Origin of the sequence: Caballeronia sp. GAWG2-1, assembly GCF_023631405.1 — a bacterium.
Lineage (GTDB): Bacteria > Pseudomonadota > Gammaproteobacteria > Burkholderiales > Burkholderiaceae > Caballeronia.
The window spans coordinates 57,538-115,208 of the sequence record NZ_JALQDD010000037.1 but is presented as its reverse complement, the minus strand read 5'-3'; the positions used below and the strand labels follow the sequence as shown (position 1 = coordinate 115,208).

Genomic DNA, 57,671 nt, shown 5'->3' with positions numbered 1-57,671 from the left:
CGCGCTTCATGTTGCGGCCCGCGGCGTCGTTCTCGGCCCACACGCCTTCGCTGCCGGAGTCGGGAATGGTGTAGAAGGTCCAGAGCAATTGACCTGAGTTCGCGTCGAATGCCTTGACGAAACCACGTATGCCGTACTCGCCGCCGTTCGTGCCGATCAACACCTTGCCATCGACGACGACCGGCGCCATCGTTTCCGAATAGCCGTCCTCCGGGTCCGCGATCTGCGAGGTCCACACGACGCTGCCGGTCTTTGCATCGAGCGCGACGAGCTTGGCGTCGAGCGTGCCCATATACAGGCGGTCGCCGGATATGGCGACGCCGCGATTATTCGGTCCGCAGCAAAAGGTCGTAACCGGTCCCATCTTGTGCTTGTAATGCCAGAACTCCTTGCCGGTGACCGCGTCGATTGCATAGACGTGGTTGTAGGAGGTCGTGAGAAACATGACGCCGTTGGATACGATCGGCGCGGTTTCCATCGACTCCATCACCGCCGTCTGGAAGATAAATGCCGGCTTCAGCTTGGCTACGTTTGAACGATTGATCTGCGCTGCCGGCGCATAACGCGTCTCGGCATACGATCCGTTCGAATGCAGCCATGAGGCGCTGTCGTTCGCGGCGGCATCGAGTTGCGCCTGCGATATCGGCCGCAATGACGTGGGAACCGGCGCTGTGGCCGTAGTGTTGGCGTTCTGGATTTCGTCGGCAGAGTAAGCCGCAGGCGCTGTAATCATTCCGAAAGCGCCGACAAGAGCCGCGACTGAACCAAGCAAAGCACGGGGATAGCCTGCCATGACGGTCTCCTTATTCGTTTTCTTCTGCGCCTGTGGGCTGGATTCGAAATGCGCGTCGCGAAACGCGCGGAATCCGAGAAAAAGCATAGGCAATTTAACGAGGCACTTCCAGAGCGTATTGATACCAGCCGCGCGGCTCGTGCCAAGCGATTCATTCTTCAGCCGACACTTCTATCACCTATATACCCTTCCCGACACGGCCCAAGCTCACACATACGAATCCATTACACGTAAATTAATGGCGCATTCTTGAATGTTCGAAAGCCCATATTCCTTAGCGATTAAACGCTCGTTCTATTCCATTCGGCCTACTACGGCTTACCAAAATAAAAATTCATAACCCCTTCTTGTTCCTTCCTTAAACGTCTCTTGTCGGGAGAATCGCCATGCTTGAAAAAGTCGCGAAGTGCTTGGCCGTGGGTGTGCTTATTTCGGCTTCCTCATTTATCTACGCACACGATTACGACGATGTCCCTACCGGCCGGTGCACGCTTCCACAAGGAACGATTTCTCTCGTCGAACGACAGCTTTACACCGTCGTCAATCTATCCGACTCGAACGGCGGAATTTTCAAGCCCAACCGGATGTGGGCCGCCATCGTCGACCGCGAGGGTCATCTATGTTCGGTCACCAAGACCGGCGATGCATGGCCTGGCAGTCGCGCCATAGCAATAGCCAAGGCGTACACCGCAAACGGTTTTAGCAACGATGCGCTTGCGCTTTCCACCGCAAATCTTTATGCCGCCACGCAGCCGGGCGGATCGCTTTATGGGTTGAACAATTCCAATCCCTTCGACGCGCGCTTCCTGGAGCAAGGAAGCGGGATCAACCATAGCGTGGGCGGTGTGATCACCTTCGGCGGCGGCGTGGCGCTCTACGCCGGTGGAAAAGTAATTGGCGGCCTTGGCGTGAGCGGTGACAGTTCGTGCGCGGACCATGCGATTGCCTATCGCATGCGCAAGCTTGCAGGACTTGGCTCCGTGCCTGCTGGCGAAGGACCGAACAACACTGACAATATCAAATACTCGACCGGAGCCTCGCCGATGGGATTCGAACAGCCTCACTGCTTCCCGAGCGATCTAAGCGCAAGCGGAGTCGAGAATATTCCGCACTGACCGCCTTCAATGACGCGACGGGCAGAGGACGGCCCGTCCGACTGATCGGCATCGACGTGTTTTGAGCGCATAAGCGATAAGCGCCCTGTCGATGAGCAAACGATTGCGCCGCTGTCAAAGCCGAAACCAAATGAAGTCGCTTGCCATTAACTGATAGACGCATCTTTTTAGCTTTTGCTTAACGACGCATCGTTCTTTGCGGCATTGTCCATTGCAAGCGAATGAGACTCTCACGCTTAGGTAGCGGAAAATTGCAAGGTACTAAGCCTACGAGCTTCGGCACCACGACTTTCTTAGCCAAAAGCTACTCGCATACGTTTGCCACCGTCTCAGCGGCGAATGTCGACCTATAGTCGCCTAAAAAAACTAACGACCTCTTTAGAAGCACGTTAAGCTATTTCTGCTATAGCAAAAAAATTGCATGCTGTTGGTCAACCGCAAGTAAGACATCCCCGTTAGCTATCGATGCCAGGCATCCGCATGGTAGCGACCTCTTCGCTTGCCGTGATGGACATCGAGCCGAATTCTCTGCAGAGGATCCAGACCTGCTTCGTTTGAAGCGGCCTGTCTCATCCCTCGGCTAGAAAAATCCTCAAAGACTTTTTCTTTTCTCCCCTTCATTTCCTTTACTAGAGACATGAAGGCAGAAAGCCAATCGAATTATTACCAAAAATTTCCTAAACGTTTTTTTTAATGACGCAAAGGCCTTGGAGATTAGTGCGTTGAAGATCCTACATAGCGAGTCCTCGAAGGGATGGGGCGGTCAGGAAATCCGTACGCTCAAGGAGATGGTCGCGCTGCGTGAGTGCGGCCATAGCGTGGAACTGCTGTGTCCGAGCGATGCACGTCTCGGCATTCGTTCAACCGAGCTTGGCTTCGCCGTGCACCACGCGCGCATGCGAAGCGGCGGCGACGTGCGCTCCATGATGAGAATCAAGGCGCTGTTGCAACGCCGTGCTTACGATGTGCTCAACACGCACAGCGGTCACGACAGTCTGGTTGCCGGCACGGCCGCCCGATTGGCGGGAACGCCTCTCGTCGTGCGTACGCGGCATCTCGCATTGCCTATCAGTTCCCTCGCTACTTATACGTGGATTCCTCATCGCGTCATCGCGGTCAGTCATTTCGTGCGCCGCTATCTGATCTCGGCTGGGGTCTCCGAGAAGCGCGTGGAGACTATCCACGACGGCATCGCGACCGAGCGCGCCACGCATTCGTCGCTGCGAGACGAACTCAAACTCGGGCCGGATGCAACCATCGCATGCATGGTGGCGATCATGCGCGACGAGAAGGGACACGAAGATCTGATCGACGCGGTACGGCCTTTATTCAACACGCATCCACACCTGCATATCGTGATGGCCGGGGATGGTCCCGCTTTCGAACGCATAGAAGGCATCGTGACGCGTCTGGGTCTTGCGAGTCGCATCCATCTGCTCGGTTTTCGTACCGACGTCCCCAACATTTTGCGAGGCAGTGATTTCTTCGTGCTGCCGACGCATCAGGAAGCGCTCGGCCAAGCGTTCATCGAAGCGATGGCCGCGGGCCTGCCCGTCATCGGCACGAGTGTGGACGGCGTGCCCGAATTGATCGAAGACGATGTAAATGGTCTGCTGGTACCGCCGCGCAATCCGCCGGCATTGCGCGCGGCTATCGCTCGCATGATCGACGAACCCGGCTTACGTGAACGTCTGCGCACCAATGGCATGCGTATCACCGAACGCGGCTTCACCATTGCAAACATGGCATACGAAACCGCGCTCTTCTACCGGCGCGCATTGAAAGAGAGGGAAACTCGCCGATGAAACAACAAGCGCGCGCCATTCCCGTGTTGATGTATCACCACGTCAGTCCGTCGCCGGGCATGATCACCGTCAAGCCCGAGCATTTTGCGGAGCAAATGGCGTATCTCGCGAGCGCGGGGTATCGCACGATCGGCGCCGTGCAACTCGCGGCGTTTCTACGCGGCGAAGAGATGCCGGAGCGCTCGTTCGTCATTACCTTCGACGATGGCTATCTGGATAACTGGGTCCATGCACATCCGGTGCTGCAGCGTCACGGATTTACCGCACTGTGCTTTCTCGTCAGCAACTGGCCGGGCGATGGCAACGTGCGGCCCAATGCAGCCAACGCGCCAGCCCATGCATTGCCCGCACTGCTCGACCATCACGCGGGCGAACGCGCTATCGAAGAAGGACGCGCCGACGACACGATCCTGCGCTGGTCAGAAATCGATGCGATGCGCCATGCCGGCACGTTCGAATTTCATAGCCATACGCATACGCATGTTCGTTGGGACCAGAAGACCGCATCGGCCGATGAGAAGCGGCAGCGCCTCAGTGAAGATTTGAAGACTTCGCGCGCGACCTTGAACGCGCGGCTGGGCCAGGTATCGGACCATCTATGCTGGCCGCAAGGCTATTACGACGAGGACTATCGCGAAGTCGCACTGGACGCGGGCTTTAGCCACTTTTATACCTGTCATCCCGGGACCAATTCGCGCGGACAAGAGGCATCGAACGAAGCGCGTGGATCGATCCGACGTCTCGAGGTGAGAGATCGCCCGGCATCGTGGCTTCGTTCGCGTATGTGGGTGCATAGCCGGCCGTTGGTGAGCCGCGCTTACCTCAGCGTCAAGCGGTAAGCGGTAAGCGATAGCCGAACCCGATCTGCGCTCAGTCCTGCTCTCGCCGCACGCGCGCGTCTTCTTCCAGGCGCGTGTCTTCGATCTCTTGCAACACGCTATCGAGATCGACAGGGCCAGTGGGCGCTTCGACGTGACCGGTCAATGCGACATCGACATGCAGGCCGCCCGCTTCGAACAGCGACCATATCTCCGTTCCGTAGTCGGTGCGCAGAAGTTTTGGCGCGAACTGACCGAAGTAACTCGCGAGGTTGTCGACGTCGCGCTTGAGCATGGGCGCGGCTTCGTTGTTGCCCGCCGCATCGACGGCCTGAGGCAAGTCGATGATCACCGGACCTTCGGCCGCCAGCAAAATGTTGTATTCCGACAAGTCGCCGTGAATCACGCCCGCGCACAGCATGCGCACAACTTGCTTGAGCAGCATTGCGTGCAGTTCCAGCGCGCGTGCTTCGGTCAGGTGAACGTCGTTGAGGCGCGGCGCCACGTTTCCCGAATCATCGACGACGAGTTCCATCAGCAACACGCCGTCGGTGCAGATGAAGGGTTGAGGCACGCGCACGCCCGCATTGGCCAGGCGAAACAGCGCATCGACCTCGGCGTTCTGCCACAACGCTTCCTGCATTTCGCGGCCGTAACGCGTGCCTTTTTCCATCGCGCGCGCTTGCCGGCTGTTCTTGACCTTGCGGCCATCCCGATACGACGATGCCTGCCGGAAGCTGCGCTGCTTCGCGTCCTTGTAGACCTTGGCGCAACGCGTCGCGTCTTGGCAGCGCACGACGTAGACGGTAGCTTCCTTGCCGCTCATGAGCTGGCTGATGACCTCGTCGATGAGTCCTTCTTCGAGAAGCGGTATGAGGCGTTTAGGCGTTTTCATGCGAGCCTCGGATGGGGCTCGTGGCGCGAGCGTTCGAGATGCGTAACGTTCCGCAAGCGGAAGACTGGCGGACCGACGCCATGGAAAAGAGCGGCGCAGCCAAAGGGCAGATTGTGCGATTCATGCCGAATTATACGGGGGTGCGCGCGGACGGCCGCCTCGGCTCCTGTTCGCGCGCCAGAACCACCTCCGCCATTGCTCCCACGCCTCCCGGCGCGTCGTGGATCGCAACCACGCCGCCGTGCGCCCGCACGATCTCCTTGGCAATCGCGAGTCCAAGTCCGCTGCCTTCTTCTGCCGATGCCCGGAAGAACGGCTCGAAAACGCGCTCGCGCAACGTCGCCGGAATGCCCGGCCCTTCATCCACGACGCTGACGGTCACGTTCACGTGCGTTTCCTTGGCATCGACCGTGACGCGCGTGCCGCGCGGCGAGTAGCGTATGGCGTTATCGATGAGATTGGAAAACACGGCCGACAAGAGCGGCTCGCTTCCCGTCACGACGAGCGCACCTTCGAACGCTACAGCCAGTTCGATATCGCGCCGCCGCGCCACGAGCGCGAGCTTCTCGACGGCCAGCGTGATGACCGCGCGTAAGTCCACCGCCTCGCCTTCGTAAGCGGTGTAGTCGGCGGCTTCGGCCTGGGCGAGCATGAGAAGCTGATTGATCAGCGTCACCATTGCGCGGTTGCTTTGATGCATGGCAGTGAGCGTTTCCCTCACTTCGTCTAAACCGTGCTGGCGGCGCGCGTACTGAAGCTGCGACCCGAGCAACGTAAGCGGCGTGCGTATCTGATGCGCGGCATCGGCGATGAACCGGCGCTGCGTCGCCGTTTGCCGTTCGATGACATCGAGCGATGCATTGAACGCCGTGACGAGTGGATGCAGTTCCACCGGAAGACCTGTCGCGTCGATTCGCTCCTTGCTCTTGAGCGGATGAACGGCCAAGCCGCTCGCGAGCTTCTCGAGTGGTCGCAACTCGAGTGCGAGCCCGGTGCAGATCAGGATCATGGCAACCGCGATGCTGCCGAGAATATAAGCAATCTGCGGCGTCCAGAGCGATGCAACCAGCGCGTCGCGGGCAACGAGCGTGCGGCCTATGGAGACGACCAGTTCGATGGTTTTGCCATTGTCGAACATGGCGCGTTTAAGCGATACGGCGCGAATGGGCGAGCCTGCCACCTGCGCGTCGTACCACTGCGGAGAGGCGCTCAGACGCGTCCGCGGAAAGTCGGATGTTCCCGCGATCACCGCGCCGCCCGCGATCTCGATGCGATAGAACACTTGATCGCCTTCGGGCGTGCCGACGATCTGAATCGTGCTCGGCGATACCGAAGCCACCAGATCGTTGTCGTTCCAGCGCACATCGGCGGCCATCACGCGTGCAGCGGCAAGCAACGCCGCGTCCTGCAGCAGATCGGCCGTGCGCCGCGCGTTCAAGTGCGTGGCCCATCCCGCGACGATCCCGAAGATCGTCGTCGGAACGATCAGCCAGATCAGGAGCCGCGCGCGCAGGCTATGCTTGCGGCTCTTCATGTTCCAGCAGATAGCCGAGCCCGCGCAACGTAATGATCGCCGCCGTGCTCTTTTCGATTTTCTTCCTGACCCGCGAGACGTAGATCTCGATGGCGTCGCCGCTCGGTGGCGCGTCGCGGTCGTTCAAGGCTTCGGCGAGCACGGCCTTCGAGACCGTCCGCCCGGTTTGCAGAATGAGCGCTTCGAGTACCGCGTGTTCGCGCGGCGTGAGCGACAGCGCGTCATCGCCGACGAAAAATTGCCGCCGGTCCATGTCGTAGAGCAAGGTGCCGCAGCGTAAGCGGTTCGAGCGCACCGGCGCGTGCCGCCGCGCAAGCGCCTTGATACGCGCGATCAGTTCGCGTTCGTCGAACGGCTTGACGACGTAATCGTCGGCGCCATCCGCCAGGCAAATCACCTTTTCGCCGATGTCGCCCGTGGCCGTCAGAACCAGCACGGGCGTGTCGTTGGCCTGGTCGCGCATGCGCCGCAGGACCGCCTTGCCCGACATGCCGGGCAGGTTGAGGTCGAGCAGCACGACGTCATAGCGCGTGCCGGCGAGCGCCGCTCCGGCGGTTTCGCCATCGGGCACATGCTCGACGAGGAAGCCCTCGTCGGTCAGCGTCTTGCTCAGCCAGTGCGCCAGCTGGCGGTTGTCTTCGATCAGCAGAAGTTTCATTGCTCCGGAACGCTTTGCCACCGGTATCCATTGCGGGCTTCGCGCGACCGGTAAAGGACGAGCGTCGCGATTGCGCCGCACAGCGCGGCCACGGCCATCCATGCGCCGGGCGCCGCCTTGTCGCCGGTGAAGTGGATCAGCGAAGTCGATATGGCCGGCGTGAAGCCTCCCACCATCGTGGCGAGGCTGTACGCCATCGAAAAACCGGTCGTGCGCACGTTCGCCGGCATCAGCTCGGTGAGCGCGACCACCATCGCCCCGTTGTACCACGCATAGAGCACCGAGAGCCACAGTTCCACCGCGAGCAGACGCTCGAACGACGGCGCCGCGACGAGCCATTGCATCGCCGGATACGAGGTCAGGATGGTCAGCGCGGTAAAGATGAGCAGGATGGGCCGCCTGCCGACGCGGTCGGACACGGCGCCGGAAATGGGCAGCCACACGAGGTTCGACACGCCCACGCAGACGGTGACGATAAGCGAATCGAGCGACGAAAGATGCAGCACCGATCGGCCGAAAGTGGGCGTGTAGGTCGTGATCAGATAGAACGACGCGGTCGTCATGATGACGAGCCCCATGCCCGCCACAATCAGCCCGGCGTTCTCGACCATCGACATCATGATCTCGCCCATGCTCGGATGATGCTTGCGCGCGGCGAACTCGTCGGTCTCGCGCAGCGTGCGGCGAATCATGAACAGGAACGGCACGATCAGGCAGCCGATCAGAAACGGGATACGCCAGCCCCATGCGTTGACGTCGGCGACCGGCAGCAACTGATTCAGCAGCACGCCGAGCGAAGCCGCGAAGATCACCGCCACTTGCTGGCTGCCGGATTGCCACGAGCAGAAGAAGCCACGCTTGCCCGGCGTCGCGATCTCGGCGAGATAAACCGACACGCCGCCCAGTTCGACACCGGCCGAAAAGCCCTGCAGCAACCGCCCGATCAGCACGACGATGGGTGCCGCCACGCCAATCGACGCGTAGCCGGGAACGAACGCCACGCACGCGGTGCCCACGGCCATGAGCCATAGCGAGAGGATCAGGCCGCGACGACGCCCGTGGCGATCGACATACGCGCCGAGCACGAGCGCGCCGACCGGACGCATGACGAAGCCCGCGCCGAACACCGAGAGCGAGAGAAGCAGCGATACGAACTCGTTATCCGAGGGAAAGAACGTGTGCGCAATCGCGCTCGCGTAATAAGCGTAGACGGTGAAGTCGAACATCTCGAGAAAGTTGCCGCTGACCACGCGGAACACTGATCGAAACGGCGATTCGGTACGGTCTTGAATAACGGGTGCCATGAGGTCCCCTTCTGCAAAAGGACGAGTTGCGTCACCGGCGCGGCACGGCGAGCGCCGGAAGAAAAAAGTCATGCGATGCCTGTGAGTGAAGCGGTCAACCGATTTCCATGACCGCCTTACCGGACTGACGACGTTCTTCGAGCGCGGCATGCGCCGCCTCGACGTTATCCATCGTGTAGCGCCCGTTGATCTCCACGCGCAACGCGCCTTCGACGATGGCGGCGAAGATGTCGTCGGCGCGTCGCTGCACGGTGGTCGCATCGGCGAGATGGTCGGCCAGGCGCGGGCGCGTGAGAAAGAGCGAACCGGCCTCGCCGAGTTCGTACGGATCGAGGTCGCGCATGGGACCGGTGACGGACCCGTAGTTCACGATGAGTCCGCGCACACGCGCTGCCCGGAAGCTGTCGCGCAGGGTAGTCTTGCCGACCGCGTCGAACACGACGTCGACGCCACGGCCGTTGGTCAACTCGCGGGTGCGATCCGCGAAGCCGCCGTTCCCGTAGAGCAGCACGTGATCGGCGCCGCGCGCCTTTGCGATGGCCGCCTTGTCCAGAGTGCTCGTCGTCGCGAATACTTCCACGCCGCGCCGTTTTGCCAACTGCACGAGCAACTGGCCGATGCCGCCCGATGCCGCATGCACGAGGCAAGTCATTCCCGCTTCGAGCCTTGCCACGTCGTCGAGCAGATAGTGCGCGGTCGAACCCTGGAAGATCGACGCGGCCGCGACGTCATAAGCAATCGCGTCCGGAATGCCTGCAAGCCGCGCAGCGGGCACGATCGCATAGTCGGCGTAGGCGCCCCACGAGATGCACCACGCGACTCGGTCGCCCTTGCCGCACGAGGTCACGCCCGCGCCCACGGCAACCACTTCGCCCGCGCCTTCCATGCCGAGCGTGCATGGAATGCTCACGGGATAGGTCCGCGAATCGCGATACTTGCCTTGTCGCGTGTGAACGTCCATGAAGTTGATGCCGGCCGCGACGACGCGCACCAGCACTTCTCCCGCACGCGGCTTCGGAATCTCGATATCGACGCGCCGCAGCACTTCGGGTCCGCCGTACTCGTGAATTTGAATGGCTCGCATCGGCATGTCTCCATTGAAATGAAGGTCGCGGCGCGTCAGTGCGCGTCGGCGACGAAACGGTCGGTCCAGGTTCGCGTGAGATCGACGTGACGCGCCGATACCTCGGTATCGATGTCCGCAAGGGTCGCGAGCACGGTCGATGGCGCACCGGCAGGCATCCGGCCTGTCGAGGAGAACGCCGGCTTCATCACGGACAAGGCTTGGCGGTAGATTGCCGGGTCGTTGCCCTTGAGCGATGCCGGCATGGCGGCCTCGATATCGGCCTCGCTGTGTGTGCCGATGAAGCGCAGCGCGTCGAGCAACGCGTGCGCGAGCCGGCCGGTTTCAACCGGATGCGCGTCGATCCAGTCGCGCCGCATATAAAGACAGGCACCGACGTATGGGCCGCCCAGTTGCCTTTGCGTATCGGCGACACTGCGTAAGTCGACGAGCGGCTTTGCCGCGCCGCGCGACAAGAGGCGCGTGGCGGTGGGCTCCTCGGTCATGACGGCATCGACATCGCCGCTCGAAAGCGCTTTGTCGAAGGCGGCTTCATTGGCCAGCGGAACGATGGTGTAGGCGTCGGGCGCGAGGCCGGCGCGCGTGGCGAGGTAGCGCGTGAGAAAGTAAGTCGATGAACCGAAGCCCGTGACGCCGAGGCGCCGGCCTTTGGCATCGGCCATGTTGCGCATGCCGTTCGTGCCAAGCTCGATGAGTCCGGCCGACTGCCCGAGAACGATGACGGACTGCACGTCCATGCCGCGGCTTTGCAGACCGATGGTGTGATCGTAGAAGCCCACCGCGCCTTCGATTGCGCCCGCGACCAGTTCGGTGGAAGTATCGATGCCGGCCGGCACGGACAGCACGCGCACGTCGAGCCCTTCCTTTCGGAAGTAACCAAGCCGATCCGCGAGCACGACAGGCAGATAGATGAGCTTGGCCGCGCCGCCGGTCATGAGCCGGATCGGCTGCGCGAGGCTCACTTGAGCCACGCATGACGCGATCAGGCAAATGAGTGCGCGGCCAAACGTTCCTGCACGACGCGGCATCGAAGTCTCCTTGTTATCTGGGCGCCTGTCGTCGCAGGCGTCGTGATGTCGAGGAGTATAAGAAACCGCGCCCTTCTGAATGCTTTCCGCGAAGCATCTCTTTTCTACGTAGTTTCCCGACGCGCGAACGGTATGCGTTCGCGCGCGGCCTCAAACCGGATGCTGATCCGTTCGCATGCCGAGCTCGGTTACGCTCTCCTGAGTTTTGGAAGAGCGAATAAACCGTTTGGCGAGAAACGCGCGAATCGGCTCTTCCACGAACTTCGTCAGGAGCACCGCGCACACGATGGTAATCGCGCAAGTTGCCAGCATGGGCGCTACCGCATACTGGTTCGCTTTTCCGAAGTACATAAAGACCGCCTGCCCGATCGGATAGTGGATCAGATAAATCGGGTAGGAAATCCAGCCAAGAAAACGCGCGATATTGATATCCACCGCCGATGTGCAACGTACAGTCGATCCGAACGCCACCAGCCAGGGCGCGACGCCGAAGATAATGAACATCGGGTAAATCCCGTGCAGCGACATGGGAAAGAAAAACAGAACGAGTACGAGCGTGAATAGAAAGTAAATATTGGCGAACGCGCGAGGTACGATCGCGGTCGCGATTCTCGTGATCGAATCTTTCTTGTTGTAGAGAAATACACCCACCAGGAAACCGAAGGCCACGCGGAAAAATCCGCCGTCGAACCGGCTGCCGGACCAGCCCTGCTCGAAATCGAACAGACCGTGGCCATGCAGGTCGATGGTCGTCAGCGCGCTCGTCGTCAGGAACGCCGCCGCGCTCAGAAGGATCATCTTGAATATCGAGCGCATTTGCAGCCTGACGATCAACACGAACGAAAGGCTGGCCACCATTTCGAAGAAGAGCGACCACGCGGGCGGATTACTGGGGAAAATGGGACCGCCCAGCTCGCCGATATACGGCGCGAGAAACGAGTTATAGAGCGTCGAAGAAATGATGTTCCCCGACGAGAAGTTCGTGAGCCCCTCGCGCCCCGCCTCGATGAAAACGGGTAGCCCGATCAGCAGCGAAAATATGAGCATCGGATAAAGCCGGATAATGCGCCTCTTTATATATTCCGCGTTGGTCATGCCGTTCTGCAACCGCGCGCCGTAAGAATGCGCGATGACAAAACCGCTCAGCACGAAAAATAAATCGACCGCTTCATAAGCGTTCCTGAAAAGCATTTCCTGACTGAGGTGGGAAATCATGACCGCGAGCGCGGCCACGCCCCTGAGGCCGTCCAGCGCCTCATATCTATTGTTGGTCTCTGCCATTAATCCCTCGCTGCCTTTTTTGTTAGGTTTGCGCGAATTTACCAATCGTGAAAATTTTGAAAAGTGCGGTGGAGTACGGTGTCCCGATACTCGTGCAGAACATAATCTTACGATTTTCTAATTTACCGAATGTATTTGTAATTATCTGCGGCCGAGGCTTAGCTCGTCTCTTCTAACGCATAGCAATGGATTGCGCAAAGGCTTCACGGAACATCGGAACCAGGCGCTTGTTGCCGAATTCGCTCAGGTGATCCGCGTCGTAGTACAGCGGTCTCAGTTGTTGACTCGCCCAGCATCGCCCGTGATCGCAAAGGCGCGGCTTGGGATCGAGAAGTTTGATGCCGCATTGCACCGCCGCCGCTTCCTGCGCCATCCGCACGACATGGTTACGCCTGTCGTAGTCGTCGAGCGGAATGGACAGGTCGTTGGTGCCCCGCTTGAACATCAACTGACGCGACACGGCTTGCGGCACCTCGAATGGCATCTCCGGCACCGGCTGCACGAGATAGACCGGATGCGACTTCGCGATCAGACAAGCCGATGCCACGAGATGCTGCGCATACTCCGCGAGGAACGCGGGCGTCGGCGAATCGTACGGGCGCGAGAAATAGACCAGCGGATGGTGACTGAGTGCGCTGCCATCGATCGGACCCAACGCATAGTCCGACGTGCGATTGACGATCAACACGGGGATGGCCGAGTCGATCGATGCCAGCTTGCGCAAGGCCCAAGCGTTGAAGTTGGCGCATTGCTCGTCGGCATCGCGCGAACCCGGGACCGCATGCTCACCGTAGATCGTCGGACAGCCCGAGTAACTCAGCTCCATGATCGAACCGTTGGGCAGTGCTTTCTGGACGGCGCTCACCATTGCATCGGCGTGGCTGTCGCCGAGCACGATCGCCCGAAGTGGACCACTGCCGAACGTACAAGCCGGCGATTTGCCTCCGGACGACGCGAGGCATTGGTCGCGCATCGGGCTGAAATCGAGTTGCTCGTTCGCGGCCATGTCCCACAACTCCGGCACGCGGTTGGGGACGTGCTGATATCGCGCGCCAATGGCGACGAGGGTCACGCCTACCATCGCCGTGCCCAGATACAGCAAGCGTGCGGGCTTCGTCGCGCGAGCGAGATATGCGCGCGTCGGCCGTTCGATGAGTTGATAAGACGCCTCGCCAAGCAGCACGGCCGCAACGATACCGCCCGCGATACTCATGGGATCGTGCAGACGATCGGAGTAGACCAGCAACACCGCGACCGGCCAGTGCCAAAGGTAGAGCGAATACGAACGCGTGCCGAGCCATTGCACGATGCCGTTGCCCGTGAACATGGAGCGCTGTCTCGATGCCGCGATGACCAATGCCGCGCCGAGCACGGGCACGATTGCAAAGCCGCCGGGCCAACTGAGGCTGGAATCGAAGCGCACGACCGCCAGCGCGATCAACGCAAGTCCGACGCCTTCGAGCACACGCGTGAGCGCGGCGGGCAACTTGCGCTGTCCGGCGTAAAGCCAGACCATGCCTCCGGCGAGCATTTCCCACGCGCGGCTTGGCAGGAGATAGAACGCGGCGTCGGGCCAGCGCGACGTGGCATAAATCGACCAACTCAGCGACGCCACGCCTGCAGCGGACAACAGCGCAATGACCCCGGCTCTGCGCCGCCAGCGCCATGCGAATGCGGCTGCGAGCGGCAGCAACAGATAGAACTGCCATTCCACGGACAACGACCACGTGTGCAGGAGCCACTTCTCATGCGACGCCGAATCGAAATAGCCTGAGCGTCTCCAGAAAAGGACATTGGAAACGAACGTGAGCGCGGAGGCCGCGTTAAGCGAGAGCTCCCGATAATCGACATGCACGAGCCAGAACCAACCGACTCCGAGCAAGACTACGCACAACGCGATAAGCGGCGGCACGATACGCACCGCGCGCGACAGATAGAAATCGACCAGCGAGAAGCGGCCGCGCTCGAGCGCCGCGACGACAATTCCAGTCATCAGAAAGCCAGAAATGACGAAGAACACATCGACCCCGGCGAAGCCGCCGGAAAAACCCGGAATGCCGAAGTGAAAGAGGACGACGGGAAGCACTGCCCACGCGCGCAGGCCATTGATGTCGTAGCGGAACGCCGTGCGGACGGCGGATTCCGCGCGCCGTTCGCCAGCAAGGCCCGTCTCGGCGGGCATTCTCGTTGTTTGCATGGATTCGTTTCTAAGGTCTGGATGGATCGAGGCGCCGTCTAAAGAATTACGGCGCCGCCTCCTTCAGCAATCGTAAGAACAATAACCGGGTTGTTTTGTTGCTTCCGCTGAAAACGATGTCGCTGGGTTCGTTAGCGCACCAGGAGTGTTCGCGACGTGCCAGCGGCACGCGGTTAGATAGGCCGCCAGCAAAGGGCCGAGCGGCGATGCGGTCCAAGTGTTCACCCTGAAAACGAAGAAAGCGTTGAGTTGTTCTCGCGCCACGACATGTTGTTTGTTCGATTATTCGCCGCACGCGGTTGACCTCGCCCTCCCGACGTCACGCAAACGTCAATGGTTCGAACAAGAGTGTTAATCTCCCCGACGGTGGCTTGAAAGCATCAAGTCCCGTACTCGTTGACGCACAAGCGTTCGTCTCAATTCGACGCCGGATTTGTCGGCACGCGGATTGCCTTAGACGCTTCCATGCCGCGGGATCTGCTCGCGGCCGACTATCAACATCAAGAGGACAATATGAAGATCGTAACTAAAGGCATTCTTGTCTCGGCACTGACGCTCGGCTTGTCGTGCGGCGCGTTCGCGCAAGGGAATGGCGCGGGCGAGCCGGGCAGCAACGGCGCGGGTCGGGGTGGCGTCGGCGTCGGTACGCCCAACGGCGACGGCGAAACCGGCTCGCCTTCGGGCCCGACCGGCAAGCACTCGACGTTTCCCAAGAAGCACTCGAAGGCCAAGAAGAGCAGCAGTACGACGACGAACGCCGCGCCGCAGTAAGGCAATTTAGTCGCGGATTCAATCGCGCATCGAGAATCAGGCGGGCATGCTCCTGTTGGCGCGTGCCCGTTCGCCGCTCAAGCCTCTGCTTTGAGAAGTCGAGCGCATGTCCAAGTACTTGAGGCGAAACCGACAACGCCCACGCCTCGAAGCCATCCCATTCCTAGAGCCGGAAATTCTCCCGGAGGGTGGCAATGAGCAAGTCGATCGCTTCGCTACCACGGCCGCCGGCATCCCGCATCAAAACCACTTCGTGGTCCACGACGCGCGGCAGCTTGTCCAACACTCTCATCTCTTCGCTCACGCGCGCGCGGTCCAACAGCGTGACCGCAAGCCCGGATTCGACGCATGCCTTGATGGCCTGGCTCGAAGCGCTATCGAGTATTACCCGCCAAGTTCGCCCGGCGCGTTCCAGCGCATCGGTCATCGCTGCACGATACGGGCAAGGCTCGGCATAAAGAGCCAACGGAAGCGGACGGCTCTCGTCCAGCGTGAATGCCGCGCTTCCGACCCATACCGGCGTAGTCACTGTCAGCACCTCAGCGGGCCTGCTTGCCTTGATAGGCTGAACCAATAGCGCCACATCGAGCTTGCCCCGGCCCACCTGGTCACGCAGTTTGAGACTCGGTGCGGTCCTCACTTCGAGCACGACGTTGGGCCACGTTGTCGAAAAGCCGGGGAGAATGTCGCGAATCACATGCGATGCATATTCATCCGGCACACCCAGCACGACCCTCCCCGCCAGCGCTTTCCCATGAAAATCCTGCAAAACACGGTCGTGCGCGTTTAGTAGCTCACTCGTACTGGAAAGTAACCGCTTGCCGAGCACGGTGAGCGTCACCGCCTGATTGTCCCGATCGAGCAAGCGGCCGCCAGCAATCGCTTCGAGGCGCTGAATGTGAATGCTGATCGCGGCCGGGCTCTTGTGCACGAACTCCGCTGCCGAGCGAAATTTGCCGAGTCGCGCTACCGCGTGAAACGTGCGCAACAGTTCGATGTCGAGGACCGCTTCCATGGTGGTTTAACCGAATTGAACGAGATGGTCAGTATATTTTGATTTTCGAATCGTCGTGCACTGTCTACGCTAGGTGCATGACCAAGCTCTCGACACCTTGCCCGACATCCCGCCCGCTCGCACTGCGGCCGCTGCGCTTGCCTTTACCGGCATTGGAAGCGTTGATGATCGTCGCGTGGAGCTCCGGCTTCGTCGGCATGCGCTTTTCCGCCGACTACGCACCAGTTTTCCTCGTGGTGTTATGGCGTTGCGCGGTGGTCTCGCTTTGCCTGCTTCCGTTCGTGGCGCGCGAAATCATGCGCACGCCGCCCGCCGTGTTACTGCGGCACGGCGTGATCGGCTTATTCGCGATGGCGGGCTATATCGCCGGCATCGGAAAGGGCATTGAACTCGGGGTATCGGCGGGACTTTCTGCGCTGATCGCAAACCTTCTGCCTGTCGGTACGGTGGTGATTTCGTGCGTGTTTTTCAGCGAGCGTGGTTCACGCCGGACGTGGCTTGGCATGGCGCTGGGCGTGGCAGGCGTGCTATTCGTCAGTCGCGATGCTTTTACACTTGGTTCTGCTCCTGTGTGGGCGTACGGCCTGCCGGTGGCAGGCATGGCGTCCTTGGCCGTGGCTACGGTGTGGCAGCAACGCGCGTCCGGTCGTCTTGGCTCGCTAAGTCTATTGGCCACCCTTTGGCTCCATTGCAGCGTGACGTGCGTGGTTTTTCTCGGCCTGCAGACATTTCAAGGAAGCATCGCGCCGGTTGCCACCACGGGATTCGCCGCCAGCGTGGTCTGGACGGCGCTCCTCTCCACGATTGGCGGATATGGTCTGTACTGGTTATGTCTGAAGCGTTCGTCAGCGGCGAGAGTATCGAGCGTCCTTTTCTTGAGCCCATCGGTCACGCTCGTATGGGCATGGGCCATGTTCGGTGAACCACTTTCCTGGTCGATGCTTGCCGGAACCGTCGTGGCGGCGACAGGGATCGTCTTGATGACGCGAACGCCTGTGCCGAGTTGACGGTCGACATTTCACATGACGCTGAAACATGCCGCAGTCGACTGTCGCAAAATGACTTGAGCATCATCTGCTTGTCCCTTGACCCGAAGGAGGACACGATGGCTCAACGCATCTTCCAGACAATCGAACCGAAGATTCTTTACTTCGGCACACCGGTCGCTCTGATCAGCTCGCTCAACGAGGACGGCACGACCAATCTCGCGCCGATGTCGTCGTTCTGGGCGCTCGGCTGGACGCTCATGCTCGGCTTGCTGGACGAGACAAAGACGGCTGAAAATCTCGAACGGCATGCGGAATGTGTGATCAATCTTCCGTCGCCGGAGATGTGGAAGCAGGTCGAAAAACTCGCGCCTTTGACTGGAAAGAACCCCGTCCCCGAGTTGAAGAAAAAGCAATTTCGCTTCGAGAAGTGCAAGTTCGAGGAAGCGGGGTTCACTCAGCTCGCCAGTGATTGCGTGAAGCCTTATCGCGTTGCTGAGTGTCCCATGCATCTGGAGGCTCGCGTGCGGCACATTCACCGAATGGGCGGCGAGAAACTTCAAGCGCTTGGCGGTGGCGTCGCCGCAGAAGTCGAGATCGTTCGCGTACATGCAGACGAGGCCTTCGTCAAGAACATGCACCATATCGATGCCAAAAAATGGTCACCGCTGGTCTATAACTTCCGCCACTACTTCAGACTCGCCGATCACGAACTCGGAAAGACGTTCAGAGCGTGAGGGTCGAGCAAGGAACTCAGCCGCGTATCCGAACGACGAGACCGCAGACTGATACTTTCTTGCATACACGCCAGCCATTGGCCGTTCTTTGAAGATTCGCGCGAGACACCGGTGCAAGGTCACTTCCTTTTGCGGAAGCCGGAAACCCACGCGCGGCCTGCTGCCCACCGCTCATCCCCGGCCATCAACAAGGTTTTCCCTCCCCTACCTGTTCCGGGTGGGTTGCCTCCCACTCCTAGGTATTACCGTGACGTTACGAGCCCGTCATTGGCCTGCCGCCGTATGCGGCGAGGCCAGAAAAATACCAAGGAGACAACAATGCAACCCAGGTTCCTCACGGCCGCTTCAGGCGCCGGCGACAGCGTCTTCCGGCGGGACTGAGCATGATGTCTCCGCCCGATTTCCAGTCGCGCCCGGCATGGACCATGACCGTCATGCTGACGGCCCTCTCCCTCATCAATTTTCTCGACAAGATCGTGCTGGGTCTGGTGGCCGTGCCGCTGACGGCGGAACTTCATCTGTCGCCGCAGCAGTACGGCCTCGTCGCCGGCAGCTTCTTCTGGCTGTTTTCGGCTTCGACCGTCGTCGTCGGGTTTCTCTCCAACCGCATTGCGACGCGCTGGATTTTGCTCGCCATGGGGCTGGCCTGGGCGGTGCTGCAAGTGCCGCAGGCGCTGACCACGAGCGCACTCGGGCTGCTGGCTTGCCGGGTGATTTTGGGCGCGGCGGAAGGACCGTCGTTTCCGGTCTCCGTGCACGCGCTGTACAAATGGTTTCCCGATCGCAGACGCAATCTGCCGGTGGCTGTAATCAATCAGGGAGCCGCCGCTGGCATGTTGCTGGCCGGCATGCTGATTCCGCTCGTGACGAAGCAATGGGGCTGGCGCATGAACTTCGTGCTGCTCGGCGCAATAGGCATGATCTGGTGCGTGCTTTGGCTATGCTTCGGCCGCGAAGGACCGATCGACGAGAGACGATCAGCGCGCGGCAACCAGCGTACCGTTAATCAATCCGCGCTTGCCTCGTCGCAACGGCTTTCGTATCGCCGCATCCTGACGGACCGTTCGGTCCTCTCCGTGTTCGCGCTCGGCTTCACGGCCTACTGGACACTCGGACTCAGCCTGACCTGGCTGCCCACTTATCTCGAGAAAGGGCTTGGTTTCTCCGGCGTCGAGGCAGGCCGCTGCTTCGCGGCAGTGGTCGCCACGGCGGCGCCCGTGAACCTTGGCCTCAGCTGGATCTCGCAGCGCATGCTGGCAGGCGGCGCATCGAGCCGCCGGGCGCGGGTGCATCCAATCTGCCTGAGCGCCATGGCCGGCGCGCTGGTGTTCGTCTTGCTGATCCTGCTGAATGCGCCGCCCATTCAGAAAGTCGCGCTGCTAGCCATCGCCTGCGCGCTGCCGACACTGAGCTTCACGCTCGCGCCCGCCCTGCTCGCGGAGATAGTGCCGGATAGTCAACGCGGTGCGCTGGTCGCGATCCACACCGCGCTCGCAAGCCTCGGCGCCGCCATTGCACCGGCGGTGATGGGGCGGATCGTGCAGACCCACGGCGGCGGCACTAGCCATGCGTATGAACTCGGCTTCGTCGTGAGTGCCGTTTTGCTGCTTGCCGCCGCGCTCGCCGCGCTGCGCTGGCTTCGTCCCGAGCAGTCCGTGAAGACGTTGCAGCACGTGGCCGCCCGCGCCCCCGCCTGATGGACCTTGCCCCGAGGCCTCCCCACTGCCTTCCGGCGAACAAGCAGCGAAACACCGTGCTCATCTGAACCGCAAACCGAGCCATGAATAGACCTGAGAGAAACCAGCAGCCCGATACGAGCGCTGCGGAGTATGACTACATCGTCGTGGGCGCGGGATCGGCCGGTTGTGCGGTGGCGGCCAGACTGGCCGAAGATCCGTCGGTGAGCGTCGCGCTTCTCGAAGCCGGTCCCCATGACCACCACCTAAGCGTATGGGCGCCTATCGGCCTTGCGGCCACGGTGCGCAAGCACGGTCCGCGCAACTACGCCTACCACTCCGAGAAGCAGCCCGGTCTCGGCGGTCGCCCCTCCTTCCAGCCGCGTGGCCGGGGACTCGGCGGCAGTTCGTCGATCAACGGCATGGTGTACATCCGCGGGCACCGCAGCGACTACGACGCGTGGGCAAAGCTCGGCTGCACCGGCTGGAGCTACGACGACGTACTGCCCTATTTCCGTCGCAGCGAATGCAACCAGCGCTTCCTCGACGACAGCGGCGATCCCTGGCACGGCGGCACCGGCCCTCTGCACGTCAGCGACCTGCGCACGCCCAATCCGTTCTCCCGGCGTTTCGTCGCGGCCGCGCTGCAAGCCGGCTATCGCCCAAACGACGATTTCAACGGCGCGGAGCAGGAAGGCGCAGGGCTCTACCAGGTCACGCAATGGAATGGCGAACGGTGGAATGCCGCGCGCGCGTATCTGCATCGTGGCGACAAGCGCGACCCGAGCTTCAGCGGAGGCCGGCCGAATCTTGCCGTGCTCACCGACGCCCAAGCGCTTCGTCTCGTCTTCAAGGGCAAGCGTGCAAGTGGCATTCACGTCGTGCGCGCGGGCGTCGAGCAAACCTTGCGGGCCCGCCGCGAGATCGTGCTCGCTTGCGGCGCGTTCAATTCGCCACAACTGCTGATGGCCTCCGGCATTGGTCCGGCGCAACATCTGCGCAGCGTAGGCATCGACGTGATTCACGACCTGCCCGGCGTCGGCGAAAACCTGCAGGACCATCTCGACGTCATCGTCAACAAGCAGGTGAGGTCGACGGACCTCTATGGCTATTCAGCCGGCGGCTTCCTGCGTCTCATGTCCGAGATCGTGCGATACCGGCGCAACCGCACGGGCATGGTCAGCTCCAACTTCGCCGAAGCGGGTGCGTTCGTCAAGACGCGTCACGACCTTGCCGTGCCCGACGTGCAACTGGCCTTCGTGCTGGCGCTGCTCGGCGATCGCAACAAAACCAAGCGCTCGAAGCTCGGACACGGCTATTCCTGTCATGCATACGTCCTGCGGCCCGAGAGCCGCGGTCATGTTCGTCTGCGCACGGCCGACATGCGCGATGCTCCGTCGATCGACCCGCGCTTTCTCTCCGCCGAAGCGGACATGGACGCGCTCGTTGCGGGCGTCAAAATCGTGCGCCGCATCTATGCGCAACCCGCTCTGGCCGATGCAGGCGGCAAAGAAATGCTCACCGACGACTTCGGACCCGACGGCTCGAACGAAGACGCGATCCGTGCGTTCGTGCGCAGTCAGGCCGACAGCGTCTATCACCCGGTCGGCACCTGCAAGATGGGCATCGACACGCAGGCGGTCGTCGATCCAAGCCTGCGCGTGCGCGGCATCGACGGTCTGCGCGTGGCGGACGCGTCGATCATGCCGACGCTCATCGGCGGCAACACGAACGCGCCGGCCATCATGATCGGCGAGAAGGCGGCGGACTTGATCCGCGCCGCAAACAGATAGATTCGGACAGCTTCAAATGGAGCATCTCATGCAAGCAATCGAAACCGCACCCGCGTTCAACACGACGCACGCCGTACCCGAGAGATGGCCCTTCGCGGTGGAGCGTCACACGCCGACGATCGGAGCGACGATCGAAGGCGTCGACCTGCGCGATCCGCTCGACGACGACACCTGTCTCGCCTTGCGCCGCGCGCTGCTCGAATACAAGGTCCTGTTTTTCCGCGATCAGGACATCACGCCGGCCCAACATGTGGCGCTGGCGCGGCGCTTCGGCGAACTGGAGATCCACCCGGCGTTTCCGCATCACCCGGAGCATCCCGAATTGGTGATCCTCGGGCGCAACGAAACGCGCCGTGGACGCGAAAACATCTACCACTCGGATGTATCGTGGCGTGACATTCCATCCATGGGTTCGATGCTGCGCTGCGTGCAATGCCCGGACGTGGGCGGCGACACGATCTGGATCAACATGGTCGCGGCCTATGCGAACCTTCCCGAGGAGATCAAGGCACGCATCGCTCATCTCGAAGCCGTCCACGACATTCTGCCGCTGTTCGGCACGGCGTTGCCGAAGGACCAGCATCCCGTCATGCGCCAGAAGTTTCCGCCGGTCACGCATCCGGTGGTGCGCGTGCACCCGGAAACCGGCGAGAAGGTTCTCTACGTCAATGAGGCCTTTACCACGCATCTATCGAACTACGGGCACGTGACGGCTGAGGCTTATCTCGTCGGCTTCGACTACAAGCTCGCCGAGATGGATCTGCTGCAATACCTGTTCCGTCAAGCTCAGGCGCCCGAATACCAGGTTCGTCTGAAGTGGAGACCCAACACGATCGCCTTCTGGGACAACCGCGCCTGTCAGCACTACGCCGTGCAGGACTACTTCCCCGCGCCGCGCCATATGATGCGCGCCACGGTAATCGGCGACCGTCCGGTCGGCATAGCCTGAGGAGACGGCATGACAATATTGAACACGTTCTACATCGGCGGCGCGTGGGTCGAACCGTGCCCCGGCAGCACGCTGATGGATATCGTCGATCCCGTCACCGAGGAACCAACCGGCAAGCTCGCGATGGGCACGGCAGCCGATGCCGACCGCGCCGTGGCCGCGGCACGCGCTGCATTCCCGGCATGGTCAGCGACGAGCCGCGAGGAACGCATCGCCTTGCTCGAACGGGTGATCGAAAGGTATCGCGCCCGTCTCGACGATCTTGCTGACGCCGTGCGCCGCGAGATCGGCGCGCCCATCGCACTGTGCAGGCACTTGCAGGCGCCGATCGGCCTCGCGCAGCTTCAGGCGGCGCTGGAAACCCTGCGTCATTTCGAGTTCGAGACGAATCACGGCAAGAGCGATGTACGCCGCGAAGCGATCGGCGTTGCCGCACTCATCACCCCGTGGAACTGGCCTCTGAACCAGATCACCGCCAAGGTCGCGCCTGCGCTCGCGGCGGGCTGCACCATCTTGTTGAAGCCTTCCGAGATCGCCCCGTTCGACGCCGTCATTTTCGCGGAAATCATGCATGAAGCGGGCGCGCCGGCAGGCGTCTTCAACATGATCTTCGGCGAAGGACGGGTCGTGGGCGAGCATTTGTCCGCGCATCGCGACGTGGACATGGTGTCGATCACCGGTTCGACGCGCGCCGGCATCGAAGTCGCCATGAGCGCCGCGCCGACAGTCAAGCGAGTCGCTCAGGAGCTTGGCGGCAAGTCGCCGCTCCTGATCCTCGACGACGCCGACCTCAAGGCCGCAGTGACGAGCGGCGTCGCACAATGCATGGCCAACTCGGGGCAGACGTGTGTCGCGCCCACCCGCATGCTGGTGCCGCGCGACCGTTACGAAGAGGCCGTGACGATTGCCGCCGCCGTTGCCAACGCAGTGACGGTTGGCGACCCGGCCGATCCGGCCACGAAGATGGGACCGATCTCCAACCGCGCCCAGTATGACAAAGTGCAGCGAATGATTCGCACCGGGCTCGAAGAAGGCGCGCGGCTCGCGGCGGGCGGCGTGGGCCGGCCGGAAGGCATCTCGCGAGGTTTCTATGCGCGCCCCACCGTCTTTGCCGATGTTCACAACGGCATGAAGATCGCGCGTGAAGAGATTTTCGGCCCTGTGCTGGTGGTGATCGCCTACGACGATGAGGAAGAAGCCATCGCTATCGCCAACGACACGGACTTCGGGCTTGCGGGTTATATCGCCACCGGCGATGCACAACGGGCCCGGCGCATCGCAACGCGGCTGCGCGTGGGATCGGTGCGGATCAATGGCGCCATGATGGACATCACCGTGCCCTTCGGCGGCTATAAAACTTCCGGCAACGGGCGCGAATGCGGAGCGGAAGGGCTGGCCGAGTTTCTGGAATGCAAGTCGGTCACTGCCTGACGGAACACGTGAATCGGTGGAAAGAAAGGCCTGCAGCACGAGGCCTTTCTCATGGCGCCGCCAAAGCGCCCTCAGATCGTGGACAAGGTCAGCGCGTTCTTCACTGACTTCACGCCCTCCACGCCTTCGGCCACTTGAGTGGCCAGTCTGATCTGCGCCTCTTCCGGTACGGTGCCTTCCAGTATCACCGCCCCTTCAGACGCGCGAACCGTGATGCTGGCCACCCGCAGCCCCCGAGTCTTGCTGAGTGCGCGGAGCACGCTCTTTTGCAACGCCCGGTCGGCCGCCTTGCTGGCTGCTTTGCTTGCCTTCGCATCCGATGCCGGCACGGAGGACGCGGCATAACTACTCTGAGCGTGCGCACCGGAAGACCCGCCTATGGAAGCCGCCAGCATGAAAGCAGCGCCGACGAGCCGCATCGCTTTAATCGATTGCATCAGGATTTCCTTTCTCTCTTTGGTTGTCGTGAACGAACCCCATCGTCAGAAACGATGTGTCATGCCAACGAGTCCCAGAACTTGTTTCGAGCCGCTGACGACTCCCGCCACGCCGGGCCAGCTCATGTTTGCGCTGCCGTTGTTCTTCACGTACCCGGCGCGCATATAAAAACTGGTGCGTTTCGAAATGTTGTGGTCGACGCCGACCTCGACACCGAGGCTATTGTCGTGAACGCCGCGCACGACGCGTTGAATGCCCGCAAGTTCAACGGTATCGAAAGGCGTGGCCTGAATCGTCGCGCCCAGCTCCATGATGCTGTACGAATGCACCAGAGTCCCGAGCGGCAGGCTCACCGCGGGCGTCACTGTTACCAGCGCGCCATCGGGCACATCCTTGGGGCGGTTGTAGGAATAGTTGAACTGGAAGTTCACGATGCCCAGCCGATACGCCAGCGCCCCGGTGAAATGCTCGGTCGCCATCAACGGGAACGATGTCAAGAGGGAAGGCGCGGCAGGCACCAGCGGCGCGGTCTCGTTCGAGCCGTGCTGATACTGATAGCCGACGCCCGCGTAAAAGCCGTAACCGGAATAGCTCGCGGCCAGGTCGAGCATGTTGCCTGAAGTGACGGCCACTGGCTGGGTCGTGGCAGACGCCAGCGCGTACATCGCATAGAGGTGAACGCCGCTCAGGTCCGGCGAGAGATAAACGATCGAACTGCTGGTTCGCCCGGACACGTACTGGGTCGCGAGAGTGGCGCGATCGGTGGCGCCGGCGAGATCGGCTGCGGCCAGCGGCGACAACGCTTCGTTGCCGCGGAACGGGTCCGTGAAATACACCGCCCAGAAGCTGGGCTGATATTGACGCCCGAAGCTCAACTGGCCGTAGGTGTCGTGCTTCAATCCTACCCAGGACTGCCGGTAGAACATGGCGGTGCTGTCGGCGAAGTAAGTGCCGTTATTCGTGTTGTACCCGCTCTCGACATCGAACACCGCCTTCAGCCCGTTGCCGAGGTCTTCCGAACCCTTCAGGCCGACCAGCGAACCTGTCGACCCGCCGCTTCGCTCGGCATATGAATGCCGTCCACCGTTATCCAGATACTGTACGAACACGTCCGCGACGCCGTACAGGGTCACGCTCGACTGCGCGGAAGCCGCCCCGGCGGCGAGCATCAAAACAGCCCCGAATACAGGTCTGATCCTGAAACGCATGCATGTCTCCCCTTTTCGTTCTGAATCCGGTGAACATGAGCAATGCCAAGGTGTGTCGACCGTGGCCAGCCAACACGCATCGAGCCGATGCCGCGGATCGCCAAGTCGGCGCGCGGGCCCAAGATCGACGTCTCTGTTGTCGCGAGTCAATATTGCGGGGACCGCCAGACGGAACCACTACCCGAACCGAGGGGGGACGGGAATACCCCGAGCGAGGCAAGGGCGAGCGGCACTCGACGCCTACCCGAAAGAGGGGGCGGCAAAAGCGCGCCGCGCCGTTACGCTCGACAGAACCGGTCATCAGCGTGCCGATGCCCCCGGGCATTGGTTCTTGCATGACCCATGCGTTGATCTGCTGCACTTATCCTTGAGCGAGGTGGCAATGTCCGCGATCCGATCCATGCCCGTCACGCGGCGGCCTGTGCATACCCGACGCATCGAGTGTGCGGGTTATGAAAGAAGCGACGGCCTGTTCGATATTGAAGGCCACATGATCGACACCAAGGCCGACGACGCCAATCTGATCTTCAAGGTCGTGCCGGCCGGCTCGCCAATTCACGACATGCGTATCGTCGTGACCGTCGACAGCAGGCTCGTGATCCATCGCATAGAGGCTCGCACCGAGGCCGCGCCAAGTCGCTATTGCGCGGAGATCAACGCGGCCTACGCGTGCCTCGCGGGCGTGGCAATCGGCGCGGGATTCATGAAGGAAGTAAGACGCCGCCTTGCCGGGACAAGCGGTTGCACGCATCTGAGCGAACTGCTCGGGCCAATTGCGACGACCGCTATCCAGACGCTCATAGGCTTGCGCGCCAGCGGAAAGGTCCGTCAAGAGCAGTCCGACCAAGCCGACATGCCAATGCTCGACACCTGTCATGCGTGGCGCGCGGACGGCGAGGTCGTGCGTTTCGTCTCCCGGCGCAAGCGCGAGCGCGAAGCTTCTCAGACTGTTCCTTCACGCGCCGGTAAAATATCGTAGTTGCACGATCTCGACCGCCCCGCCCCGGCGTGAAAATCCGCGACTAGCGCTGCGCTACAATAAGCCGGTCATCATTTTGTCTTCTGGCAGGCGCCGCTCAGGCGCCTAACCGGAACGCGCAAGGCGCAGGTCAGCATGCCGCAGAATTCTCCTTTCGAGGACCGTCCGCTCTCGCGCCGCCTGCAAAACGGCAGGATCGAACCCAACACCGAATCCCGTCTGGTCGCACCGCGCGGCGCCGCACGCATCGTTGCGCGCGAGCGCTTGCTCGCCCGGTTGCTCGACGCGCGCCGCAGTCGTTGCGTGATTCTTCAAGGTCCCGCCGGTTGCGGCAAAACGAGTGTCGTGATTGCGTGGCGCGAGGCCTTGCTGTCGCTCAGTTTCGACATCGCGTGGCTCACCCTCGCACCGGAAGACAACGACCTCGCCCACTTTTTCGATTGCCTCGTCGCCAGCCTCGCGCACGTCGATCCCGCCATCTCCCGCGAAGCCGGGCTGCTGGGCGGTCGTGGACTGGATGACGAAGCCGTCGAACGCACCGTCATCGCGCTCGTGCGCGGCATCGCCGGTCATCCCGGAGACGTCGTGCTGGTGCTCGACGACCTGCATCATCTCGCCAACGCACGCAGTCACGAAGCGTTGCAATGGCTCCTCGATTACGCGCCGCCCAACCTTCACCTCGTGCTCGTTTCGCGTGGCAGCGTGCCACTCTCGCTTGGCCGGACGCGCGACGAGGGACTCGTGCTCGAACTGGACATGCGCGATCTTCGCTTCACCGCTGCGGAATCCGAACAATTCCTGCGAGAGCAGCTCGGCGAAATCAATCCGCGAGATGCCCGCTACACGCATGAGCAAACGGATGGCTGGGTCGCCGGCCTGCAACTGTGCGCGATGCGCTTCAAAAAGAGAAAACCAGGCGCGGCGGATATCGCCGGAGCCGATCTCTCGACGCACGGTAGGCTTCAGGACGCGCGCGGCCTTACCGAGTACTTCGAGCGGGAAGTGTTGTCGCGCCTTGCGCTCCCCGAGGTCGAGTTGTTGATACGAATTTCCGCCTGCACGCTGTTTTGCGCGCCGCTGTGTATTGCGTTGCTTGGAGACGAACAGACAGCGGGCGAAGTGCGCGTGCGGCTGGCGAGACTTGAAAGCGACAACCTCTTCATTGCGCCGATCGAAAGCGCGGGCAGCGAAACGTGGTATCGGCTCAACCCGCTCTTTCGCGAGACCCTGCTCGAACGCTTTCAGGCGCGCAGCGAAGTGCATCGACGTGCCGTGCATCGGGCGGCATGGACCTGGTTTCGCGATCACGATCATCCCGACGAGGCGGTGCGCCACGCATTGCTCGCGGGCGAAGCGGCCGCCGCGGCCGATCTCGTCCAGCGCGTTGCCCGCACCATGCAGGTCGCCGGGAAACTGCGCAAGCTCGTCGGGCTCATGCGGCTGCTCCCATGCGTCGAGGTTCAGGCTCGCATCGGTCTGCGGCTTCTGATGGCGCATCTGCATCTGTATGCGCGCGAATTCGGCGCCTGCGCGGCGGCCATCGCGCGACTGCACGACGACATTCCTTTCGCCGACACTCAATCGCGCTACCGCCTGGCTCTTTTGCGCACGGCGCTCGCCGTGCAACGCGACGACCCCGACGCCGCCGCCTCGATGTTGCCGCAACTGCTGGGCATTCCCGCCGACGCGGACAGTCTCGCGACGGGCGCGCGCACCAACCTGCTCTCGTGGATCCACATGCGCCACGGCGCGTACGAAGAGGCGCGGCGCGTGCAGACGCAGTCGGCGCAACTGCTCTTCGAAGGCGCACCGCTTTCCGGCACGCCAGCGGGCGCATTGAACGGCCGCTGCATGATCGGATTCAGCCATGCGCTGGAAGGCAGGTTCGTGCAGGTCGAGCGCATTGCCCGCGACGTACTCTGCAAGGCCGACAGACTCGGCAGTGCGGCCGCCGAAGCCGCATGTTTCGCCGCCGCGTTGCTGGCCGAAGCGCTCTACGAGTTCGGCGAACCCGGCGCCGCGCGCAAGCTGCTTGAAGAGCGTATCGACGTGCTGGAGCGTGTCTCCATCCCCGACTCCGTGCTGCGCGTGTTCACCGTGCTTTCGGCGGTGCACTGGACGACCGGGCATCGGCTGAACGCGTTCGCATACCTCGAACGGCTTGAACGATACGCGACGCAACACGGCCTCGTGCGGCTCGTCGCTCATGCCGTGGCAGAACAGACGCGGCGTCATCTGTCATGCGGACAGTTCGACGCGGCGCAAGCGGGACTGACCCGCCTCGACACGATCGCCGCGCACAGCGACGCCGCCCCTTCCACGACCGTCGCGGAGATTCGGGCGATGGCGGCACGCGGGCAGATCGACTGGTGCATGGCGCACGAAGACTGGGAAAGCGCGGCACTGCGTCTGCAATCGCTCATTCCGTTTTACGAAGCGCACGGCTGGCAGCGGCACGTTGCCTGTCTGCAAATGCAGTCGGCATTGGTCGATGAGCGGCGCGGCCGACCGGACGCGGCGCGCGTGGCCGTGCTGGCCGCATTGCGGCGCGGACACCGGCTCGGTCTCATACGCAGTTTGCTCGATACGGACCCCGGCGCCCTCGATCTCATCACTCATGTCGAGCAGAGTGAACCGCACGATCCCGTGCTTTCCTTTTACGTGGACCGATTGCATGCCGCGCAACAAGGCGCGCCGCGCAGCGGTGCCAAGCCGGCCGCGCGGCTCAACAACGCGGGCGGGAGCATCGACACGTTGAGCGAACGCGAAACGCGCGTGGTCGGATTGCTGGCGCACGCGCTGCCGAATAAGAAAATCGCGCGCACGCTCGGCATTTCGCCCGAAACCGTCAAGTGGCATCTGAAAAATATCTACGGGAAGCTCGGCGTGGCAAGCCGCGACGAAGCGGTCGCGCGCGTGCGCGATCTCGAACTGAGCAACGCGACGCTGGGCAGTGCCGCCAGTGGAGCAGGCTGACGAGCCCTGATTCGTTCTTGCGCAGCCACGCCACCCGCCTTGGGTGGTTCCGTCGCAGCCGCAACGCACTATCCTTCGATTCAAGGGGTAGTGCGTAATCATTGCGCACACAAAACTCCACGAAATAACGCCGGTGCGCGCCGCGGTGCGCACTGAAGCCAAGGAGACAGGCGTAAATGAGTACGCTGATGGATGACGTATCTGCAGTAGCGCCTTATCGTCCCGTGCGTTTCCCGGAGCGCCGGCCGCACATCGAGCACCGTCCCGACGGCACGCTTATCCTCAGTTCGGCGAGCGCGCCGCCGGTCATTGCCGAGCGCAGCTTTGCCGCGTTCATTCCCGCGTGGGCCGAGCGTCGCGGCGATGACACGGCATTCGCCGAGCGCGATGCAACGGGCGCATGGCGCACCATTAGCTGGCGCGAACTGTGGGTACAAGTCCAGACGGTTGCCGCCGCGCTGCTCGAAATGGGACTGGGTCAGCAGCGTCCCGTGATCCTGCTATCAGGCAATTCGATCGAGCAGGCGGTATTGCTGCTCGCGGCCGAATACGTCGGCATTCCGAGTGCGCCGGTGTCGCCTGCTTATTCGCTCGTCAGCCGGGACTTCGCGCGTCTCAAAGGCGTGCTGCGAATGGTTCCGCCCGCCACGGTGTTCGTGCAGGATGCGGCGCAGTTCGCGCGCGCGCTTGCCGCTCTCGCCGCTTCGGGCGTCGCGGGCACATCGATCATCACCGTGCGCAACGCCGCGCCCGGCCACCGCACCTGGGCCGACTTGCTCGCCAGTGGATTGACGCACGCGCGCAGCGCCGCCGTCGCGGCAGCGCATGCATCGATCGACGGCGCCCACACCGTTCGCGTGCTGTTCACCTCGGGCTCGACCGGTGTTCCGAAGGGCGTGCCGCTCACCTACGGCAACTTCAGGGCAGTCGCGTCCTACTACGCCGACAACCTCGGCTGGCTGCTGGAATCGCCACCGGTCTTTCTCGACTGGCTGCCCTGGCACCACGGTCTGGGCGGCGTGCTCAATCTCGGCCGTTCGATCCAGTTCGGCGCGACCCACTATATCGACGACGGCCGGCCGCTTCCGGGCCTGATCGAGCGCACGGTTCGCAATCTGCGCGACGTCTCGCCCACCGTGTTCACGAGTGTTCCCTCGGCGTGGGCCGTACTGGCGGGCGAACTCGAACGTGACCCCGTGCTCGCGCGAAGCCTGTTCGCCGACGTCCAGTATTTCGGCTATGGCGGGGCCAGCCTTCCCGCCGACGTGTGGAATCGCATCCAGCGCGTCGCCGTCGATACCATCGGCCGGCGCATCGTCTTTTCGACCGGTCTCGCCTGCACGGAAACGAGCGGCATGGGCACCTATTGTGGCTGGCCGTCGAAGGACCTCGGCAACATCGGCGGCCCGGTGCCCGGCTCCGAAGTGAAGCTGGTGCCGCTCGACGGCGGCGACGGACGCTACGAGATCCGCATGCGCGGCGCGAATGTCTTCGGCGGCTATCTCGACAATCCGGAACTGAGCGCGGCCGCGTTCGATTCAGAAGGCTTCTTCCGCCTCGGCGACGCCGTCCGTCTGGCCAATCCGGAAGATGCGGGCGAAGGCCTGCTCTTCGCCGGCCGCGTGGTCGAAGACTTCAAGCTCACCAACGGCACCTGGGTACGCACGGGCGCCGTCCGTCTCGGTCTGCTCGAACTGTGCGCCCCGCTCATTTCGGACGCGGTGATCTGCGGTCACGATCACGACTATCTCACCGCGCTTGCATGGCCGAACGTGGCCGCCTGCAAACGGCTCGCCCCCGAGCTTGCCGAATTGGACGCGGAAGCGCTCGCCCGGCATCCGCTCGTGGTGGCCGCGCTGCGCGAACGCCTCGTCACTCAGCGAGGCGGTGGCGCCAGCCGCACCATCGAACGCGTGATGCTGATGGCGGAACCGCCTTCCATCGACGCCAACGAGATCGCCGAAAAAGGCTACGTCAATCAGGCCGTCACCCGCGCGCGGCGCGCTCATCTGATCGAGCCTCTCTTTCACGCCGAGCCGGCCGCGCATATCGCCTGCGCACGGTAAGCCTCACACCCGGATCAGGCGGATCCTTTCTCAGGAACTTAGTCATGCACATTACTCGAACCGTCTTCCGCGACGATCACGAAATGCTGCGCACCAGCGTGCGCCGCTTTCTGGAACGGGAATGCGTTCCGAAACAGGCCGAATGGGACAAGACCGGCCGCGTCGATCGCGAAACCTGGCTGAAGGCGGGCCGTGAAGGACTGCTGTGCCTGACGCTGCCAGCCGAATACGGCGGCGGCGGCGGCGATTTCGGGCATGCGGCCGTGCTTAACGAAGAAGTGAATCGCGCGGGCCTGAGCGGGCTGGGCTTCGGCGTTCACTCGGACGTCATCGCGCCTTATATCGCACGCATCGGCAGCGAAGAGCAAAAGCAGAAGTGGCTCCCCAAAGTCTGCTCGGGCGAGGCAATTCTCGCCATCGCAATGACCGAACCGGGTACTGGCAGCGACCTCAAGTCCGTGCGGACGAGCGCCGTGCGCGATGGCGACGAGTACGTCATCAACGGCAGCAAGACCTTCATCAGCAATGGTCTGAATGCCGACCTGATCATCGTGATCTGCAAAACAGACCCGAGCGCGGGTTCGAAGGGCGTGAGCCTGATCGTGGTCGAGGCAACTCGTCCCGGATTTCGCCGTGGCCGCAAGCTCGACAAGGTCGGCATGCACGGGCAGGACACCGCCGAGTTGTTCTTCGACGACGTGCGCGTTCCGGTCGCCAACCGTCTCGGCGAGGAAGGTCAGGGCTTTGCCTACCTGATGGGTGAACTGCCGCAGGAGCGCTTGTCCATCGCCATCGGCGCGGCGGCGAAGCTCGAAGCCTGCCTCGAACATACGCTGAACTATGTGAAGGACCGCCGCGCCTTCAATCAGACCGTATGGGACTTCCAGAACACCAAGTTCAAGCTTGCCGACATCAAGGCCCAGGCCACGGCCGTGCGCCTGATGGTCGATCACTATCTGGCCGAGCACGTGCGCCGTCGCCTGACGCTCGAAGAAGCCGCCATCGCCAAGCTCTACGCCACCGAGACACTTGGCAAGGCGCTCGACGAGATGGTGCAGCTTCACGGCGGCTACGGCTACATGCTCGAGTACCCCCTCGCACGCGCTTTCGCCGATGCGCGCGTGAACCGCATTTATGGCGGCACGAGCGAGGTCATGCGCGACCTCATCTCCCGCAAGCTGTAAGTCGAACCTTCTTTTCCACGGAGCAGTGATATGACTCGTAACGTCTTCGTCGCCGGCGTCGGCATGATCCCGTTCAAGAAACCCGGCACCAGCGACACCTACGACGTGATGGGCGCCGGCGCGGTTCGCCAGGCACTGGCCGATGCCGGGCTCGACTACGCCGACGTCCAGCAGGCCTACGCCGGTTACGTCTACGGCGATTCGACCTGCGGTCAGAAAGCGCTCTACCGCGTGGGCATGACCGGCATTCCGGTCATCAACGTCAACAACAACTGTGCAACCGGTTCGTCGGCGTTGTTCCTCGCCCGTCAGGCCGTCCAGAGCGGCGCGGTGGACTGCGCGCTTGCGGTCGGCTTCGAATTCATGCAGCCGGGCGCGCTGTCATCGAAGTGGAGCGACCGCGCACCGGCGCTCGAACGCGCGCTGGATCTGGTCAACGAACTGGTCGACCGAACCGATCTGGTCTGCCATCCGCCAATTCAGCGGCGCGGGCCGGGCGCACATGGAGAAGTACGGCACCCGCCTCGAAACCTTTGCCAGGATTCGCGCGAAGGCGAGCCAGCATGCGGCGCGCAATCCGCTCGCCGTGTTCCGCAATGTCGTGACGCCGGAAGACGTGCTGGCCTCGCCGATGATCTGGGAAGGCGTGCTGACGCGCCTGATGGCCTGTCCGCCGACTTGCGGGGCGGCTGCGGCGATCGTCGTGTCGGAGGCGTTCGCGCGGCGGCACGGCTTGCGCACCGACGTGCTGATCGCCGGCCAGTCTCTCACCACCGACGAGCCGAGCACTTATGACAGCCGCGACATGATCCGCGTGGTCGGCTTCGACATGACGCGCTCCGGCGCGAAGCTCGCGTACGAGCAGGCAGGCGTCGGTCCCGAAGACATCGACGTGATCGAATTGCACGACTGCTTCGCGCAGAACGAGTTGTTGACCTACGAGGGCCTTGGTCTGTGTGCCGAAGGCGATGCGGAAAAACTCGTCAACGACGGCGACAACACATACGGCGGCAAGTGGGTGGTCAATCCCTCGGGCGGGCTCTTGTCCAAGGGTCATCCGCTCGGCGCGACCGGCCTTGCTCAGTGCTACGAGCTGACCCATCAGATGCGCGGCACGGCCGACGAACGTCAGGTGGAAGGCGCGAAGGTCGCGCTGGCGCATAACCTCGGGCTCGGCGGCGCGTGCGTCACGACCGTGTACAAGGCCGCCTGATGCCGCGCCTTCCGATGGAGTATCCGACATGATCGACAAGAAGCACATCGGCCTGGTGATTCCGGCCTTTCGTACCGTGGCCGAAGCGGGACGACTGCGCTTTTTCGCGAAGGCGATCGGCGAGACCAACCCGATCTATTTCGATGAATCGGCGGCGCGCGATGCCGGCCACCCCGGCCTGCCACTGCCGCCCACCTTCCTGTTTTCACTGGAACTCGAGCAGCCCGATAAAAGCTGGCGCGACGAGATCGGCATTCAGGTCGCGCGCATCCTGCACGGCGAGCAGTCGTTCACCTATCACCGTCTGGCCTATGCGGGCGACGTGCTGCGCTTCGAGTGCCGCATCGCCGACATCTACGACAAGAAAGGCGGCGCGCTCGATTTCGTGGTGCGCGAAACGCGTGTGACCAACCAGCATGGCGAGCATGTCGCGGATCTGCGCAGCGTGCTCGTGCATCGCAACGGCTGAGGAGAAACCCGAATGACACCATTAAGTTTCGATGACATCGAGGTGGGTGACACACTGCCGCCGCTCACGCTGGCGCCCGTCGACCGCACGACGCTGGCGCTTTTCGCAGGCGCATCCGGCGATCACAACGCGGTTCACATCGACCTCGATTTTGCACGGCGTGCCGGCATGCCCGACGTCTTTGCGCACGGCATGTTGTCGATGGCCTGGCTCGGCCGCCTGCTGACGCTGTGGACCGACCAGCGCAATCTGCGGCACTTCGGCGTGCGCTTCGTCGGCATCACGCAACTGGGACACCGGATCACGTGCAGCGGACGGGTCGTCGACAAATCCGAGGCGAATGGCGAACGTCTCGTGAAGGTCGAGATCCAGACCACCAATCAATACGGTGAGCCGCGCGTCCTGGGCGACGCGTCGATCGCACTGTAGTTTCGTTTCATCAAGGAGATAGACATGGGTAAGCTCGACGGCAAGGTAGCGCTCGTCACCGGTTCCGGACGTGGTATTGGCCGCGCGATCGCGGAGAAACTGGCAAGCGAAGGCGCGCGTCTCGTGATCAACGACCTCGACGCCGAGCCGGCGCACGAAACGGTCGAGGTTTTGAAGAAGATGGGCACGCAGGCCGTCGCGGTCGTCGGCAACGTAAGCGCGCCCGACTTCGCCGACCGCTTCATCGGCACGGCGATGAACACGTTCAAGGGCATCGACATCATCGTCAACAACGCCGGTTATACGTGGGACGACGTGGTCCAGAAGATGACCGACGAACAGTGGTACGCGATCATCGACTGTCACATGACCGCGCCGTTTCGCATTCTGCGCGCCGCCTATCCGCATGTGAAGGCGTTGCATGCCGCCGACAAGGAAGCCGGCCGCGACGTATATCGCAAGGTCGTGAATATTTCGTCGGTATCGGCGCTCACCGGCAATGCCGGGCAGATGAACTATTCGTCGGCGAAAGCGGGCGTGATCGGCATGACGCGTGCGCTGAGCCGCGAGTGGGGGCGCTTGAACGTCAATGTCAACTGCGTGGCGTTCGGGCTGATTCACACGCGCATGACGAAGGCGGATGCGGATTCCGGCGCGACGGTCAGGATCGAAGGGCGCGATATTCGCGTGGGCGTGAATGCGGAGCGGCTGAAAGCGCATGCGATGAGCAATCCGCTGGGACGCGGGGGCACGCCGGAAGAAGCGGCTGGCGGCGTGTATCTGTTTTGCTCGCCCGAGTCGAACTACATCACGGGGCAGACGGTGGCGGTAGCCGGCAATCTGCAGTGATGCGGGCAGTGACATGAACGCGCAACGGTCCGGCTCGAAGCCGGACCGTTTTTTTTTGCTACCGCGTATGACTCGGACGGGCTCAGCCCTCTGCCTGAAAGCCGACCCCGTGAAGGCGCATGCGATCGATGGCGGCGTCGTCGAAACCCCAATCGTGCAACGCACGCAGCCCCCCTTCACCGCGTTGCGGCGCGGCGCGCGTGACTTTCGAAGGCGTGCGAGAAAAACGCGGTGCGGGTGCAGGCTGAACCACGCCAGCCACCTCGACGAAACTGCCGCGCGCCTGATGCTGCGGATGAGCCGGCGCTTCCGAAAAGCTCAAAACTGGCGCGACACACGCGTCGCTACCTTCGAACACGGCGCACCATTCATCGCGCGTGCGTTCGAGAAAGGCCGCCGCAAAGCGTTCGCGCAGGACCGGCCAGCCGCTGCGATCGTGCTGCTCCGGCAATCCCGCGTCCGCGAGGCCGAGCTTCGTGAGGAGTTCGGCATAGAAACGCGACTCGACCGCGCCGACCGTCATGTATTGACCATCGCGAGTGCGGTAGCTGTCGTACCAGGGCGTGCCGCCATCCAGCAGATTGCTCTCGCGCTCCTCGCGCCAGTTGCCCGAAGCGAGCATGCCCCAAAAGATCGAACCCAGTTGTGCCGCGCCTTCGATCATCGCGGCATCGACTACCTGACCTTCGCCGCCACGCTGAACGTTGAAGAGCGCCGCCACCACGCCCAGCGCGAGAAGCATGCCGCCACCGCCGTAGTCGCCGACAAGATTCAGCGGCGGCACCGGCGCTCCGTCGGCGCGGCCGATGCCGGACAGCACGCCGGACAGCGCGATGTAGTTCAGATCGTGCCCCGCGCGCGCGGCGAGCGGACCCGTTTGCCCCCAACCGGTCATGCGTCCATACACGAGTCTCGAGTTGCGCGACAGTGCGGCTTGCGGGCCGAGCCCAAGGCGTTCCATGGTGCCGGGCCGAAAGCCTTCGATCAGCACATCGGCGCGGGAAATAAGATCCAGCGCGGCTTCGGCCGCTTCGGGTTGCTTCAGATCCAGCGTGACCGAACGACGACCGCGCCCCGTGACATCCGCACGGTTGCCGTTGGTCTTCGGACCCAGATCGGCGTGCGGACGGGGCCGGTCGACTCGCAAGACATCCGCGCCCATGTCGGCCAGCAACATGGCGCCGAACGGCCCCGGACCGATTGCCTCGAATTCCAGCACGCGTACACCGCTCAAAACACCCATCGTTCCTCCCTTGTCGATTTTGCATGACGGTGCGTTCGGCGCACCGCGGTAGATCGGCTTTCCGTCTTCCGGATGACGGCCTCGATTCAGTGGAAGTAAGCCAGAATGCAGGAGAAGCGGCACCCCCCTGGCCGGGTGGAAGGCTTCGCTGCCTGACTTCGTTAGTTGACGGCGCGCGCCCTGCCCGCCCAGTATGCCGCGCGGAGTTCGCGCTTGAGGATCTTGCCCGCGCCCGACAAGGGCAGCCGCTCCCGAAACTCGATCGTTCTGGGACATTTATAGCCGGCGATGAACGCGCGGCAATGCCTGCGTATCTCTTCTTCGCTGGTCGTTTCGCCGGGCTTGCACACGATCACGGCGTGGACCGCTTCACCCCACATGTCATGCGGCACGCCTATCACCGCACACGCGGCGACCGCGCCGTGAAGTGCGATCACGTTTTCGACCTCGGCGGAATAGACGTTTTCGCCGCCGCTGACGATCATGTCCTTGAGCCGGTCGACGATGTACAGATAGCCTCGGTCGTCCATATACGCGCCGTCGCCAGTATGCAGCCAGCCGCGACGTAAGGCCTGCGCGGTTTCCTCCGGCTTGTTCCAGTAGCCCGCCATTACGTTCGGTCCGCGCACGACGAGCTCCCCTACCGTGCCGCGCGGCACTTCCTGGCCGTGCACATCGACCACTTTCACCAGCAGTCCGGGCAGCCCACGGCCGATGGAGCGATAAAGGCCGCTCCTTCTCGCCGCGTCATCGTGATTGGCGGGCGGATTGACGGAGATGCTGGGACAGGCCTCGGTCATGCCGTACGAATGCGCCAGTTCGACACCCGGCAGGCATTCGATCACGCGATTCAGCAACGGCTCGGGAATAGGCGACGCGCCATAGGTGAGACGCCGCAAGCGCGACAAATCGGCCTGGGCAAAATCTGGGTGATTCAAGACGCCCTGGATCATCGTCGGCACGAGCAGGGTTTCGCTGACGTGCTCTTGATCGATTGCCTTTAAGACTTCGCGCGCGTCGAAGGCGGGAATGATCACATGCGCCTCGCCCGCAACGAACTGCACGAGCGCACGCCCAAGAGCCGCGACATGAAAAAACGGCGCGGCGTGCAGCACCGCGGTCCCGGCGAGCGGCGCCGATTCCGCGATCCGCATGATGCACGACGACCACATGTTCAGATGCGTCTGCATCACCCCTTTCGGAACACCGGTGGTGCCGCCGGTGTACATGATGCAAGCGAGGTCGGCACCGCTGCGACCGATGTCCTCCATCGGCGCGGCTGCCGCGATCAGGGCGTCGAACGACAGCATGCCGTCCGGCGCCGCGCCATCGCCTGCGTGAATCAGTATTGGAACGGTTCGCACAAGGCGGCATACGTTGCGCGCCGTCTCGAGGTGCTGGTCATCCACGATCAGGATGCGCGTGTCGCAATCGTTCAACGAATAGGCGATCTCCGCGGCGCTCCAGCGAATATTGACGGGATTGAGCACGCCGCCGCCCCACCAAACGCCCATCGCATACTCGAGGTAGCGGTCAGAATTCAGCGCCAGCATGCCGACCCGCTCGCCCTCCGTCAGGCCGAGTTCGACCAGAGCCGACGCAAGCCGCGCGACGCGATCGCCGAATTCACGAAAGGTCCGCCTGCGCCCTTTGAACGATACCGCCGTCCGGTCCGGGTTCTGCCGAAGCGAGCGATGAAGGCCCTGAGTCAACTGCATGCTGTCTTCCCTCTGCCGGCGCGTTATCCGTTGAACGACGGCTGCCGTTTGTCGATGAAAGCGGACACGGCTTCGCGGTGATCGTCCGTTTGATGAGCCAACGCCTGATAAGCCGCCGACATCTCCAGCAGCGTGTCGAGCCGGCAATGCATGCCTTCGCGCAGCAGCCGTTTGGCAAGGCGCACCGCATGCGGCGGATTGGCCGCGATGTCCTCGGCGAGGGCGCGCGCGGTTGCAAGCAGCGTGTCATGCGCAACGACGCGCGATACGAGATTCCATTCGAGCGCCTGCTGGGCGCCGATCACCCGGCCGGTGAAGGTCAGTTCCGCCGCCCGCGACAGTCCGATGATGCGTGGCAGGAGCCACGCGCCACCATCGCCGGGAATGATGCCAAGCCGGACAAAACTTTCGGCGAACTTTGCGTGTTCCGACGCAATGCGTATATCACACATGCAGGTGAGATCCAGTCCAGCGCCGATTGCCGCGCCATTCACCGCCGCGATGACAGGCACTTCCAAATTGAAGAGCGCGAGCGGCAACTGTTGAATGCCTCGCCGGTACTCCTGACGGATCTCCACGCCTGACATGGACCCCGATGCATGCCGCTTCATGTCATGGACGTTGCCGCCCGAAGAGAAGGCCGTTCCGGCACCGGTCAGGATCACGGCCCGCACCGAGCGGTCTGTCTCGATCCGCCTGATCGCGTCGAGGAATTCGTCCACCGCCGTGTTGCCGGTCAGCGGATTGCGGCGCTCGGGCTCGTTCATCGTCAGCGTGACGATATGACCGTCCTGCTCGTACTTCAGAAAGTCGTTCATGGAATGTCCGGTCGTTATCAGAGGCCGTCGTCTCAGGCCGTTTTGTTTCAGGCCCGTCACTCAGGCCGTTTCGAGCGGCGCGGTTCGTGCGAAGTCGGCGATCGTGGGGGTCATCCGCGCGAGCGCCGCCTCGCCGACTACGCAATTCCAGTACGCCTCGGAACCGTCGGCCATGCGCCATTCGTGCAGTCGGCGCGTATAGAGCTGCAGGTCGTACTCCGCGGTCACGCCGATAGCCCCGTGCAGCGCGTGAGCGGTGGACGCCACCAGCGGCACCGCCATGCTGGTGCGCGCCTTGGCGATCGCCGTCGCGAGCCGCGCCGGCACAGGGCCGGCGCCGGAAAACGCCAGTTCGGCTGCAATTGCCGCCGCGCTCGTGTGCTGGGCCATCACACTCAACTGATGTTGCACCGCCTGAAACTTGCCGATGGACTTGCCGAATTGAGACCGGTCGTTGCAGTACCGAAGCGTCATGCCGAATACACGATCCATCGCACCGGAGATGGCTGCCGCGTGAATGGCCGCACTGAACAGAGGCACTTCCTCGCCGCTTCGACCGAGCGGCGCGGGAACGCGGTCGCCGCGCCATGTCAGGGTTGCGCACAGGCTGCCCCGCACGCCGCCCGGCTCGCATGCGGTATGGTTCGCGTCGAGCAGAAGCAGATCGCCATCCAGATTCGCGAGCACATATTCACAGATGGTCCCGAACGGCGTGGCGGGCGCCTCCAACGAATGGTGCTCATCGTCAAGGCGTCGGCAGCGGCCCGCCAGCGTGATCATGCCGGCTGGAGCCGCAATGCCGCTCTTGCGCAACAACGCCCGCGCCGCGATGCTCTGCGCCACCGGCGCGGGCGTGGCGAACCGCCCCAGCGTGACGAAGACAGGCGCGAGCGCGGACAGTGCAAGCCCGGCACCGCCCGCGCTTTCCGGCGTCAGCAGTTCCAGAAAGCCGGCTTCTTCCAGCGCAGCCCAGATAGCCGAGGGCGAGCCACCGTTTTCGATGGCCCTGATGGCGTCGGGAGTTGCGTAATCGCGCAGAATGGCCTCGATTGCTTCCGTGAACATGGGAGTCTTTCCTGATGCATGAGAATTAGCGCAAGCCCAGGCCGCGCGCGATCATGCCGCGCAGCACTTCGCGCGTGCCGCCGCGCAACGAGAATGCAGGGGAAACTTGACTGAGATAGGCCAGCGTCCGGTACAACTCGGGTGCGATGGACCGTGCCGGATCGGCCGTGATCGCGGCTTCCAGCAGCGCGGGTATGGTCTGCTCGAACTCGGTGCCGATGTCCTTCACCAGGGCGGCCTCGACCACGGGGCTCTCGCCGCGCGCGAGCCGCGCCGTCACCGCAATGGACATGCAACGCAATGTCGCCAGTTGCGCGACGAGGCTGCCAAGCAAAGCAAGGTCAGCGGGTTTCGCGCTCTCTCTTCGCAAATGGGCGACCCAGCTATCGAGCAGCACGACGCTCGAATAAAGCCGCTCCGGGCCGCTACGTTCGAACGCGAGTTCCGCGGTCACCTGTTCCCAGCCTGCGCCTTCCTCGCCGATCAGCGCTTCGTCGTTGAGGAAGACATCGTCGAAGGTCACTTCGGAGAAGTGCGCGTCGCCCGTGAGGTCCACGATAGGCCGCACATTCACGCCCGGCAACGCGAGATCCACGATGAACTGCGACAAACCCTTCTGGCGATCCTCCGGCGCTCCCGACGAACGCACGAGCGCGATCATGTACTGACAGTGCTGTGCATTGGTCGTCCAGATCTTGCGGCCGTTCAGCCGCCAGCCGCCTTCACTGCGTACCGCGCGGGTTCGCACGCTGGCGAGATCCGAGCCCGCGTTGGGTTCGCTCATGCCGATGCAGAAAAACGCCGACGCGGCGCAAATGCGCGGCAGGTAGAAGTCCTTCTGCGCCTGCGTTCCGTAGCGCAGGATCAATGGACCGCTTTGCCGGTCCGCGATCCAGTGCGCGGCCACCGGTGCGCCAACGGCAAGTAATTCTTCCACCAGCACGAACCGTCGAAACGCATCCATTCCCGCGCCACCGTAACGCGTGGGCAGCGTGAGCCCGACCCAGCCGCGCGCGGCGAGCCGACGGCTGAATGCGGCATCGAAGCCCATCCATGAACGGGCGCGGACGTCGGCCGCGGCGTGCGGCAGATGTTCCGCGATGAACTCCTTCACTTCCGCGCGGAAGGCTTCGGCCTCGACGGGCAACGCCGTTAGATGAAAGGCATCCAGCAGATTACTCACGTCTCGCTCCCCGTGTTTGCATGACAGACGTCCGATGAACGGCGCCCGTGTTCGAAGTGCGAAGTCGAATGCATGGTCACGCTCGAAGCCGCGTCAGTTCGTGCCGTAAAGCGTGACCACGCACGCACCGCCCAACCCGAGGTTGTGCTGCAACGCATGCCGCGCGCCCTCGACCTGACGCCGGTCCGCGCTGCCGCGCAACTGATGCGTGAGCTCGTAACACTGCGCAAGCCCCGTCGCGCCCAACGGATGTCCCTTCGATAGCAGCCCGCCCGACGGATTGACCACGACCTTGCCGCCATACGTGTTGTCGCCGTCCTTGACGAATTTTTCCGCGCCGCCTTCCGGACAGAAGCCCAGCGCCTCGTAGCAGATGACTTCGTTGTGCGCGAAACAGTCGTGCAGTTCGCATACGTCGATATCTTCCGGTCCGATACCCGCGTTTTCGTAGACCTTGTTGGCCGCCGAACGCGTCATATGCGTGCCGACGTAATTGAGCATCGACGGCGGATCGAACGAAGCGGGCGGATCGGTGGTGAGCGCCTGCGCGACGATCCGCACGTCGTTGCGCAGCCCGTGCTTCTTCGCGAAACGCTCCGACACGAGGATGGCGGCAGCGCCGCCGCACGTTGGCGGGCATGCCATCAGGCGCGTCATCACACCGGGGATCAGCACCGTATCGTTCATGACGTCTTCGGTGCTGACCTGCTTGCGAAACAGCGCCAGCGGATTATTGGCGGCGTGACGGCTCGCCTTGGCGCGCACGGCGGCGAACGTTTCCATCGTCGTGCCGTGACGCTTCATGTGTTCACGTCCCGCGCCGCCGAAGGTTCGCAACGCCTGTGGAAGATGCGCGAGATCCGCCGTCAGGCCATGCATGATCGGCACGAATCGTGCGCGCGTGACCGGGCGGTCGTCCCAGTGCGACTTCAGCGCGCCCGCCTGCATCTGTTCGAAGCCGAGCGCCAGCACGCACTCGGCGTCGCCCGTGGCAATGGCCTGACGCGCGAGATAAAGCGCCGTCGAACCCGTCGAACAGTTGTTGTTGACGTTGACGATCGGGATGCCCGTCATGCCGACTTCGTACAGTGCGGTCTGGCCGCAGGTGGAATCGCCATAGACGTAACCGGTAAAGGCCTGTTGCACGAGGTCGTAGGGAATGCCGGCGTCGGCGAGTGCGCGGCGCGTCGCCTCCGCTCCCATTTCGATGTAACTCTGGCTCGCGCCCGGCTTGGCGAACTGAATCATTCCGACGCCTGCCACCAGCACTTTTTCGCTCATGATGTTTCCCGTCAATAGTAGGGATGCTTACAGTTTTCTGGAGATCAGGTCGCGCAGCACTTCGCTGGTGCCGCCGAAGATGCGCGTCACCCGCATGTCGGCGAACGCGCGCGCGATCGGATACTCGAGCATGTAGCCGTAGCCGCCGTGCAACTGCACCATCTCGTCGATGCACTTCCACATGGTTTCGGTCGCGAACAGCTTGGCAATGGCGGCTTCCTGCAAGGTGAGCCTGCGCTCCATATGCTCGCGGAGGTAATAGTCCACCAGCGTGCGTACGGCCACTGCTTGCGCCTTGACATCGGCCAGCTTGAATTTCGTGTTCTGGAAGTCCCACACCGTCTGATTGAACGCGCGGCGATCCTTGACGTATTGCAGCGTGAGCTCCAGTTGGCGTTCGAGTTTCGCCGCACTGTAGATCGCGATGATCAGGCGCTCCTGCGGCAGTTCTTCCATCAGGTGGATGAATCCACCGTTTTCCTGACCGATCAGATTGGTGACGGGCACGCGAACGTCGTCGAAAAAGAGTTCGGCCGTGTCGGCGGCGGCCTGACCGACCTTCTCCAGCTTGCGACCACGCCGAAAGCCCGCGCGGTCGGTCTCGACCATGATGAGGCTTACGCCTTTTGCGCCCGCGGACGGGTCGGTCTTGCAGACCGCCACCACCATGTCGCAATTCAGGCCGTTGGATATGAAGGTCTTGCTGCCGTTGATGATGTACTCGTCGCCGTCGCGGACCGCCGTGGTGCGGATGGACTTCAGGTCGGAGCCCGTGCCAGGCTCCGTCATGGCAATGGCGAGAATCTTCTCGCCGCGACAAATGGGCGGCAACCAGTTGCGTTTCTGCGCCTCGGTGCCGAGACGCACGATGTACGGCGCGGTGATGTCCGAATGCACGGAATAGCTGAAGCCCGACACGCCAGCGCGATGCAGTTCTTCCGCCACGATGGCCGAGTGCCCGAAGTCGCCGCCGCCACCGCCGTATTCTTCCGGCACGGTCACGCACAGCAGTCCTTCGCGGCCCGCTTTCAGCCAGGTCTCACGATCCACGCAACCGGCCTCGTCCCACTTGGCCTGACGGGGCAGGCATTCCCGCTCGAAAAAACGCCGCGCGGTTTCGCGCAGCATTTCATGGTCCTCGCGATAGACATTACGCTTGACTTCCACCGAACACTCCTCATGACGGATTGTCGCGGCCCACGCATGCGGGAGCGTGCCGCTTCGACAAGGTCATTCTGCGTCGGGAACGGGTGGAACGAGCCCACCCGCGTAGGGTGGAAAGCACGGGAAAGCGGGCAGCGAGCGCATGGTCAGCCGGCGTTCAGATCGCGCATTCTGGCGACAGCGCCATCGCGGCCGGATACATCGAGCTTTCGATAGATATTTTTCAGATGCCACTTCACGGTGTCGAGCGATACATCCATGACGCGCGCTATTTTCTTGTTCGGCAGCGCGAGCGCGAGCAGACTCAGCACCTCGCTCTCGCGTTCGCTCAACAGATCGCCCGAGGCCTGCGGACCGCTCGCCCCGGCCGGGACGCGTGCGCGTGCTTTCCCCGCATTCACGAGACGCTCCGCGTAGAACGCCAGCACGGGATCGAAGTGCGGATCCGACACGACGACGTCGAGCATCGCCTGCGAGTCGCCCGCGCCATCGAGCACGCTGCGCATGAGTCCGAGGCGATGGCCCACGCGCAACGCCTCGGTCAGATGCTCCCGGGCGCGTTTGTCGTTGCAACGGCCTTGCTCCGCGATGGCCAGCTGCAGGCGCAGGCTCGCCACGCGGCTCCACCGCCCGCCCGCCTCGGACAACGCGGCGAGCGGCTTCAGACGCGCGACGGCGCCGTCGAAATCGTTCTGATGCAGACACATGGCGATACGGGCAAGACCGGCGCATACGCTGATCTCCCACGCCGTGCTGCGCACCGCGCCCGAGTAACGCACGGCGAGCGCCTCCAGCCGCGACAGCGCGGCATCCGCTTCGTCGACCTGGCCGTCGTCCAGCAGCCAGCGCGAACGCCAGTGGAGCGCGCAGGCGAGCAGCCGGTCGACCTGGCGGCGCGCCGCGTAATCTTCGAGACGCGTCAGATAATCGAGCGCTTCGCCGCGTCTGCCGGCCAGCCAGTGAGCGCCGGCCAGCACGGTCAGCGCGCGCAGTACGGTGTCGGGAATGGACACTCGTTCGAGCAGGTCGATGCGGTTCTCCAGCAGCGCGAGCGCGGCCTCGACATCGTTCAGTTCGTAAAGCGCCTCGCCCAGCAGCGCCGCCGACATGCACGCGATACCGATATAGGCCGCGCCTTGCTTGTCTGCCTCGGTCAGCACCTCGCGCAGAACGCGCTCCGCGAGCAGCACCTGTCCTTCGGCGGCGTGCGTCATGCCGCCCATGCATCGGCCGAGCAGGATGCCGCGCGGCGCGCCTTCACGCGACGCACCTTCTTCCAGCACCTTGCGCGCCTCCGCGTACTCGCCGCGATGGATGAACATCCACGAGAGAATGTTGCTGCGCCCGGCACGTGTGAAGGCGTCGGCGTCGGACGGCACGCGCTGCAATTCCGGTAGCAAGGCGGCCACGGAGTCGGTATCGTCGCGCTGCAGCGCCAGTCCACCCCGCAACACGGCAAGCGCATACCGCTCGCGCGGGCCGGACCGCTCGCTGCGCCGTGCAATCTGCCGAATGCCCTGCTGCAGCGCATCGGTTTCGCCAGCATACATTTGCAGATACGCCTGCATCACGAGGAGATCGAAGCGTGCCGCCACCTGTCTCGGCGGAAGGCGGCGCATGAGGCTCGCGAGCTGCCGCAATTCGCCGCGCGCGAGCAGCGTGTGAGCGAATCCCTCGACCATATTGGCGGCTGCCTCGCTGTTTCCAGCAAGCACGGCATGTTGAACTGCCTCGTCCATGTGACCGTGCGCATCGAACCAGTGCCATGCCGCTGCATGAAGCCCACGTTGCGCCTCGTCTGGCAGACTTGCCACGCGGTTCAGCAGGACGCTGCGCAACAACGGATGCAGGCGGTACCACGCATCGCGCTCCTGTTCGGGGGCGACAGACGTGACGAACAGATTGTCTGCCTCCAGGCGAATGAGTTGTGCGGCGATATCGTCGATGGCGACACCAACGACGCCGGCTTGGTCCAGCAGATCAGCGCAGAGCGGCGCGCAGAAGCGGCCGCAGAGGGCCGCGTAGGTGAGCAGGAGCACATCGTCGCGGGGCAAGCGGGCCAACACCTCGCGTTCGAAGTAGCCCACGAACGCCGCGCCTTCGCACACGCTCGCTGGCGCAAGCGGAGCCCCGCGTCTGGCCTTGAGGTCGTTCGCGAATGACTGGAGGCCGGTCGCCCAGCCGTCGGTGAGTTCGTGCACGACCTGTGCGTCGCGCTTGCCGATCCGGCCGGACTGCTCGCGAAGAAAACGCTCCGATTCCTCGGCGGAGAAACGCAAGTCCTGCTGATCGAACTCCGTGGTCAGGCCTTGCGCGCGCAATCGCGCGAGCGACAGCGGCAACGGCCGCCGCGAAGTCAGTACCACATGCAGTTGCGGCGGCGCGTAGTCGATCAGCCATCGCAACGCCTCGAAGATGCGCGCGTCCCTGAGATGGTGGACGTCGTCGAGCATCAGCACGAGTTCGCGTTTGTGGCGGGCGACACCCCGCACGAGAGCGATGACCCAATGTTCCACGGCAAGTTCGTCGCCATCGCGTGCGGTGAGGCGTTCCGCCATGTCGACGATCGACCGGTCCACCAAGGCGAGACTCGCGAGCAGACCGGCGAAGAATATGCGCACCTCGTCGTCCGCAGGCGCGAGCGACAGCCATGCCACGTCGAAGTCGAGCGTCAGAAGGGAGTGCCGCCACGCCATGAGCGTGCTGGTCTTCGCGCTTCCGGCCGGCCCGTGAATGACGATGCAGCGCTGGCGCCGCGCGTCGAGCAGGCGGGCCAGCAAGGCGCTTCGTGGCATCAACTGACGTGCGCCGCGTGGCGGTACGAACTTGTGCGCCACACGCACGACAGACACGGGGGATTCGACTGCGGTTTCGCCAAGATCGGACATGCTGGACTCTGCAAGCGGGGCCGTGATTCGTCCCGATTGTAGGACCCGGTCGATGCATCTCGAAGGCCTCTTACGACCACCCACCCGATTCGGGTGGGTTGGCGAGCCGGCCACCCTACCCCGATGACCACGCATGCGGCGACGGCATCGGCGGATTCTTCGACGCGCGGCCTTTGTTCCGAATTGAGATCGTCTTGAGGAGCGGCCCGCCGGGACGGCCAAGCGCGATGCTGCCGCAGGCTTACGAAGACACTTCTACAAGAAGCGTCTGTGCATGCATCGCACGCAATACGGCCGATGAACCCGACGCGCCCGCGTTACTTCGCCGATGGCGTGGACTCCGATATCAGCGACGCCAGATCTCCACGCGACGCGCCGAAAAGACGCCCCGCCGGCACATTGAACGCTTGCGCGATCTTGTCGAGCGTCACGATGGAAGCGATGCACGTCCCACGTTCTATCTCGCCGACATAGGAGCGATTGAGCCCGGCTTGTTCGGCGAGTTGTTCCTGCGTCCAGCCGAACGACTCGCGCAACTCGCGCACGGTCGCGCCGAAGTGACGCACCACCGTGCTCATGGCGTGACCTGTTCGGCTTGCGGCGCGTGCTTGGGCGTTTGCACGACCGTTTGGGTCGGCGTCTGCGCATGCGACACCGCCGCGCTCTGCGAAAGCGCCTGCGTCACGTAGCTTCCCGGCGCGACATCGTGCGTGAGCCATACGTTGCCGCCGATCACCGCGCCTTGACCGAGCGTGACGCGGCCCAGAATGGTCGCGCCCGCGTAGATGACGACATCGTCTTCCACCACGGGATGCCGTGCGAGTCCTTTCTCCAGATTGCCTGCGGCATCGCGTGGAAAGCGTTTGGCGCCGAGCGTCACCGCCTGATAGATGCGCACGCGGTCGCCGATCACCGTCGTCTCGCCGATCACCACGCCCGTGCCATGATCGATGAAGAATCCCGCGCCGATCTTCGCGCCCGGATGAATATCGATGCCCGTCTCGCTATGCGCGAGTTCCGCGACGATGCGCGCGAGCAACGGCAACTCCAGCCGGTACAACTCATGCGCGATCCGGTGATGAATCATCACGAGAATGCCGGGATAGCAGAGCAGCACTTCATCGACGCTGCCCGCCGCCGGATCGCCCTGATAGGCCGCGAGAATATCGCTGTCCAGAAGGCTCCGAATGCGCGGCAACGTCTTCGCGAAGGCCTTCACCGCGGTGCTCGCGCGTGCGTCGATGGCCGCATCGTCGCGTGGTGCGTGACGCGCCTTGTATTGCAGTTCCAGCTTTGCTTGCACGAGAAGCCCTTGCAGCGCGAAGTCGAGCGCATGGCCCACGTAAAAGTTCTCGCTTTCCTGACGCAGATCGGGCGGTCCGAGCCGCATTGGAAAGAGCGCGCCCTTCATCGCGCCGACGATATCGGTCAGCGCCTCGCGCGCCGGAAGTTCGCGCCCGCCCGGTTCGAGCGATCGCCGCTGCACTTCCCGCCATTGCTGGCGCACCGTCTGAAGCGACTGGACGATGTCATCGATATCGAATACGGCCACGGTTGCAGTCCTCTATGTTTGAAGCTCGACGTCTTGGTCACCCGACAGTCGCCCGACAAAAAGGCAACCGTCTATAGCCATCAATCCCGACTATGCGAGACATGGCGGGAAAGTGGAACCAAGCAAAATTCATTTGCATAGAAGATGGTGCGGATGGCGCGGCGCCGCGGTGAAGATTGCTGCTAGCGCCTGAGCGCCGCAAACCGCTTGTTGCGCTGGTCGATCCACATCCGCGCCCAGCGCAACGCATACGCGACCGCGTGATCCGCCTCGAAGAAGTAATCGAGTGCATCGAACGTGAACGACGAGCCGTGCGGCGACACCTTGTTCTCGATAGTCAGGTTTGCCGCGAACAGGCCGCTCGGCATGGCATGGGCAGACGGTGCCACGTCGTATCCCTTGTATCGCATGGAGGTCTCCGTTTATGCGCGTGCGGACCGTAGCGTCCGCGACGTTTTTATCCTAGTACGCGCGCCATGCCGCACCAACGAAGCCTTTGGTCTTAGCAAATTCGCATCGCGCTCACTTGGATAGGATCGTTACGCCTTCGCGGCAGCGAGGACCTTGACGCGCGCGGCTATCGCCGGGTCCATTGGCGTGTAGACGATCATGCCGAGATCGGGCCGGCCATCGACGGAAAATGCGGAATACTCCAACTCGATCTGACCGAGCACGGGATGAAGCAGGCGCTTGATGCCATTGCTGTCGCCGTGGTTCAGCACATCGTTGTCGCGCCATAACGCCTCGAATTCCGGGCTCGCGCCGCAGAGTTCGTCCACGAGTTCGCTCACCTCGGAAGCGAGTCCGGCACGCGCCACATCCGCTCTGAACGCGCCCACGACGAAGCGCGCGACGCTTTCCCAATCGTGCTGCTTGGCCCTGACCGTGGGATTGCGAAACAGGAACTGCAGGATATTGCGCTCGCCGGGCGGCAGCGTGCCGTAGTCGGTCAGCACGACAGCGGCGGCGCGGTTCCACGCGACCACATCCCAGATGGCGGTCTTGATGATTGCCGGACTCGCTTCGAGCGAATCGAGCAGGCGTTGCAAGCGGGGGTGAACGCCTTCGACCGATTTGTAGCGCACTTCGGGCGGCCGCCCGAGGCCCAGCATGAAGAGATGCTCGCGTTCGGTATCCGTCAGCATCAATGCGCCGGAGATGCGGTCGAGCACTTCCGCCGATGGCGCGCCGCCCCGCCCTTGTTCGAGCCACGTGTACCAGGTCGGGCTGATATGCGCGCGCTGCGCGACCTCTTCCCGGCGCAAGCCGGGCGTTCGTCTGCGCCCGGAATATCCGAAGCTCGCCGGGTCGAGCCGCGAGCGACGGCTCCTCAGGAAATCGCCCAGCGATCGTGCCGTGTTGACTGACATGAAGACCCTGTTAGTCGCTTTACCATGATGAAGTCACTACTTTAACGGGATAAGAAACGATCGGATAGTAAGCGGGTCACGACCAGGGAGCTTTGACCATGCGTATTTTTCTGACAGGCGCGACCGGTTTTATCGGCTCGGCCCTCGTTACCGAACTCATTCGCGCCGGGCATCAGGTGCTCGGCATGACGCGCTCCGACGCGGGTGCGCAAACGCTCGAGAAAGCGGGCGCCGAGGTTTATCGCGGCACGCTGGAAGAGCCGGACAGTCTCGTCGCTGGCGCGGCGCAAGCAGACGCCGTCATCCACACGGCTTTCGATCACGACTTCTCGAGGTTCATCGAGAACTGCGAGAAGGACAAGCGCGTCATTGCCGCGCTCGGCTCGGCGCTCGAAGGCTCGGACCGGCCGCTCGTCATCACGTCGGGAACCGGGATGGGCGGTGGCGCGCATGGCGAGGCGGCGAGCGAGGATGTGTTCAACGCGAGTCATCCGAACCCGCGCATCGCGTCGGAACTCGCGGGTCATGCGTTGCTGGACGCGGGCATCAACGTCTCGGTCGTGCGGCTGCCCCAAGTCCACAATCCGTTCAAGCAGGGACTCATTACGCCGCTCGTCGAGGTCGCGCGGAAGAAAGGCGTATCCGCTTATGTCGGCGATGGCCAGAACCGCTGGCCGGCGGGTCATCTGTCGGATGTCGCGCGGCTTTATCGGCTGGTCGTGGAAAAGGGCGAACGGGGCGCGCGATATCACGCGGTGGGCGAAGAAGGCGTCAGCAGCCGTGAGATCGCCGAGTCGCTGGGACGAGGCCTGAAGCTGCCGGCCGTTTCCATCGCGCCGGAGGAAGCCGCCGCGCATTTCGGATGGATGGCCATGTTCGTCGGTCTGGATATGCCCGCATCGAGCGCGTTGACGCAGGCGCGGCTCGACTGGCATCCGACCGGGCCGACGTTGATCGCCGATCTGGACGAGGCGCGGTATGTTTAACGCTTGAACGCGCGGCGCGGCGCCTCGGCATGAGAGCGCTGCGCATCGCTTTTGGATCGCTTAAGCGGCGGTGGAGCGTCTTCGACGCAAACATCGAGGACGCTCTTGCGGAAGCGTTCCATTGCCGACGTCAAACCGTCAACCACCCAGCAACGACTTGCCTTGCGACAGTATCTTGTCGCAGACCTGCTTGGTAATCTGCTCCTTGAGCCCGCCGCCACTCAGATCGACCTTGCCGCTGCCGCTATTGAGAATGCCCTTGGAGCCGTCGGTGTATCCGCTATCGCTCGTCGATGCACCGCCCGGCAGCTTGCTCATCAAGCCGTCCTTGACCGATGAAGCGCCACCGCCGAGGTAGTTGTTCTTGATGCAATACTGGAGTACGCCGGCTACGTTGCCCGTGCTGTTCGATGTCAGCGATTGCAACGACATCCCGCTGCCCAGACTGCCGAGGCTGCTCAGTCCGCCACCGGCTCCGCTATTGCCCCCCTGATTGAGCAGATTGCCGAGCTGCGCATGCGCGGCGGGGACATACGCGAGCGTCGCGGCGAGCATCGTAGCGGCCAGGGTGGAACGAGTGCGTGAGATCATGCGAGCCCTCTCTCTTCGTTGAAAACACCCTCCACTATAGTGCGTTTCGAAGAAGCGGCGACCCGGACTCGAACCCTTCGATGAAACAGTGCTCGCGAGATCGAGCAATGCACGCGCGCCACGGGTTCAGACAAGCTTACGGAATGTCGACCCGATGCGCTTGCCTAAACGGTCCGACTTGTCGAACTGCGCGATCGGCTCGTGCATGCGGAGCGCGTCTTCGAACGTCGGCGTCAAGTGTCGCGCCGCTTTTTACGCCGCGCATCAGGGTGCGGTTTCGATGAAGACCAAAGCAGTCGCGATGTGATTTGCTACGCATAAAACATTGGTAGCCGCGGCACGTGAAGTGCCTATAGTCGAAGGCTTTACAACGACCTTAGCGCCTGCTCCATGAAACACACGACCCGTCGTCAACTCCTCGCCAGCCTCGCCTCTTTTGCACTTGGAACCGTCGTTCTCGCACCGATGCACGCGCAAGCGGAGACACGCGAGGTCGTCATCGGATATCAGGACATGGTCGTGCCGTGGCGCTATGCGCAGGCAAGCGGCGCGGTCGAAAAGGCGACCGGCTACAAGGTCACGTACCGCAAGCTAGGCAGCGGCGCGGACGTGATCCGCGCGCTGGCGTCCGGCTCGATACAAGTGGGCGAAGCAGGGTCGAGCCCGATCGCGGCCGGACTGTCGCAAGGCGTCGATCTCTCGCTCTTCTGGATTCTCGACAACATCAACGACGCTGAAGCGCTCGTCGTGCGCAACGGCTCCGGCGTGACGAAGCTCGCTGATCTGAAGGGCAAGACGCTGGGCCTGCCGTTCGTATCGACCTCGCATTTTCATGCGCTCGTGGCGTTGCAGCAGGCGGGCGTCGATCCTTCATCGGTGAAGATCGTCAACCTGCGGCCGCCGGAAGTGGCGGCGGCGTGGGAACGCGGCAATATCGACGCGACCTACATCTGGGACCCGGTGCTCGCCAAGGTCAAGCAGAACGGCAAGGTGCTCGTGACATCGGGCGAAGTTGCGAAGGAAAGCGGCAAGGCGACCTTCGATGGTTTCGTCGCCTCGCGCAAGTTCGCGCAGGACAACGCCGCGTTCATGGCGGGTCTCACCAAGGTGCTCGCCGATACCGACGCGCAATACCGCGATCACAAAGCCGATTGGACCGCCGGTTCGAAACAGGTCGAGGCCGTGGCGCGAGAGTCCGGTGCAACCGCCGCCGACGTGCCCGCGAGTCTCTCGCTCTACGCCTTTCCAAGCGCGAGCGAACAGGCGTCGCCCATCTGGCTCGGCGGCGGCCAGCAGTCCGGCGCTGCGAAGTCGCTCACGGCCACCGCACAGTTCCTCAAGCAACAAGGCACGATCCAGAACGTCCTCGCTGACTATTCGACGGGCGTCGATCCGCGCTTCGCGCAGCAGGCCGCGAAATGACTTCGCTGTCCATCCGCAATCTCGGCGTCACGTATGAAGGCGCGAGCGCGCCTGCGCTCAAGGGCGTCGATCTGCAAATCGGCAGCGGCGAGTTCGTCGTCGCGCTCGGCGCTTCCGGATGCGGCAAGACCACGCTGCTCAATTGCCTTGCAGGCTTTCTCGATCCAACCGAAGGCGAAGCGTCGCTCAACGGCGAACCGATTCTCGGGCCGGGCGCGGAACGCGGCGTCGTGTTCCAGAAGTACGCGCTCATGCCCTGGCTCGACGTACTCGACAACGTCGCGCTCGGCTTACGCTTTCGCGGCGTCAAGCGCGACAAGCGTCGCGAGATCGCGCGCCGCACGCTCGCCCTCGTCGGCCTCGCGCAATACGAGCACGCGAAGGTCTATGCGCTGTCGGGCGGCATGCAGCAGCGCGTGGGCATCGCGCGGGCGCTTGCCAGCGATCCCGAAGTGCTGCTGATGGACGAACCGATGGGCGCACTCGATGCGCTCACGCGCGAAACCGTGCAGGAACTCGTGCTCGATGTCTGGGCGCGCACGCAAAAGACGGTGTTTTTCATCACGCATAGCGTGGAGGAAGCGCTCTTTCTCGCCACCCGTCTCGTGTTGATGACGCCGGGTCCGGGCCGTATCGAGGAAGTGCACGAACTGCCGTTCTCGCGCGAGTACGTCGCGAATCGCGATGCCCGCGCGGTGAAGGCATCGCCCGCGTTCATCGAGTGGCGCGAGCGCCTGACGCGGCGATTGCATCGTCCTGTCACGGAGGCCGTGTGACGCAGCCCGTTCAGGAGGCCCGCTTCGCTCCACCCTCGGAAAGCGCGGCAGTGCCTCGCGCCCGGCGCGCGAAGCGTGGCAAGCGCTATCGCGGCATGCGGGGCGCGGGGCCCACCGCGATGCCGAGCACGTTATGCGTCGTGGCGATCGCCGTGCTGTGGTGGGCGACCACGCATTTTCACTGGTTGCCACCGCTTTTTCTGCCGTCGCCCGAGGCCGTGTGGCGTGCTTTCATCGATGCCGTGCACGGGCGCATTCAGGGCGGTCTGCCGCTATCGGAGCATCTGCTGTGGAGCGCGATTCGCGTGTTCGGCGCGTTCGCGCTCGCCGTCCTGACGGCGGTGCCGGTCGGCATTCTGATGGGCGTGAGCCGAATTGCGCGCGGCGTGCTCGATCCGCCTCTGGAGTTTTACCGGCCGCTGCCGCCGCTCGCTTATCTGCCGCTCGTCGTGATCTGGTTCGGTATCGATGAAACCGCGAAGATCGTCGTCATCTGGCTCGCGTGTTTCGCGCCGATCGCCATGGCCGCGCGCGCGGGCGTGCGCAGCGCGACCACCGAGCAAGTGAACGCCGCATGGTCGCTCGGCGCGAGCTTTCGGCAAGTGGTGCGGCATGTCGTGCTGCCCGCCGCGTTGCCCGAGATTCTGACGGGCTTGCGCATAGCGGTCGGCTTTGGCTGGACCACGCTCGTCGCGGCGGAAATGGTCGCGGCCACCGCCGGTCTCGGACAGATGGTGCTGAACGCGTCGAGCTTTCTGCGCACCGACGTGGTGGTGATGGGCATCGTGCTCATCGGTGCGATTGCGTGGATCTTCGACTTCGGCATGCGCGCGCTGGAACGGCGGCTCGTGCCGTGGAAAGGGCGTTGAAGGCGCGCCTTCCACGCAATCATCACAGCGAAGACAAGCGCGATGCGTTCCTCAAGCAGTCGTCGAAGCGCGTTTCTCGATGGACTGCGGCGGTCACAAGGCAGCTTCGCGAACCGAAAGACATCGTTCTCGAAGGCAAGGCGCGATTGCCTTCCTTCGCGAACGACTTCATGCGGCTACGCGTGGTCAAGCCGAATCAATCGAATACGACCACCTGCCGAATCGCTTTTCCCTCATGCAGCAGGTCGAAGCCATGGTTGATCTCGTCGAGCTTCAGGCGTCCCGTGAGCAACTTGTTCACGGGCAAGCGGCCTTGCGAATAGAGATCGACGTAATGGGGAATATCGCGTGACGGCACGCACGTGCCGATATAACTGCCCTTCAACGTGCGTTCCTCCGCAACGAGACTCACCGCCGGCAGCGGCCAGTTGGCGGTCGATGGCGGCAGCCCGGCGGTCACCGTCATTCCGCCGCGACGCGTGATGCGATACGCGAGATCCAGCGCGCGAATCGAGCCCGCGAATTCGAATGCGAATTCGACGCCGCCCGAACTCAGCGAGCGAATCTGTTCGAGCGCATTGTCCTGACCCGCGTTGACCGTATGCGTGGCCCCGAGCGCGCGTGCCTGTTCGAGCTTGTCGTCGGCCAGGTCGATGGCGATGATCTGCCGCGCGCCCGCCGCGTGTGCACCGATGAGCGCGGCGAGACCGACACCGCCCAGCCCGATCACCGCCACCGACGCACCGACTCGCACCTGCGCCGTATTGACGACAGCGCCCACGCCCGTGAGCACCGCGCAGCCGAAGAGCGCGGCATCGCCGAGCGGCACGGCGGGATCGATCTTCACGACCGAGCGGCGCGACACGGTCGCGTACTCCGCGAACACGGAGCAGCCGAGATGATGGTTGAGCGGCTCGCCGCCATGCGAAAGCCGCCGCTCGCCGGACAGCAGCGTGCCGGCGCCGTTCGCGGCCGCGCCCGGCTCGCACAACGCCGGCCGCCCTTCGGCGCACGGGGCGCAGTGTCCGCAACTCGGCACGAACACGACGACCACGTGATCGCCCACTTTCAAATCGGTCACGCCCGCGCCGAGTTCCTCGACGATGCCGGACGCTTCATGCCCAAGCGCCATCGGCATGGGACGAGGCCGGTCGCCATTGATGACCGACAGATCCGAATGACACAACCCCGCCGCCGCGACCTTGATCAGCACTTCGCCCGGGCCGGGCGGCGCAAGCTCGACCTCTTCGATGCGAAGCGGCTTCGATTCCGCGTAAGGCGTGGCCGTACCCATCGCGTTCAGAACTGCTGCCTTGATCTTCATTTCGTCCCCTCGATGCCGCGGTTGCCGAGTTCCTCGACAAGCACGCGAATGTTTTCCGAATAGTCTACCGGCACGATCACGAGCTGCACGCCGCCGTCCTCGAACGCGCCCTCCAGCGCCGGAACCAGCCCTTCGGCCGATTCTACGCGCCGCCCTTTCGCGCCGTAGGCATCGGCATACTTGAGGAAGTCCGGATTGCCGAACGTGAGGCCCCAGTCGATGAACTTGTCGACGGCCTGCTTCCAGCGAATCATGCCGTACGCGTCGTCCTGAATGATGAGCACCACGAGGTTCAGCTTCAGCCGCACCGCAGTTTCCAGCTCCTGCGAATTCATCATGAATCCGCCGTCGCCGCACACCGCCATCACGCGCCGCTCGGGGTGGAGAAGCGCCGCCATCATCGCGGATGGAAGGCCTGCGCCCATCGTCGCCAGGGCGTTGTCGAGGAGCAGCGTGTTGGCGCTGCGTGTGCGGTAACAGCGCGCGAACCAGATCTTGTACATGCCGTTGTCGAGCGCGACGATGCCATCGGCGGGCATGACTTCGCGCACGTCGTGGACGATCCGTTGCGGCGTCAGCGGAAAGCGCGATTCGTCGGCGCGGTCGAGCGTGCGCTTCAGAATGCCTTCGCGCAGCGGCGCCAGCGCACCCGCGCACGGCAACCTGCCTTCGACGCGCGCGGCGAGGCGCGACAGGCTCAAGCCCAGATCGCCGACCACTTCCGCATGCGGAAAGAACACCTGCTCGACATTGGCGGGCGTGTAGCCCACATGGATCACCTGCGGCCCCTTCGGTCCCATGAAGAACGGCGGCTTTTCGACCGTGTCGTGACCGATTGCGAGGATCAGGTCGGCGCGGTCGATCGCTTCGTGCAGATAGTCGCGCTCGCTGAGCGCGGCCGTGCCCATCCACAGCTCGGTGGCTTCGTCGTTGCCGATAGCCGCGACCGTGCCCTTGCCCATCTGCGTATTGAAGAACGGAATGCCGGTGCGGCGAATGAAGTCGGTCAACTGGCCCGCGAGCCGCGGCCGGTTGCTCGCCGCGCCGAACATGACGAGCGGCCGTTCGGCGTGCATCAGCAAGTTCGCGGCGCGTTCGATCGCGGCGTCGTGCGCGACGGGCAGTTCGACCGGATGCCTGGGAACGATGCCCACGTCGTCGCTCACTTCGGTGGCCGCCACGTCTTCCGGGAGTTCGAGATGCACGGGGCCGGGACGCTCTTCGGCGGCGAGCCGGAACGCATCGCGTATGACCGTCGGAATACTCGCGCCGCTCACGATCTGCCGCGATGCCTTGGTGAGTGGCTTCATCGTCGCCACGATATCGACGATCTGGAAGCGCGCCTGCCGCGAGGTCATGATGGCCTTCTGGCCGGTGATGAGGATCATCGGCATGGCGCCGAGTTGCGCGTAAGCCGCCCCGGTGACGAGGTTCAGCGCGCCGGGACCGAGCGTCGCCATGCACACGCCCGGCTGACCGGTCAGACGACCGTGCGTGGCCGCCATGAAGGCCGCCGACTGCTCATGGCGCGTCACGATGAGCTGAATGCTCGATTTGCGCAGCGATTCCACGACATCGAGGTTTTCCTCGCCCGGCACGGCGAAGATACGATCGACGCCTTCGTTTTCGAGCGCCCTGACAAACAGGTCGGATGCTTTCATTGGCAGTCTCCTTGCAACGCGAGTTCGCGGGTCATTGCGCCGCGCTCGGTGAGAATGGTCGACAGGTCCATGATCTGCG

Annotated in this window: 49 protein-coding genes and 1 pseudogene (2 of these 50 only partly in view); 22 read left to right on the top strand and 28 right to left on the bottom strand. The window is 63.1% G+C overall.

Annotated elements, in window-relative coordinates; translation table 11 throughout:
• On the bottom strand, positions 1 to 793 hold the start of the coding sequence (locus NCR98_RS24395; RefSeq protein ID WP_250527565.1) for a pyrroloquinoline quinone-dependent dehydrogenase. It extends 947 nt beyond the left edge of the window; 793 of the gene's 1,740 nt are visible here — the first part of the coding sequence; it begins with the start codon at positions 791 to 793; its stop codon lies beyond the left edge, outside the window.
• A 386-nt stretch (positions 794 to 1,179) separates the two neighbouring features.
• Here NCR98_RS24395 and NCR98_RS24390 point away from each other — a divergent pair, with 386 nt between their 5' ends.
• The 3 genes from NCR98_RS24390 to NCR98_RS24380 all read left to right on the top strand — a co-directional run bounded on the left by NCR98_RS24390 (position 1,180) and on the right by NCR98_RS24380 (position 4,552).
• Positions 1,180 to 1,908: a GlcG/HbpS family heme-binding protein gene (locus tag NCR98_RS24390; RefSeq protein ID WP_244830334.1), complete on the top strand. Its 729-nt coding sequence runs from the start codon at positions 1,180 to 1,182 to the stop codon at positions 1,906 to 1,908.
• Between the two features lie 722 nt (positions 1,909 to 2,630).
• On the top strand, positions 2,631 to 3,713 hold the full coding sequence (locus NCR98_RS24385; protein ID WP_250527564.1) for a glycosyltransferase family 4 protein: 1,083 nt from the start codon (positions 2,631 to 2,633) through the stop codon (positions 3,711 to 3,713).
• Positions 3,710 to 4,552, top strand: a complete 843-nt coding sequence (locus tag NCR98_RS24380; protein ID WP_250527563.1) for a polysaccharide deacetylase family protein — start codon at positions 3,710 to 3,712, stop codon at positions 4,550 to 4,552. The genes NCR98_RS24385 and NCR98_RS24380 overlap by 4 nt, the downstream gene beginning before the upstream one ends.
• Before the next feature lie 31 nt (positions 4,553 to 4,583).
• Here the strand turns inward: NCR98_RS24380 and NCR98_RS24375 are convergent, their stop codons facing one another.
• The 8 genes from NCR98_RS24375 to NCR98_RS24340 all read right to left on the bottom strand — a co-directional run bounded on the left by NCR98_RS24375 (position 4,584) and on the right by NCR98_RS24340 (position 14,512).
• Positions 4,584 to 5,426, bottom strand: a complete 843-nt coding sequence (locus NCR98_RS24375; RefSeq protein WP_250527562.1) for a PA4780 family RIO1-like protein kinase — start codon at positions 5,424 to 5,426, stop codon at positions 4,584 to 4,586.
• A 130-nt stretch (positions 5,427 to 5,556) separates the two neighbouring features.
• A complete protein-coding gene (locus tag NCR98_RS24370; RefSeq protein WP_250527561.1) occupies positions 5,557 to 6,960 on the bottom strand; it encodes a sensor histidine kinase in 1,404 nt (467 codons plus the stop codon).
• Positions 6,941 to 7,618, bottom strand: a complete 678-nt coding sequence (locus NCR98_RS24365) for a response regulator transcription factor (RefSeq protein WP_244830328.1) — start codon at positions 7,616 to 7,618, stop codon at positions 6,941 to 6,943. The genes NCR98_RS24370 and NCR98_RS24365 overlap by 20 nt, the downstream gene beginning before the upstream one ends.
• Positions 7,615 to 8,922 (bottom strand): MFS transporter, encoded by a 1,308-nt coding sequence (locus NCR98_RS24360; protein ID WP_250527560.1) that lies wholly within the window; start codon positions 8,920 to 8,922, stop codon positions 7,615 to 7,617. Before NCR98_RS24360 ends, NCR98_RS24365 begins: the two co-directional genes overlap by 4 nt.
• Before the next feature lie 94 nt (positions 8,923 to 9,016).
• Positions 9,017 to 10,006, bottom strand: coding sequence for a quinone oxidoreductase family protein (locus NCR98_RS24355; protein WP_250527559.1), 990 nt, complete (start codon positions 10,004 to 10,006; stop codon positions 9,017 to 9,019).
• Positions 10,007 to 10,041: 35 nt separating this feature from the next.
• Positions 10,042 to 11,034, bottom strand: coding sequence for an ABC transporter substrate-binding protein (locus NCR98_RS24350; protein WP_250527558.1), 993 nt, complete (start codon positions 11,032 to 11,034; stop codon positions 10,042 to 10,044).
• Between the two features lie 150 nt (positions 11,035 to 11,184).
• Complete coding sequence (locus NCR98_RS24345; RefSeq protein ID WP_250527557.1) at positions 11,185 to 12,315, bottom strand: acyltransferase family protein; 1,131 nt, start codon at positions 12,313 to 12,315, stop codon at positions 11,185 to 11,187.
• Positions 12,316 to 12,487: 172 nt separating this feature from the next.
• A complete protein-coding gene (locus NCR98_RS24340) occupies positions 12,488 to 14,512 on the bottom strand; it encodes an acyltransferase family protein (protein WP_250527556.1) in 2,025 nt (674 codons plus the stop codon).
• Between the two features lie 513 nt (positions 14,513 to 15,025).
• On the opposite strand from NCR98_RS24340, the gene NCR98_RS24335 reads away from it, so the two are divergent.
• Positions 15,026 to 15,283: a hypothetical protein gene (locus NCR98_RS24335; protein ID WP_244830318.1), complete on the top strand. Its 258-nt coding sequence runs from the start codon at positions 15,026 to 15,028 to the stop codon at positions 15,281 to 15,283.
• A gap of 163 nt (positions 15,284 to 15,446) precedes the next feature.
• Here NCR98_RS24335 and NCR98_RS24330 read toward each other — a convergent pair whose 3' ends face one another.
• On the bottom strand, positions 15,447 to 16,298 hold the full coding sequence (locus NCR98_RS24330; RefSeq protein WP_250527555.1) for a LysR substrate-binding domain-containing protein: 852 nt from the start codon (positions 16,296 to 16,298) through the stop codon (positions 15,447 to 15,449).
• A 77-nt stretch (positions 16,299 to 16,375) separates the two neighbouring features.
• Here NCR98_RS24330 and NCR98_RS24325 point away from each other — a divergent pair, with 77 nt between their 5' ends.
• The 6 genes from NCR98_RS24325 (at position 16,376) to NCR98_RS24300 (ending at position 23,870) form a co-directional block, all read left to right on the top strand.
• Positions 16,376 to 17,305, top strand: coding sequence for a DMT family transporter (locus tag NCR98_RS24325; RefSeq protein WP_250527554.1), 930 nt, complete (start codon positions 16,376 to 16,378; stop codon positions 17,303 to 17,305).
• 98 nt (positions 17,306 to 17,403) lie between these two features.
• Positions 17,404 to 18,021: a flavin reductase family protein gene (locus NCR98_RS24320; protein ID WP_250527553.1), complete on the top strand. Its 618-nt coding sequence runs from the start codon at positions 17,404 to 17,406 to the stop codon at positions 18,019 to 18,021.
• 383 nt (positions 18,022 to 18,404) lie between these two features.
• A complete protein-coding gene (locus NCR98_RS24315; protein WP_250468199.1) occupies positions 18,405 to 19,718 on the top strand; it encodes an MFS transporter in 1,314 nt (437 codons plus the stop codon).
• 83 nt (positions 19,719 to 19,801) lie between these two features.
• On the top strand, positions 19,802 to 21,490 hold the full coding sequence (locus NCR98_RS24310) for a GMC family oxidoreductase (protein WP_250527552.1): 1,689 nt from the start codon (positions 19,802 to 19,804) through the stop codon (positions 21,488 to 21,490).
• Between the two features lie 28 nt (positions 21,491 to 21,518).
• Positions 21,519 to 22,439, top strand: coding sequence for a TauD/TfdA dioxygenase family protein (locus tag NCR98_RS24305; protein WP_250527551.1), 921 nt, complete (start codon positions 21,519 to 21,521; stop codon positions 22,437 to 22,439).
• A 9-nt stretch (positions 22,440 to 22,448) separates the two neighbouring features.
• A complete protein-coding gene (locus NCR98_RS24300) occupies positions 22,449 to 23,870 on the top strand; it encodes an aldehyde dehydrogenase family protein (RefSeq protein ID WP_250527550.1) in 1,422 nt (473 codons plus the stop codon).
• 71 nt (positions 23,871 to 23,941) lie between these two features.
• On the opposite strand, the gene NCR98_RS24295 is transcribed toward NCR98_RS24300, so the two are convergent.
• Together NCR98_RS24295 and NCR98_RS24290 are read right to left on the bottom strand one after the other, a co-directional pair.
• Positions 23,942 to 24,307 carry a BON domain-containing protein gene (locus NCR98_RS24295; RefSeq protein ID WP_250494339.1) on the bottom strand — a complete coding sequence of 122 codons (366 nt, stop codon included), beginning with the start codon at positions 24,305 to 24,307 and terminating at the stop codon, positions 23,942 to 23,944.
• Positions 24,308 to 24,352: 45 nt separating this feature from the next.
• On the bottom strand, positions 24,353 to 25,516 hold the full coding sequence (locus tag NCR98_RS24290) for a porin (RefSeq protein ID WP_250527549.1): 1,164 nt from the start codon (positions 25,514 to 25,516) through the stop codon (positions 24,353 to 24,355).
• Positions 25,517 to 25,898: 382 nt separating this feature from the next.
• Here NCR98_RS24290 and NCR98_RS24285 point away from each other — a divergent pair, with 382 nt between their 5' ends.
• From NCR98_RS24285 to NCR98_RS24250, 8 genes and pseudogenes are all read left to right on the top strand, one after another.
• Positions 25,899 to 26,495, top strand: coding sequence for a DUF2889 domain-containing protein (locus tag NCR98_RS24285; protein WP_250527548.1), 597 nt, complete (start codon positions 25,899 to 25,901; stop codon positions 26,493 to 26,495).
• Positions 26,496 to 26,630: 135 nt separating this feature from the next.
• Entirely contained in the window at positions 26,631 to 29,471 is a 2,841-nt protein-coding gene (locus NCR98_RS24280; RefSeq protein WP_250527547.1) for a winged helix-turn-helix domain-containing protein, read from the top strand.
• Between the two features lie 176 nt (positions 29,472 to 29,647).
• On the top strand, positions 29,648 to 31,537 hold the full coding sequence (locus NCR98_RS24275; RefSeq protein ID WP_250527546.1) for a feruloyl-CoA synthase: 1,890 nt from the start codon (positions 29,648 to 29,650) through the stop codon (positions 31,535 to 31,537).
• A 44-nt stretch (positions 31,538 to 31,581) separates the two neighbouring features.
• Positions 31,582 to 32,721: an acyl-CoA dehydrogenase family protein gene (locus NCR98_RS24270; RefSeq protein WP_250527545.1), complete on the top strand. Its 1,140-nt coding sequence runs from the start codon at positions 31,582 to 31,584 to the stop codon at positions 32,719 to 32,721.
• Between the two features lie 30 nt (positions 32,722 to 32,751).
• A pseudogene (locus NCR98_RS24265) lies at positions 32,752 to 33,934 on the top strand (lipid-transfer protein).
• A 28-nt stretch (positions 33,935 to 33,962) separates the two neighbouring features.
• The gene (locus NCR98_RS24260; protein WP_244830295.1) at positions 33,963 to 34,403 is read left to right on the top strand and encodes a MaoC family dehydratase N-terminal domain-containing protein; all 441 of its coding nucleotides are present in this window, start codon (positions 33,963 to 33,965) and stop codon (positions 34,401 to 34,403) included.
• A gap of 12 nt (positions 34,404 to 34,415) precedes the next feature.
• Positions 34,416 to 34,832, top strand: coding sequence for a MaoC family dehydratase (locus NCR98_RS24255; protein WP_244830293.1), 417 nt, complete (start codon positions 34,416 to 34,418; stop codon positions 34,830 to 34,832).
• A 24-nt stretch (positions 34,833 to 34,856) separates the two neighbouring features.
• A complete protein-coding gene (locus NCR98_RS24250) occupies positions 34,857 to 35,681 on the top strand; it encodes an SDR family NAD(P)-dependent oxidoreductase (RefSeq protein ID WP_244830292.1) in 825 nt (274 codons plus the stop codon).
• Between the two features lie 82 nt (positions 35,682 to 35,763).
• Here NCR98_RS24250 and NCR98_RS24245 read toward each other — a convergent pair whose 3' ends face one another.
• The 12 genes from NCR98_RS24245 to NCR98_RS24190 all read right to left on the bottom strand — a co-directional run bounded on the left by NCR98_RS24245 (position 35,764) and on the right by NCR98_RS24190 (position 49,963).
• Positions 35,764 to 36,924 (bottom strand): CaiB/BaiF CoA transferase family protein, encoded by a 1,161-nt coding sequence (locus tag NCR98_RS24245; protein ID WP_250527544.1) that lies wholly within the window; start codon positions 36,922 to 36,924, stop codon positions 35,764 to 35,766.
• A 161-nt stretch (positions 36,925 to 37,085) separates the two neighbouring features.
• Entirely contained in the window at positions 37,086 to 38,642 is a 1,557-nt protein-coding gene (locus NCR98_RS24240; protein WP_250527543.1) for a long-chain-fatty-acid--CoA ligase, read from the bottom strand.
• 23 nt (positions 38,643 to 38,665) lie between these two features.
• Positions 38,666 to 39,460: a crotonase/enoyl-CoA hydratase family protein gene (locus NCR98_RS24235; RefSeq protein WP_250527542.1), complete on the bottom strand. Its 795-nt coding sequence runs from the start codon at positions 39,458 to 39,460 to the stop codon at positions 38,666 to 38,668.
• Positions 39,461 to 39,520: 60 nt separating this feature from the next.
• Positions 39,521 to 40,525, bottom strand: a complete 1,005-nt coding sequence (locus NCR98_RS24230; RefSeq protein WP_250527541.1) for an acyl-CoA dehydrogenase family protein — start codon at positions 40,523 to 40,525, stop codon at positions 39,521 to 39,523.
• A 25-nt stretch (positions 40,526 to 40,550) separates the two neighbouring features.
• The gene (locus NCR98_RS24225; protein WP_250527540.1) at positions 40,551 to 41,708 is read right to left on the bottom strand and encodes an acyl-CoA dehydrogenase family protein; all 1,158 of its coding nucleotides are present in this window, start codon (positions 41,706 to 41,708) and stop codon (positions 40,551 to 40,553) included.
• Positions 41,709 to 41,801: 93 nt separating this feature from the next.
• Positions 41,802 to 42,989: a lipid-transfer protein gene (locus tag NCR98_RS24220; RefSeq protein ID WP_244830274.1), complete on the bottom strand. Its 1,188-nt coding sequence runs from the start codon at positions 42,987 to 42,989 to the stop codon at positions 41,802 to 41,804.
• A 27-nt stretch (positions 42,990 to 43,016) separates the two neighbouring features.
• Positions 43,017 to 44,156: an acyl-CoA dehydrogenase family protein gene (locus NCR98_RS24215; RefSeq protein WP_250468180.1), complete on the bottom strand. Its 1,140-nt coding sequence runs from the start codon at positions 44,154 to 44,156 to the stop codon at positions 43,017 to 43,019.
• Positions 44,157 to 44,299: 143 nt separating this feature from the next.
• Positions 44,300 to 47,041, bottom strand: coding sequence for a winged helix-turn-helix domain-containing protein (locus tag NCR98_RS24210; protein WP_350029521.1), 2,742 nt, complete (start codon positions 47,039 to 47,041; stop codon positions 44,300 to 44,302).
• Positions 47,042 to 47,358: 317 nt separating this feature from the next.
• Positions 47,359 to 47,619 (bottom strand): helix-turn-helix domain-containing protein, encoded by a 261-nt coding sequence (locus NCR98_RS24205; protein ID WP_250468178.1) that lies wholly within the window; start codon positions 47,617 to 47,619, stop codon positions 47,359 to 47,361.
• Positions 47,616 to 48,593, bottom strand: coding sequence for a serine O-acetyltransferase EpsC (gene epsC, locus NCR98_RS24200; RefSeq protein ID WP_250527539.1), 978 nt, complete (start codon positions 48,591 to 48,593; stop codon positions 47,616 to 47,618). Before epsC ends, NCR98_RS24205 begins: the two co-directional genes overlap by 4 nt.
• A gap of 182 nt (positions 48,594 to 48,775) precedes the next feature.
• Positions 48,776 to 49,003: a hypothetical protein gene (locus NCR98_RS24195; protein ID WP_244830270.1), complete on the bottom strand. Its 228-nt coding sequence runs from the start codon at positions 49,001 to 49,003 to the stop codon at positions 48,776 to 48,778.
• A gap of 129 nt (positions 49,004 to 49,132) precedes the next feature.
• Entirely contained in the window at positions 49,133 to 49,963 is an 831-nt protein-coding gene (locus NCR98_RS24190; RefSeq protein WP_250468177.1) for a helix-turn-helix transcriptional regulator, read from the bottom strand.
• Positions 49,964 to 50,061: 98 nt separating this feature from the next.
• Between NCR98_RS24190 and NCR98_RS24185 the strand changes: the two genes are divergently transcribed.
• Positions 50,062 to 50,949, top strand: coding sequence for an SDR family oxidoreductase (locus tag NCR98_RS24185; RefSeq protein ID WP_250494311.1), 888 nt, complete (start codon positions 50,062 to 50,064; stop codon positions 50,947 to 50,949).
• Between the two features lie 138 nt (positions 50,950 to 51,087).
• Here NCR98_RS24185 and NCR98_RS24180 read toward each other — a convergent pair whose 3' ends face one another.
• On the bottom strand, positions 51,088 to 51,540 hold the full coding sequence (locus tag NCR98_RS24180) for a DUF2501 domain-containing protein (RefSeq protein ID WP_255784742.1): 453 nt from the start codon (positions 51,538 to 51,540) through the stop codon (positions 51,088 to 51,090).
• Positions 51,541 to 51,930: 390 nt separating this feature from the next.
• On the opposite strand from NCR98_RS24180, the gene tauA reads away from it, so the two are divergent.
• From tauA to NCR98_RS24165, 3 genes are read left to right on the top strand one after another with little or no spacing between them, the layout of a single operon-like run.
• Positions 51,931 to 52,962 (top strand): taurine ABC transporter substrate-binding protein, encoded by a 1,032-nt coding sequence (tauA, locus tag NCR98_RS24175; protein WP_250527538.1) that lies wholly within the window; start codon positions 51,931 to 51,933, stop codon positions 52,960 to 52,962.
• The gene (locus tag NCR98_RS24170; RefSeq protein ID WP_250468175.1) at positions 52,959 to 53,738 is read left to right on the top strand and encodes a taurine ABC transporter ATP-binding protein; all 780 of its coding nucleotides are present in this window, start codon (positions 52,959 to 52,961) and stop codon (positions 53,736 to 53,738) included. The genes tauA and NCR98_RS24170 overlap by 4 nt, the downstream gene beginning before the upstream one ends.
• A 50-nt stretch (positions 53,739 to 53,788) precedes the next feature.
• A complete protein-coding gene (locus NCR98_RS24165; protein ID WP_250527537.1) occupies positions 53,789 to 54,607 on the top strand; it encodes an ABC transporter permease subunit in 819 nt (272 codons plus the stop codon).
• 196 nt (positions 54,608 to 54,803) lie between these two features.
• Here NCR98_RS24165 and NCR98_RS24160 read toward each other — a convergent pair whose 3' ends face one another.
• The 3 genes in view from NCR98_RS24160 to NCR98_RS24150 are tightly spaced (each overlapping or abutting the next) and all read right to left on the bottom strand, a layout consistent with a single transcriptional unit that may run on beyond the window.
• Positions 54,804 to 55,931, bottom strand: a complete 1,128-nt coding sequence (locus NCR98_RS24160) for a zinc-dependent alcohol dehydrogenase family protein (protein ID WP_244830264.1) — start codon at positions 55,929 to 55,931, stop codon at positions 54,804 to 54,806.
• A complete protein-coding gene (locus NCR98_RS24155) occupies positions 55,928 to 57,592 on the bottom strand; it encodes an acetolactate synthase large subunit (RefSeq protein ID WP_250468172.1) in 1,665 nt (554 codons plus the stop codon). Before NCR98_RS24155 ends, NCR98_RS24160 begins: the two co-directional genes overlap by 4 nt.
• On the bottom strand, positions 57,589 to 57,671 hold the final stretch of the coding sequence (locus NCR98_RS24150) for an acyl CoA:acetate/3-ketoacid CoA transferase (protein ID WP_284503937.1). Its footprint extends 1,522 nt past the window's final position; only the last 83 of its 1,605 coding nucleotides appear in the window; its start codon lies off the right edge, out of view — the gene reads right to left on this strand; its stop codon occupies positions 57,589 to 57,591. The genes NCR98_RS24155 and NCR98_RS24150 overlap by 4 nt, the downstream gene beginning before the upstream one ends.

What these genes read in the sequence shown, in the direction of transcription:
- NCR98_RS24310 (WP_250527552.1), top strand. Translation starts at nt 19,802, where the DNA reads ATGAATAGACCTGAGAGAAACCAGCAGCCCGATACGAGCGCTGCGGAG.
- NCR98_RS24365 (WP_244830328.1), bottom strand. Translation starts at nt 7,618, where the DNA reads ATGAAACTTCTGCTGATCGAAGACAACCGCCAGCTGGCGCACTGGCTG.
- NCR98_RS24315 (WP_250468199.1), top strand. Translation starts at nt 18,405, where the DNA reads ATGATGTCTCCGCCCGATTTCCAGTCGCGCCCGGCATGGACCATGACC.
- NCR98_RS24290 (WP_250527549.1), bottom strand. Translation starts at nt 25,516, where the DNA reads ATGCGTTTCAGGATCAGACCTGTATTCGGGGCTGTTTTGATGCTCGCC.
- NCR98_RS24320 (WP_250527553.1), top strand. Translation starts at nt 17,404, where the DNA reads ATGGCTCAACGCATCTTCCAGACAATCGAACCGAAGATTCTTTACTTC.
- NCR98_RS24270 (WP_250527545.1), top strand. Translation starts at nt 31,582, where the DNA reads ATGCACATTACTCGAACCGTCTTCCGCGACGATCACGAAATGCTGCGC.
- NCR98_RS24230 (WP_250527541.1), bottom strand. Translation starts at nt 40,525, where the DNA reads ATGTTCACGGAAGCAATCGAGGCCATTCTGCGCGATTACGCAACTCCC.
- NCR98_RS24340 (WP_250527556.1), bottom strand. Translation starts at nt 14,512, where the DNA reads ATGCAAACAACGAGAATGCCCGCCGAGACGGGCCTTGCTGGCGAACGG.
- NCR98_RS24185 (WP_250494311.1), top strand. Translation starts at nt 50,062, where the DNA reads ATGCGTATTTTTCTGACAGGCGCGACCGGTTTTATCGGCTCGGCCCTC.
- NCR98_RS24335 (WP_244830318.1), top strand. Translation starts at nt 15,026, where the DNA reads ATGAAGATCGTAACTAAAGGCATTCTTGTCTCGGCACTGACGCTCGGC.
- NCR98_RS24160 (WP_244830264.1), bottom strand. Translation starts at nt 55,931, where the DNA reads ATGAAGATCAAGGCAGCAGTTCTGAACGCGATGGGTACGGCCACGCCT.
- NCR98_RS24350 (WP_250527558.1), bottom strand. Translation starts at nt 11,034, where the DNA reads ATGCCGCGTCGTGCAGGAACGTTTGGCCGCGCACTCATTTGCCTGATC.
- NCR98_RS24260 (WP_244830295.1), top strand. Translation starts at nt 33,963, where the DNA reads ATGATCGACAAGAAGCACATCGGCCTGGTGATTCCGGCCTTTCGTACC.
- NCR98_RS24190 (WP_250468177.1), bottom strand. Translation starts at nt 49,963, where the DNA reads ATGTCAGTCAACACGGCACGATCGCTGGGCGATTTCCTGAGGAGCCGT.
- NCR98_RS24370 (WP_250527561.1), bottom strand. Translation starts at nt 6,960, where the DNA reads ATGAAGAGCCGCAAGCATAGCCTGCGCGCGCGGCTCCTGATCTGGCTG.
- NCR98_RS24295 (WP_250494339.1), bottom strand. Translation starts at nt 24,307, where the DNA reads ATGCAATCGATTAAAGCGATGCGGCTCGTCGGCGCTGCTTTCATGCTG.
- NCR98_RS24280 (WP_250527547.1), top strand. Translation starts at nt 26,631, where the DNA reads ATGCCGCAGAATTCTCCTTTCGAGGACCGTCCGCTCTCGCGCCGCCTG.
- NCR98_RS24330 (WP_250527555.1), bottom strand. Translation starts at nt 16,298, where the DNA reads ATGGAAGCGGTCCTCGACATCGAACTGTTGCGCACGTTTCACGCGGTA.
- NCR98_RS24300 (WP_250527550.1), top strand. Translation starts at nt 22,449, where the DNA reads ATGACAATATTGAACACGTTCTACATCGGCGGCGCGTGGGTCGAACCG.
- NCR98_RS24275 (WP_250527546.1), top strand. Translation starts at nt 29,648, where the DNA reads ATGAGTACGCTGATGGATGACGTATCTGCAGTAGCGCCTTATCGTCCC.
- NCR98_RS24255 (WP_244830293.1), top strand. Translation starts at nt 34,416, where the DNA reads ATGACACCATTAAGTTTCGATGACATCGAGGTGGGTGACACACTGCCG.
- NCR98_RS24360 (WP_250527560.1), bottom strand. Translation starts at nt 8,922, where the DNA reads ATGGCACCCGTTATTCAAGACCGTACCGAATCGCCGTTTCGATCAGTG.
- NCR98_RS24285 (WP_250527548.1), top strand. Translation starts at nt 25,899, where the DNA reads ATGTCCGCGATCCGATCCATGCCCGTCACGCGGCGGCCTGTGCATACC.
- NCR98_RS24240 (WP_250527543.1), bottom strand. Translation starts at nt 38,642, where the DNA reads ATGCAGTTGACTCAGGGCCTTCATCGCTCGCTTCGGCAGAACCCGGAC.
- NCR98_RS24210 (WP_350029521.1), bottom strand. Translation starts at nt 47,041, where the DNA reads ATGTCCGATCTTGGCGAAACCGCAGTCGAATCCCCCGTGTCTGTCGTG.
- NCR98_RS24180 (WP_255784742.1), bottom strand. Translation starts at nt 51,540, where the DNA reads ATGATCTCACGCACTCGTTCCACCCTGGCCGCTACGATGCTCGCCGCG.
- NCR98_RS24170 (WP_250468175.1), top strand. Translation starts at nt 52,959, where the DNA reads ATGACTTCGCTGTCCATCCGCAATCTCGGCGTCACGTATGAAGGCGCG.
- NCR98_RS24375 (WP_250527562.1), bottom strand. Translation starts at nt 5,426, where the DNA reads ATGAAAACGCCTAAACGCCTCATACCGCTTCTCGAAGAAGGACTCATC.
- NCR98_RS24155 (WP_250468172.1), bottom strand. Translation starts at nt 57,592, where the DNA reads ATGAAAGCATCCGACCTGTTTGTCAGGGCGCTCGAAAACGAAGGCGTC.
- tauA (WP_250527538.1), top strand. Translation starts at nt 51,931, where the DNA reads ATGAAACACACGACCCGTCGTCAACTCCTCGCCAGCCTCGCCTCTTTT.
- NCR98_RS24305 (WP_250527551.1), top strand. Translation starts at nt 21,519, where the DNA reads ATGCAAGCAATCGAAACCGCACCCGCGTTCAACACGACGCACGCCGTA.
- NCR98_RS24220 (WP_244830274.1), bottom strand. Translation starts at nt 42,989, where the DNA reads ATGAGCGAAAAAGTGCTGGTGGCAGGCGTCGGAATGATTCAGTTCGCC.
- NCR98_RS24245 (WP_250527544.1), bottom strand. Translation starts at nt 36,924, where the DNA reads ATGGGTGTTTTGAGCGGTGTACGCGTGCTGGAATTCGAGGCAATCGGT.
- NCR98_RS24355 (WP_250527559.1), bottom strand. Translation starts at nt 10,006, where the DNA reads ATGCGAGCCATTCAAATTCACGAGTACGGCGGACCCGAAGTGCTGCGG.
- NCR98_RS24235 (WP_250527542.1), bottom strand. Translation starts at nt 39,460, where the DNA reads ATGAACGACTTTCTGAAGTACGAGCAGGACGGTCATATCGTCACGCTG.
- NCR98_RS24345 (WP_250527557.1), bottom strand. Translation starts at nt 12,315, where the DNA reads ATGGCAGAGACCAACAATAGATATGAGGCGCTGGACGGCCTCAGGGGC.
- NCR98_RS24195 (WP_244830270.1), bottom strand. Translation starts at nt 49,003, where the DNA reads ATGCGATACAAGGGATACGACGTGGCACCGTCTGCCCATGCCATGCCG.
- NCR98_RS24380 (WP_250527563.1), top strand. Translation starts at nt 3,710, where the DNA reads ATGAAACAACAAGCGCGCGCCATTCCCGTGTTGATGTATCACCACGTC.
- NCR98_RS24390 (WP_244830334.1), top strand. Translation starts at nt 1,180, where the DNA reads ATGCTTGAAAAAGTCGCGAAGTGCTTGGCCGTGGGTGTGCTTATTTCG.
- NCR98_RS24325 (WP_250527554.1), top strand. Translation starts at nt 16,376, where the DNA reads ATGACCAAGCTCTCGACACCTTGCCCGACATCCCGCCCGCTCGCACTG.
- NCR98_RS24250 (WP_244830292.1), top strand. Translation starts at nt 34,857, where the DNA reads ATGGGTAAGCTCGACGGCAAGGTAGCGCTCGTCACCGGTTCCGGACGT.
- NCR98_RS24205 (WP_250468178.1), bottom strand. Translation starts at nt 47,619, where the DNA reads ATGAGCACGGTGGTGCGTCACTTCGGCGCGACCGTGCGCGAGTTGCGC.